Below are 55,470 nucleotides of genomic sequence, written 5' to 3' on the forward strand. Positions count from 1 at the left end.
TAGGCGATGGCGAGGCCGAACTCGCCGGCCTCGACCCGGCCGACGATATAGGCGGTGGCGAGGTTGTACTCGGCCGAGACCAGGAAGATCACGGCGCTGACCGTCGTCATGCTGCGCACGAAGCTGTACACCAGCGCCGCGACCAGGGCCGGCCGCAGCAGCGGCAGCACGACGCGCCAGAGCGTGGTGAAGCTGCGCGCCGAGAGCGTGGTCGAGGCCTCGTCCAGGCTCTTGTCGATCTGCGAAAGTCCCGCAATGCCGGAGCGCACGCCGACGGGCATGTTGCGGAAGACGAAGGCGATGACGAGGATCAGCCCGGTGCCGGTGATCTCCAGCGGCGGCACGTTGAAGGCGAGGATATAGGCGACGCCGAGCACGGTGCCGGGGATGGCGAAGCTCAGCATGGTCGCGAATTCCAGCGCGCCGCGGCCGGCGAAGCGCTGGCGCGTCAGCAGATAGGCGGTCAGCAGGCCGACCATGGCGGTCAGCGGCGCCGAGATGGCCGACAGCTTCAGCGTGGTGAAGAAGGAAGGCCAGGCCGAGCCGTCGAAATGCAGGCCGCGGCTGAAGTCGATCGAGAAGCCGGTGAGATAGTGCTGGAGCGTCGGGGTGTAGTCGCGCCCCATCGACTTCACGAAGCCGCCCATCAGGATCACCACATAGATCACCGCGGTGAGGATGACCCAGGGCAGCACCACCAGCCCGGCGAGCCAGGTGATGCGGCGGGGCAGGGGCGTCGGCAGGCCGGAATCGCCCTTGCCGGTGACGGTGGTGTAGGATTTGTCGCCGAGCCAGCGCTGCTGCGCCCAGAAGGCGGCCAGCGTGAAGCCGAGCAGGACGATGGCGAGCACCGCCGCCTGGCCCTGGTTATGGGCGGCGCCGACCACGGCGAAGAAGATCTTGGTCGAGAGCACCTCGAAATTGCCGCCGAGCACCAGCGGGTTGCCGAAATCCGCCATGCTCTCGACGAAGCCGAGCAGGAAGGCGTTGGCCAGCCCCGGGCGCAGCAGCGGCCAAGTCACGGTGCGGAAGGTGGTCCAGCGCTTGGCGCCGAGGGTCTGGGAAGCTTCCTCCAGGCTCGGCGCGATGCCCTGCACCACGCCGATCAGCACGAGGAAGGCGATCGGCGCGAAGGCGAGCACCTGTGCCAGCAGCACGCCGGGCAGACCGTAGATCCAGCGCGAGCGCGGTACGCCGAACCATTCGTAGAGGAAGGTCGAGAACAGGCCGGAGCGGCCGAAGAGCAGGATCAGCGCCAGGCCGATGACGAAGGGCGGCGTGATGATCGGCAGCACGGTGAGCAGCCGCATGGCGCGCTTGCCCGGCATGCCGGTGCGCAGGATCAGCAGCGCGCAGGCGAGCCCGAGCAAGGTGGTGATTACGCCCGTCAGGATGGCGAGGATCAGCGTGTTCCAGGCGACGCCGCAATTGGTGCCGGTGGTGACGCAGCCCAGCCCCCAGATGCTCTCGCTGAAGAAGCGCTCGCCGAAATCGCCGAGCGCCAGCGCCCCGCCATCGTCGACGAGTGCGCTGCGCAGGATGGTGGCGACGGGCAGGAAAATGAACAGCGCGATCAGCATGATCACGATGCCGATCGAGGAGGTGGTGAAGATGTCGCCGCGGCACAGGCCGCGATAGGCGAGCCCGTGGCAGAGCAGCAGAAGCAGCGAAACCAGGGTCAGCAGCGCGCCGAAGCCCATGCCGGGCTGGCTGGCGCCGGCCCCGCCGAGCAGCGCGGCGAGCGCCAGCAGGCCCTGGTCGGGCAGGGTCACGGCGAAGCCCTGCGCGAACAGCAAGGCGAGGCCGCCGGCGCCGATCAGACTGAGCAGCAGCCCGGCGGGGGCGTCGGCACGGCGCACGCTCAGTGCCGTGGCGGCGGCGAGCGCCAGGCCGACCGGGATCAGCCAGGGCGCGGCGCCGGACAATGCCAGCGCCAGCGCGGTTCCGGCGCGGCCGAAGGGATAGCCCGCCAGGCCGGAGCCGTCGGGCAGGTACCAGGGGACCAGGACATAACCCAGCCAGCCCAGCAGCAGTGCGAGCCTCGTCGCAGGACGCATGCCGATCTCCTTCTTCAGCCGCCGCCGTCGCCCGGCCTCACTTCGGCAGGGACTTCACCTCCTTGTCCCACTTCGCCAGCAGGCGGACGCGCTCGGCCGAGGAGCCGTACTTCACGAAGTCGTAGTCGATCAGCTTCATGTCGGACATCTTCGGGGCCTGCGGCGGCACGGGCGCGTTCTTGTTGGACGGCACCTGATAGGACTTGGCCGGCGCGCCGAGCGCCTGCGCCGCGGGCGACAGCGCCCAGTCGTAGAACTTCTTGGCGTTCTCCAGATTGCGCGCGCCCTTGACGATCGACATCGAGCCGATCTCGTAGCCAGTGCCCTCGCAGGGCGCGACCGGCTTGATCGGGTCGCCCTGCACCGCGAAGACCACGGCGTCGTGGATGAAGACGATGCCGACCGCCGTCTCGCCGAGGCTGGCGGCCTTGGCCGGGGCGGCGCCCGACTTGGTGTACTGGCTGATATTCTTGTGCAGGGCCTTGAGGTATTCGAAGCCCTTCTCCTCCCCCATCAGCTGCACGACGGTCGCGAGCAGGGTGTAGGCGGTGCCCGACGAGTTCGGGTCGGCGACCTGGACATCGTCCTTCAGCTTGGCGTCGAGCAGGTCGGCCCAGCATTTCGGCTCGGCCATGCCCTTCGACTTGATCTGCTGGGTGTTGAAGCCGAAGCCGAGCGCGCCGGCATAAATACCGATCGAGCGCTGCTTGGCCGCCTTCCACTGCGACAGGGACCAGTCGTGCAGGTCCTTGTTCACCGGCGACTCGTATTCGAGCGTCAGGCTTTCCTCGGCCGCCTGGAGATGGGGGTCGCCCGTGCCGCCCCACCAGACGTCGCCGCGCGGGTTCGAGGCCTCGGCCTTGATCTGCGCATAGATCTCGCCCGACGATTTGCGCGTCATCGCGACCTTGATGCCGGTTTCCTTCTCGAAGGCGTTCGACATGGCGCGGCACCACTCCTCCTGGACCGCGCAATAGAGGACGAGCGCGCCCTGCGCCGATGCCGGCGCCGGAGCGAAGGAGACGGTGGCGGCGAGCATGCCGGCACCGAGCCAGGACCTGAGCTGCATGGTAACCTCCCTGAGACGAGAACGTTTCGTTCTTCGGTTCTTCTCGACGCCGTCGCGTCGGGCCTTGCGACTGTGTGCCGGCCCGCGCCTGCGATCAATCCTCCTTGCGCCGGCTAGGGAATTCCCGTGATAGCGCGCAGCTCGCCTGCTAGAGCGGGCGTTGCGCACAGGATCGGGTTGCCCTTGCTGATGCCGTCGCCGGCGAAGAAGTCGTTGATCTCGGCGCCGGCCTCGCCCGCGATGACGATCGCGGCCGCGACGTCCCAGGCGTTGATGTGCAACTCGGCGTAGCCGTCGGTGCGGCCGTTGGCGACGTTGCAGAGGCCCATCGTGCCGGAGCCGCAGCGTTTGATCGAGGCGCCGGCTGCCAGACCGCGCGCGACGCCCGCGACATAGTCCGCCTTAGGGATGCGGGTCGACCAGCCGAGCTCGATGCAGGCCCGCGACATCTGCGTCTCGCCGGAGACCGTGATCGCCTCGCCATTGCGCGTCGCGCCGCGGCCGCGACGGCCGAGATAGGTCTCGTCGAGCGCCGGCGCCACGACGATGCCGATCTCGGGCCGGCGCTTCAGCAGGAAGCCGATCGAGATGCACCAGTTGCGGTCGCCACGGGCGAAGTTGGCGGTGCCGTCGATCGGGTCGATGATCCACACCGCGTCCGAGGCCTCGCCGCCGCCTTCCTCGCCGATCACGGTGTCCTGCGGGAAGAGGGCGCCGATGCGCTCGCGCAGGAAGGCCTCGACCGCGCCGTCCGCGGCGGTCAGCCAGTCCTGCTCGCCCTTCATGCTGATGGCGAGTCGGTCGCTGCGGCCGAAATAGCCCATGGCGAGGCGGGCGGCTTCCTGGGCGAGGCCGAGTACCGCGGCCTGCCGCAGATCGAGATCGTGAGCGTTCATCAGGTCTTCTCTGCCGTGATCGCCACCGGCTTGCCGGTGCGCCAGGATTCGGTCGCCGCGTCGGCCAGCATCTGGGCCTTGAGCCCATCCTGGCCGGAGGGGCGAGGCGGGGTGCCATCGCGGACGGCGGTGACGAAGGCGTCGAGCTCGGCGCGGTAGGCCGCGGCATAGCGTTCGAGGAAGAAGTTCTGCACCGGGTCGGCCCGGAAGCCGGCGCCCGTCGCGCTCTCGACCGTGGTCTCGTGGATGTTGCCGGCGCGCAGCATGCCGCCGGCGCCGTGCACCTCGATGCGCTGGTCGTAGCCGTAGCTGGCGCGGCGCGAATTGGATATCTGGGCGATGCGGCCGCCGGCTGTGCGCATCACCACGGCGGCGGTGTCGACGTCGCCGGCCTCGCCGATCGCCGGATCGACCAGGGCCGCCCCCATGGCGAAGACCTCGACGGGCTCCTCGGTCAGGAGGAAGCGCGCCATGTCGAAATCATGGATCATCATGTCGCGGAACAGGCCGCCCGAGCGGCGGACATAGTCCACCGGAGGCGGGGATGGGTCGCGCGAGATCACGCTGACCATCTCCACGGCGCCGATCTCGCCCCGGCGCAGCCGCGCCTCGAGCGCCGCGAAATTGGGGTCGAACCGGCGGTTGAAGCCGATCATCAGCGGCCGGCCGCTGCGGGCCACGATCTCGAGGCAGCGGCGGATGCGCTCCGCGGCGAGATCGACCGGCTTCTCGCAGAACACGGCCTTGCCGGCCGAGACCGCCTGCTCGATCAGGTCGGCATGGGTGTCGGTCGGCGTGCAGACCAGCACGGCGTCGATGGCGCGATCGGCCAGGATGTCCTCGGCCGTCGCCGCCATGGCGCCGGTGGCCGCCGCGAGGCTGCCGGCGGCGTCGGCCGAGGCGTCGGCGACGGCGACGAGCGCGGTATCGGGGCGGGCGGCGACGTTGAGCCCGTGGATGCGGCCGATGCGGCCGGCGCCGAGCAATCCGAAGCGCATCATGGCCGGTCGGTCCCGATGACGCGAGGCTTGGTCGCGGAGGCCGGACAGGCATGCGGCGTCGCTGGAACGACGCGGAAAGACGATCTCTCACGCACGATGGCGCTTGCTCCCCAAGACCGAAACGGCACGTCAGTTTTGTTCTTCTTGACTAATGGAACAAAGATTTCATTCTCTGCTCACGCAAGTCAAGGCCGCCCAGAGCCTCCGAAGTGATGACGCAGACGACGCAGCAGGAAACGCCGCGCAAGGACTTCGCGCGCAAGGACTTCGACGGCTTCGTCGCGGCCCTGAGGAAGCGTGCGCCCGATCTGCCCCGGCGCCTGCGCCAGGTCGCCGACTACGCGCTCGACAATCCCGACGAGATCGCGCTCAGCACGGCCGCCGAGGTGGCGCGCAAGGCCGGCGTGCAGGCCTCGACGCTGGTGCGCTTCGCCCAGGCGCTCGACTATTCCGGCTTCAGCGAGCTGCAGCAGCTGTTCCGCTCGCGTTTGCGCCAGCAGGTGCCCGATCATCGCGAGCGCATCGAGACGCTGCGTGTCGAAGGCGCAGCCGGGCCGGACATGGCGCGGGTGCTGCTCGACGGCTTCGTCGAGGCCAGCCGCGAGTCGCTGTCGCGTCTGCAGGACGCCGCGCTCCTGCGCGACATCGATCTCGCCACGGACCTGATCGCGGGAGCGCGGACCGTGGTGCTGGTCGGCGCGCGGCGGATGTTCCCTGTCGTCGCCTACCTCGCCTACGCTTTCGGCAAGCTCGGCATCCGCGCGGTGCTGGTCGACGATATCGGCTCGCTCGGTCCCGAGCAGGCGGCGATTGCCACCGCCGATGACGTGGTCGTGGCGGTGAGCTGCGCGCCCTACACGCCGGCCACCGTCGCGCTCGCGGCGCGGGCCGATGCGGCCGGCATCCCGGTGATCGCGCTCACCGATGGCGCGCTCAGCCCGCTCGCCCAGCATTGCCGGCTCTGCCTCGCCGTGCGGGAGGCCGATTACGGCGCCTTCCGCTCCATGGCCGCCACCTTCGCCATCGCCATGACGCTCGCCGTCGGGGCCGCCGAGAAAGCCCGTTCCCATGCCTGAGCCCAGCCTCGATCTCGTCAGTATCGGCCGCTCCTCGGTCGATCTCTACGGCCAGCAGATCGGCGGCCGACTCGAGGACATGGCGAGCTTCTCCAAGGCGGTGGGCGGCTGCCCGACCAATATCGCCATCGGCACCGCCAGGCTCGGGCTGAAATCGGCGGTGATCACCCGCGTCGGCGACGAGCAGATGGGGCGCTTCATCGTCGAGCAACTGCAACGCGAGGGCGTCGACACGCGCGGCGTCGCCGTCGATCCGCGGCGCCTGACCGCGCTCGTCATCCTGGGCGTGCGCGACGAGAAGACCTTCCCGCTGATCTTCTACCGAACCGACTGCGCCGACGCGGCGCTCGACGAGGGCGACATCGACGAGGCCTTCGTCGCCTCGGCCCGCGCGGTGGTGGTCACGGGGACGCATTTCGCGCTGCCCGAGGCCGCCAAGGCGCAGAAGAAGGCGATCGCCATCGCGCGGCGGCATGGCCGCAAGGTGGTGTTCGACGTGGATTACCGGCCCAATCTCTGGGGGCTGGCCGGCCATGACGCCGGCGAGGAGCGCTATATCCGTTCCGACACGGTGACGCGCCATCTCCAGGCGATCCTGCCCGATTGCGACCTGATCGTCGGCACCGAGGAGGAGCTGCACGTCGCCGGCGGCTCGGAGGACACGCTGGCCGCGATCCGGGCGATCCGGGCGCTGAGCGCGGCGACGATCGTCTGCAAGCGTGGGCCGATGGGCTGTGTCGTCTTCCCGGGCGATATCCCCGACAGGCTGGAGGACGGCATCAAGGGGCCGGGCTTCCCCGTCGAGGTCTACAATGTGCTGGGTGCCGGCGACGCCTTCATGTCCGGCTTCCTGAGGGGCTGGCTGCGCGACGAAGCGGTGGAGACCTGCTGCGCCTGGGCGAATGCCTGCGGCGCCTTCGCGGTGTCGCGCCTGCTCTGCTCGCCGGAGAGCCCGACCTTCGACGAACTGCGCTATTTCCTCGACCACGGCTCGCCGCATCGCGCGCTGCGTTTCGACGCCGAGATCAACCATGTCCACTGGGCGACGACGCGGCGGCCGCAGCCGGATGAGCTCATGGCGCTCGCCATCGACCACCGGGCACAGATCGAGGCGATGGCGGACGAGGCCGGGGCGCCGCGGGCCCGGATCGCGCAGTTCAAGCGCCTGGCCGTCGAGGCGGCGGCCCGCGTCGCCGGCGCCCGCTCCGGCTTCGGCATGCTGCTCGACGGCGCCCATGGCCGCGAGGCGCTGTTCAGGGCCGGCGATCACGGCTTCTGGGTGGCGCGCCCGCTCGAAGTGCCGGGCTCGCGCCCGCTCGCTCTCGAAACCGATGCCGAGGGCTCGCTGGGCGCGGCGCTGGCCGAATGGCCTGTCGACCATGTTGCCAAGGTGCTGGCCTTCTACCATCCCGATGATCCCGCCGAACTGAAGGCGCGGCAGGAGGCGGTGCTGAGGCGCGCCGCGCTGGCCTGCCGCCAGGTCGGACGCGAATTGCTGGTCGAGATCATCTGCTCGAAGCACGGGCCGGTCGGCGACGACACCATGGCCGCGGTGATGCGCCGGCTCTACGCGATCGGCATCCGGCCGGACTGGTGGAAGCTCGAGGGCCAGCCGACGCCGGCGGCCTGGGCGGCGGTCGATGCCGCCATCGCCGAGAACGATCCCTATTGCCGCGGCGTGGTGCTGCTCGGCCTCGACGCGCCGCTGCCGCAGCTGGAGGAGGCTTTCCGCCTCGCTGCGGGCGCCCGCAGCGTCAAGGGCTTCGCCGTCGGGCGCAGCATCTTCGGCGATGCGGCGCGCGGCTGGCTCGCCGGCCGGATGGACGATGCGGCCGCGGTCGCGATGATGGCGGAGCGCTTTGGCGGGCTGGTCGCGGCCTGGCGCGGCGCGCGGGGAGAGCGGGCATGAGCACTGTCAGACTGACTATGGCGCAGGCGCTCGTCGCCGCGATGGCGGCGCAGAAGACCATGGTGGCCGGGCACGAGCTGCCGCTCTTCGCCGGCGTCTGGGCGATCTTCGGCCATGGCAACGTCGCCGGCATGGGCGAGGCGCTGCACGGCATGCGCGACGTGCTGCCGACCTTCCGCGCCCATAACGAGCAGGCCATGGCCCATGCGGCCATCGCCTTCGCCAAGGCTTCGCGCCGGCGGCGGATGATGGCGGTGACCAGCTCGATCGGTCCCGGCGCGACCAATATGGTCACCGCCGCGGCGGTAGCGCATGTGAATCGCCTGCCGCTGCTGCTGCTGCCGGGCGACGTCTTCGCCTCGCGGCGGCCCGATCCGGTGCTGCAGCAGATCGAGAATTTCGGCGACGGCACCGTCTCGGCCAATGACTGCTTCCGCCCGGTCTCGCGCTATTTCGACCGGATCACCCGGCCCGAGCAGCTGATGCGGGCCTTCGAGCGGGCGATGCAGGTGCTGACCGACCCCGCCGACTGCGGGCCGGTGACGCTGGCGCTCTGCCAGGACGTGCAGACGGAGGCCTCCGACTATCCCGAGCGCTTCTTCGCCGAGCGCCTCTGGCAACCGCGGCGCCAGCGGCCTGATGAGGCCGAGCTCGCCGAGGCGATCGCGCTGATCCGGGCGGCGCAGCGGCCTCTCGTGGTCGCCGGCGGCGGCGTGCTCTACAGCGAGGCGGAAGCCGAGCTGGCCGCGTTCTGCAGCAGTCACGGCATCCCCGCCGCCGAGACGCAGGCCGGCAAGAGCGCCCTGCCGCGTGACGAGCCGCTCAATCTCGGCGCGATCGGCGTCACGGGGACGGAAGCCGCCAACGAGGCGGCGCGCACCGCCGATCTCGTGCTCGCCATCGGCACCCGCCTGCAGGATTTCACCACCGGCTCGCGCGCGCTCTTCGCCGATCCGCAGGTCAGGATCGTCGGGCTCAACACGCAAGCCTTCGACGCCGGCAAGCATGGCGCGCGGCCGCTGCTCGCCGATGCGAAGGCCGGTCTGGCCGAACTCTCCGCGAGCCTCGCCGGCTGGAGCGCGCCTGCCGGCTGGAGCGAGCACGCCCGAAGCGCCCGCGACGGCTGGCTCACCATCGCCGCGCGCTATACCGCGCCGACCAACGAACCGCTGCCCAGCGACGCACAGGTCGTCGGCGCCGTGCAACGCACCAGCCGGCCGAGCGACGTAGTGCTCTGCGCCGCCGGCGGCCTGCCGGGCGAGCTGCACAAGCTCTGGCAGCCCGGTGCGCCGGGCGGCTACCACATGGAGTACGGCTATTCCTGCATGGGCTACGAGATCGCCGGCGGGATCGGCGCCAAGCTCGCCGATCCGGTGCGCGAGGTCGTCGTCATGGTCGGCGACGGCTCCTATCTGATGATGAATTCCGAGATCGCGACCTCGGTGATGCTTGGCGTGCGGCTGACGATCGTGCTGCTCGACAATCGCGGCTTCGGCTGCATCAACCGGCTCCAGAACGCCACCGGCGGCGCGCCCTTCAACAATCTGCTGCGCGACACCCGCCACGAGACGCTGCCGGCGATCGACTTCGCCGCCCATGCCGCGTCGATGGGAGCGAATGCGCGCAAGGTCGCCGGCATCGCCGAGCTGGAGCAGGCGCTGGCCGCAGCGCGCGACAGCGACCGCACCAGCGTGATCGTCATCGATACCGACCCGCTCGCCGCGACGGATGCCGGCGGGCACTGGTGGGAGGTCGCCGTGCCGGAGGTTTCCGGCCGCGACGAGGTCCGCGCCGCGCGCGGGCGTTACGAGGATGCGCTCTCGCGGCGCGACGGCTGAGGACGAGAACGACATGCCTATCCGGATCGGTGCCAATCCCATCGGCTGGTCGAACGACGACCTTCAGGAGATCGGCGGCGCGACGTCGCTGGAGAGCTGTCTCACCGAGGCGCGTGAGGCGGGCTTCGAGGGCATGGAGCTCGGCCATAAATTCCCGCGCGAGCCTGCTGCGCTGAAGGCGGCGCTGGCGCCCTTCGGCATGGCCTGCATTTCGGGCTGGTACTCCGCCGAACTGCTGCGGCGCGACGCCGAGACCGAGATGCGCCATCTGCGCCCGCATCTCGACCTGCTCAAGGCGATGGGCTCGCAGGTTCTCGTCTTCGCCGAGACCTCGAACGCGATCCATGGCGACCGCGGCAAGCCGCTCTCGCAGCGTCCCGTGATGGCGCCGGGGGACTGGGCGGAGTTCGGCCGCCGCATCACGCAAGTCGCGGAGCGCACGCTCGCCGAAGGGGTGAGGCTGGTCTACCACCACCATATGGGGACGATCGTCGAGAGCGAGGCCGATATCGACGCCTTCATGGCGGCGACGGGGGAGGCTGTGCACCTGCTGCTCGACACCGGCCATGCCAGCTGGGGCGGGGCCGACCCGGCCGCGCTCGCCGCGCGCTATCGCGACCGCATCAGCCATGTCCATGCCAAGGACGTGCGCAAGCCGGTGATGGAGCAGGCGCTGGCGGAGGACTGGAGCTTCCTCGATGCGGTGCTGGGGCAGGGCGAAGCGCTCGGCGTCTACACCGTGCCGGGCGACGGCATGGTCGACTATCCGGCGGTGTTCCGGGCGCTGCCGGGCTATTCCGGCTGGGTCGTGGTCGAGGCCGAGCAGGACCCCGAGAAGGCGCATCCGCTGACCTATGCCCGCAAGGGCGTCGCCCATCTCAAGGCGAGCCTGGCTGCGGCCGGGCTGTCGTGACGCCGCCGCGGGAGGCCGGAGGACCCATGTCGAAACTGCTGGTGAAGCCGCAGGCGCCCGATGCCGAAGGGCGCGTCCACGAGATCACGCCGGACTCGGCCGGCTGGGAGCATGTCGGCTTCGCCGTGCACCGCCTCGCCGACGGCCAGAGCCTGGCGCGCCGGACCGGTGGGCGCGAGCATTGCCTCGTGCTGCTTTCCGGCAAGGTCGCGGCGCAGGCGCAGGAGCGCGATTTCGGCACGATCGGCGGGCGTAATTCGCCCTTCGAGCCCGATCCCTGGTCGCTTTACGTGCCCGCCGGTGCGGAGTGGCAGGTGACGGCGCAGGGCCCCTGCGAGATCGCGATCTGCTCGGCACCCGGCATCGCCGGCGCCCGGCCGGCCCGCGTCATCGGACCGGCCGATATCGGCAGCCTGACGCGCGGGCAGGGCAGCAACACCCGCCATGTCCGCAACATCCTGCCGGAGACCGAGCCGGCGGACGGGCTGCTGGTGGTCGAGGTGATCACGCCGGCCGGCTGCTGGTCGAGCTATCCGCCGCACAAGCACGACGCCGACCGGCTGCCGGAGGAATCGCTGCTGGAGGAGACCTATTATCACCGGCTCGATCCGCCGCAGGGCTTCGGCTTCCAGCGCGTCTATACCGATGACCGCTCGCTCGACGAGACGATGAGCTTCGCGGACGGCGACGTGGTGCTCGTGCCGCGCGGCTATCACCCGGTCGGCGCGCCGCATGGCTACGATCTCTATTATCTCAACGTGATGGCCGGGCCGAAACGGGTGTGGAAATTCGCCAACGACCCGGCGCATGACTGGCTGATGGGGCGCTGAGCGGCAGCGCTCAGAGGTCGACCAGCACCCACAGCACCTGGGCGTCGGTCGGCCCCTTCGACGTCCAGGTGTGCTCGGTCGAGGCGTCGTAATAGACCGAATCGCCCTTGTTCAGCTCGAGCGGCTCGTAGAGCGCGCTGTGGACCACGAGCGTGCCGTCGAGCACGGTGACGAAGATCTCTGCCTCCGACTTGGCCCAGGCCTTGTAGTCGTTCGGCGAGCGGGCGGTGACCGTCGTCAGGATCGGCGTGGCCCGCTTGTTCTTGAGATCCGAGCAGAGCAGCGTGTTGACGCAGGTTCCGGTCGCGTGACGGTTGCCGGTGCCGGCGCGCGTCACGCTGCGGCGGCCGCGGAAGCTGCCGGGATCGCCGTCCTCGTCGCTCAGCAGGGTCACCAGCTCGATGCCGAGGCCCTGCGCGATCCGCTGCATGGTCGAGATCGTCGGCGACAGTTCGTTCCGCTCGATCTTGGAGAAGGCCGAGGCCGAGACGCCGGTCAGGCGGCTGGCCTCCTGCAGGGTGAGCTTGCGGCGCTTGCGCAGCTTCAGCAGCCGCGCGCCGATGTCGAGCGTGCCGCGGGAGTCGTCCTGGACCACCGTGCTGACGCGATCGACGGGGATATGGTCCCCGTGCCGCGGCTCGTCCCGGTCCAGCGACAGTTCCGGCATGCTCATCGTTCCTCGCTCCGTTCGCATCCCGGGACATCCGGGCTTGCCGCCTCCGACCGGCCGCCGGGCGCCCAGACTCGTTTCCTGATCATAGGACATCAGGCCGGCTGCATCCACAAACTCTCACATAATTTTCTGATAGTGGATTTATGTATCTTAGTATTGACATGTCAGGGATCGTGCACGAGCGTTGGCATCGTCTCCGCGTAGGACATGTCTGTCGTCGGGGCCGGCCGTGCCGGGGCATCATGCTTCCCGGGCACGGCGGTCCAGAAGGAACTGCCTGATGTCGCTCTCCAAAGATCAGTTGAACGGCCTGTACACGGCCATCGTCACGCCGCTGGCCGCCGACGGGGCGGTGGACGTCGAGGGCCTGCGCCGCCTGGTGCGGTTCCAGCTCGATGCGGGCGCGGCCGGCATCGTGCCGATTGGCGGGACGGGCGAGTATCCGGCCTTCTCGCGTGCCGAGCGCCGGCTGATCGTCGAGACTTGCGTCGAGGCGGCGAACGGCAAGCCCGTGATCCCCGGCGTGCTGTCGACCGGCTTCGAGGACGCGCTCGAGGCCGGCCGGGACTTCGCCGCCGCCGGCGCCGCCGCGGTGATGACGGTGACGCCCTATTACGCGCCCGGCACCCAGGACGGCATGCGCGCCTATTTCCGCCGCTATCGCGACGCGCTCGACCTGCCGGTGATGCTCTACCAGATCCCGCGCCGCACCACGGTGGCCGCCTTCGCCGACACGGTGCAGGGCATGGCCGAGGACGGCTCGATCATCGGCATGAAGTACTCCTCCTACGACATGCCGGACTACATCCGCACCGTGAAGTATTGCGGCGACAAGATCGCGATCCTCAGCGGCGAGGAGCCGCTGTTCGCCACCCATGTCGCGCTTGGCGCCTGCGGCGGCGTGCTGGCCTCGGCCACCGTGCATCCGAAGATCTGGATCGAGATCTTCGAACTCGCCCGCCAGGGCAAGCTCAACGAGGCGCTGAAGCTGCAGGACAAGATCGATCCGGTGATCGATGCGATCTATGTCGAGACCAATCCCGGCCCGCTGAAGGCCTATATGGCCATGGCCGGGCTGCCGGTCGGCGGCGTGCGCCTGCCGCTGCTGCCGCCGAGCAGCCAGACCGTTGCGGGCCTCGAGAAGGCGGCGCAGCACGCCAAGTCCGTCAACCTCGGCTGACCCCGCGAACAGGGAACGCGCCGTGCTCGATCGTCTCGAAGCCATCGTCGGAAGCAAGGGCCTGATCGTCGATCCGGCCGAGATGGAGCCGTGGCTGACCGATTGGCGCGGCCGCCGCAAGGGCAGGGCGCTCTGCGTCGTGCAGCCCGCCACCACCGCCGAGGTGGCGGCGGTGGTGCGGCTGTGTGCGGAGGAGCGCCAGCCCGTCTTCCCGGTGGGCGGCAACACCGGGCTCTGCTACGGCGCGGTGCCCGAGAATGGCAGCGACGACAGGCCGGGCATCGTGCTGTCGTTGCGGCGGATGAACCGCATCCGGGCGATCGACCGCGCCGGCGGCGTCGCGGCGGTCGACGCCGGCGTGGTGCTCGGCGACCTGCACACGGCGGCGCTGGCTGCCGGGCGGCAGTTCCCGCTGCATCTCGGCAGCGAGGGCAGCGCCCAGATCGGCGGGCTGATCTCGACCAATGCCGGCGGCACCGGCGTGGTGCGCTACGGGCCGATGCGCGATCTCGTCGCCGGGCTCGAGGTGGTGCTGCCGGACGGGCGCGTGCTCGACGACATGGCGGCGCTGCGCAAGGACAATACCGGCTACATGCTGCGCCATCTCTTCATCGGCGCGGAAGGCACGCTCGGCATCATCACCGGCGCGGCCCTGCGGCTGCATCCGCAGACGCCGAACACCGCTCATGCCTGGGTCTCGGTCGCCGATCCCGCGGCGGCGGTCGCGCTGCTGACTGCGATGCAGGACCGGGCCGGCAGCGCCATCCAGGCCTTCGAGCTGGTCTCGGCCTCGCAGTTCGCGCTGGTGCTGCGCCATGTCGAGCGCATCCGCATTCCCTTTGCGACCCTGCCGGCCTGGTCGGTGATGATCGAACTTGGCAGCGAGGACCCGACGACCCAGCTCGACGGCGTGTTCGAGGAGGTGCTCGGCGTCGGCCTCGAGGACGGCAGCGTGCTCGACGCGGTGGTCGCGACCTCGCAGCAGCAGGCCGAGGAGTTCTGGCATGTCCGGCACTCGGTCTCCGAGGCGAACAAGAAGGAGGGCATCGGCGTCGTCCACGACGTCGCGGTGCGCAGCGCGGATGTCGCGGCCTTCATCGCCTCCGCGGACATGGTCGCGGCCGAGCGCTACCCGCAGGCGACGACGCAGGTGGTCTGCCATCTCGGGGATGGCAACGTGCACTACATCCTGATGTTCCAGCGCGATTTCTGGCAGACGCTGCCGGACGGCGAGGCCTTCGCGCTGGAAGTCGAGCGCGCCATCCACGACGTCGCGGCGCGCTTCTCCGGTACCTTCAGCGCCGAGCACGGCGTCGGGCGCAAGCTCACCGAGGAGCTTGCGCGTCTCACCGATCCGGTGCGCTACGGCCTGATGCTCCAGCTCAAGCAGATGTTCGACCCGCACGGGTTGATGAATCCCGGCTCCCTCTTCGCGGACAGGCCCGCCTGAAGACAGCCCAAGAACCGCCGCCCGCAACAGGGCGATACGGACCGCCGCCCCACAGAACCAAATGGGGCACGAACAAGAAAACGGGAGATATGAGATGATTGCACGCAGGGATCTCGCCAGTCTCATCGGAGCCGGCGCCGTCGCCGCCACCGCGTTGAGCCTGTCCTCCAGGGAAGCCGCGGCCCAGGCTGCCGGCCAGAACACCTTCGACCGCATCGTCGCCGCCAAGAAGCTGCGCCTCGGCGCCGTCGCCAACGGTGCGCCGTGGTTCATGCGCGACAAGGCCTCCGGCGAGTGGGGCGGCCAGTTCTACGACATCGGCAAGGCGCTCGCGGCCGACATGGATGTGCAGCTCGAGCTGGTCGAGACCACCTGGGGCAACGCGATCCTCGACCTGCAGGCCGACAAGATCGACATCATGTTCGGCCTCAACCCGACCCCACGCCGCGCCATGGCGGTGGATTTCACCGGCCCGGTCTACGACAGCGCCCTGGTCATGATCGCCCGCCCGGGCTTCGATCCCAAGGCCTGGGCCGAGTTCAACGATCCCAAGGTCAAGATCTCGGTCGACGTCGGCTCGGCGCACGACCAGGTCGCCAGCCGCCTGTGCCCCAAGGCCCAGATCGTGCGCTTCAAGTCGATCGACGAGGCGACGCTCGCCCTGCGCAGCGGCCGCGTCGACGCGCAGTGCATCTTCTGGATGGGCGGCGTGCGCGCCGTGAAGCGCGACCCGCAGCTCGGTAAGGTGATCGTGCCGCAGCCGATGTTCGGCTCGACCTCGAACGCCGCCGTCCGCCGTGAGGCCGACAAGACCTGGCGCGATTTCGCCACGACCTGGATCACCTATGCGCGTGGCCTCGGCCTCATCCGCGAGGCGGTCGTCAGCAGCCTCGCCAAGGTCGACCTGTCGCTGGACGACATTCCGCCGGGCGTCACCTTCTGATCAGCCTGCCCCGCGGGCCCCGGGCACATCCCGGGGCCCGCGTTTCAGCGTGCGGCGCCGGCGCGCCGCCGCGAGGGAACCCGCTGCGAGAGAACGCATGTATCAGTGGAATTTCGATATCGTCTGGAGCTATCGCTGGCTCTTCCTGACGGGGACGGGCGTCACCATCGCCCTGACGATCGCGATCGTGGTGCTGGGCCTGATCGTCGGTCTGGCCGCGGGCGTCGCGCAGCTCTCCCGGTCGCCGGTGCTGCGCTGGACCTCGTGGCTCTATATCGAGATGTTCCGGCTGACGCCGCTTCTCGTGCTGCTGCTCTGGTTCTACTACGCGCTGCCGATCATGACGGGGATCAAGCTCGACGCGATCACCGCCGCGGTGGTGACGCTGACCCTCTATGGCGGTTCGTTCTACGCGGAGGTGATCCGCGGCGGCATCGTCTCGATCGAGCCCGGCCAGAGCGAAGCCGGCCTGGCGCTCGGCATGACGCCCGGCCGCGTCATGCGCCGGATCGTGCTGCCGCAGGCGATCAAGCGGATGATCCCGCCGCTGATGAACCAGTCGATCATCCAGTTCAAGAACACCTCTCTGGTCTCGGTCCTCGCCGTGCCGGACCTGCTCTACCAGGGCCAGGTCATCGCGATGGACACCTATCGCGCGCTCGAGGTCTACACCGTGATCGCCGCCATCTACTTCATCGTGCTGCTGCCCCTGACCATCATCGTCAAGGCGGCCGAGACAAGCCTGGCGCGGAGCAACTGAGGTGGCGATGAGCACTCCCAAGATCGAAATTTCCGGGCTGCGCAAGCAGTTCGGCGAGCTGGTCGTCCTGCGCGACATCAACCTGACGGTCGAGCCGGGCGCCGTCATCGCGCTGATCGGCCCGTCCGGCTCGGGCAAGTCGACCCTGCTGCGCTGCATGAACCTGCTGGTGCTGCCCGAGGGCGGCAAGGTCCGCATCGGCGAGCACGCCTTCTCCTTCGGCGACGGCAGCAAGCTGCCCAACGTCAAGGAGCAGGCCCGCTTCCGCTCCAACACCGGCATGGTGTTCCAGCACTTCAACCTGTTCCCGCACATGACGGTCATTCAGAACGTCATGGAGGGGCCGGTCTCGGTGAAGAACATGCCGAAGGCGCAGGCCGAGGCGCTGGCGCGCAAGCTGCTCGACAAGGTCGGCCTCGCCGACAAGGTCGACGTCTTCCCGAACAAGCTCTCGGGCGGCCAGAAGCAGCGCGTCGCGATCGCGCGTGCGCTCGCCATGGAGCCGGAGGTGATGCTGTTCGACGAGGCGACCTCGGCGCTCGACCCGGAGCTTGTCGGCGAGGTGCTGAACGTCATCCGCGCGCTCGCCGCCGAGGGCATGACCATGATCCTGGTGACGCACGAGATCGGCTTCGCCCGCGAGGTGGCCGACCGCGTCGTGTTCATGCGCGACGGCGTTATCGTCGAGGAAGGGCCGGCGCGCGAGGTTATCGGCGAGCCGAAGCAGGAGGCGACGCGCGCCTTCCTCAGCCACTTTCACAACCGCAGCTGACCGATGACGAGCGCCGCCCCGTCACGCATCGCCGTCATCGGAGCCGGCATCGTCGGCCTCACCGCGGCGCTCGAACTGCGCCGCTCCGGCCATGAGGTCGTGCTGCTCGAGCCGGAGGAGGCGGGCGGGCGCCAGGCGGCGTCCTACGGCAATGGCTGCTGGCTGAACCCGGGCGCGATCTTCCCGATCTCGCTGCCCGGGCTCTGGCGCGACGTGCCCGGCTTCCTGCTCGATCCGACCGGGCCCTTCGTCATCCGCTGGAGGGATCTGCCGGGGATCGTGCCCTGGCTGGTGCGCTTCGTGCTCGCAGGGCGCAACTGGTCGCTGGTCGAGCGCTGCGCCACTGCCCGTTTCGCGCTCTGCCGCACCGCGGTCGACGAGCACGCGGCGCTGGCGGCGCAGGCCGGCGTGCCGGAGCTGTTGCGCCGGCAGGGGCTGATGTTCGTCTATCGCGATCGTGCGGAGTTCCTCGTCGAGGAGCGGGTCTGGCGCATGCGCGAGGCGTTCGGCGTCGCCTTCAGCGAGATCGGCGAGGACGAGCTTCGTCGCATTCAGCCGCAGCTCGGGCCGGGCTATCGCTTCGGCGCCCGCATCGACGACGGCGCGCAGGTCTTCGATCCGGGGGCCTATTGCCGGGCGCTGCTGCATCTCGCCATCGCGCGGGGCGTCGGCCATGTCGCGACCCGCGCCACCGGCTTCGTGCGGGAGGGCGCGCGGCTGCGGGCGGTGCGAACCGCGCAGGGCGACATCGCTTGCGACAAGGCTGTGATCGCCGCGGGCATCGGCTCGGCGCGGCTGGCCCGCGAGGCCGGCGATGCCGTGCCGCTGATTTCCGAGCGCGGCTATCACGTGGTCGTTCCCAATCCGGGCTTCGACGTGCCGACCGGGTTGATGCCGTCCGACGGCAAGATGGCGGTGGTCTCGACGGCGCAAGGCCTGCGTGTCGCCGGGCAGGTCGAGCTCGCGGCGGTGGAGACGGCGCCCGACTGGCGCCGCGCCGAGATCCTGCTCGGCTATGCGAAGCGGATGTTCCCCGCGCTGGCGCCGCGCATCGAGGCCGGCACGGTCGATCGCTGGATGGGACATCGCCCCTCGACGCCGGACGGGCTGCCCTGCATCGGACCGTCCTCGGCGTCGCCCGATATCTTCCATTGCTTCGGCCATGCGCATACGGGTCTAATCCAGGCGCCGAGTTCGGCGCGCCTGCTGGCGGCTCTGGTCGACGGGCGCACGCCGCCCTTCGATCCGGCGCCCTATGCGGCGAGGAGGTTCGGCCGGTGAGCCAGACATTGCTCTATCTCTCGCGCGCCGAGGTGAAGGCGCTCGGCATCACGCCCCGCGAGGCACGCGAGGCGGTTCTCGCCGCCTTTCGCGAGCATGCGCAGGGGCTGAACCGCAGCCTGCCCAAGACCTCGCTCGACCTCGGCCCCGGCCACGGCTTCCAGGCGATGACCGCCGCCTCGCGCGCTGACGACGTCGCCACGCTGAAATGGGTCGCGATGGCGCCGGTCGCGGCCGGCAGCACGGTGCCCGGCATCAACGCGCTGATCTGCGTCAGCGACTATGACAGCGGCCTGCCGCTCGCCGTGCTCGACGGCGACGAGGTCACGCTGGTTCGCACCGCCGCGATGTCGGCCGCCGCCGCGAGCCGTCTGGCGCCCGCAGAGGCCCGGACGATCGGCTTCGTCGGCTGCGGCCTGCAGGCGCATGCCCATCTCGACGCCTTCCTCGACCTGATTCCGGGGCTCGCCACCGTGCTGGCGATGAGCCGCAGCCGCAGCTCCGCCGAAGGCCTCGCCGCGGCTGCGGCAGAGCGCGGGCTGGCGACCAAGGTGATGGACGATGCCGACGCGCTGCTGGCCGCGTCCGACATCGTCGTCTCGATGGTGCCCGGCGCGCCCGGGCTCGTACCCTTCCTCGACGCGCGGCGCCTGCAGGCCTCGTCCTTCGCATCGGCCGTCGATATCGGCCGCAGCTGGATTCCGGAGGCACTGCCGGCCTTCGACGTGCTGGCCACCGACAGCCTGGCGCAGTCCAAGGCGCCCTATGACGTCCACTCGCAGCCCGTCGACACCGTGCGGTTCCAGACCGATCTCGCCGCCCTGTCTGCGGAGGAGGCCGTCCTGAGCGGCCCGAGGCGGGCGATGTTCTGCTTCCGGGGGGCGGCGCTCGCCGACCTCGCCATGGCCTCGCTGGTGCTGCGCAAGGCCCGCGCGAGCGGCATCGGCACCCGCCTGCCGCGCTGAAGCGAGCGGTTTTTCGGCGCGGTCGCGGCCGCGCACCATGCTGTTGGCACAATTCGCGCATTGATCTCGGCGCGCCGTCCTGTCATGCGGGACGGCCCTATGCTTGGCATCCGACGGAGATCGAGACGGCTATGCAGGATACGGAGCATCGCGGCCTGGCCCGGATTCGCCGGCTGCGCCCCGTGCGGGTCTCGACCTGGACCAAGGATCGCCACGAGGAACGCGCGGCGCTCGCGCGGCCGCAGGATGCCGGCTTCCTCGCCGCCTCCTACAACATTCACAAGGCGGTCGGGCGGGACGGGCGCTTCGCGCCGGCGCGCATCGTCGAGGTGATCGCCGAGCTCGGTGCCGACATCGTCGCGCTGCAGGAGGCCGACAAGCGCTTCGGCGAGCGCGCCGGCCTGCTCGACCTCGCGGCGCTCCAGGAGCGCACCGGGCTGGTGCCGGTGCCGGTCCGCGGCAAGGGCCATGGCTGGCACGGCAACTGCGTGCTGTTCCGCAATGGCGAGGTCACAGAGACGCGCGAGATCGTGCTGCCGGGCGTCGAGCCCCGCGGCGCGCTGGTCGTCGACATCGCGCTGCCGGCCGGGGAGGTGCGCATCATCGGGGCGCATCTCGGGCTGCTGCGCCATTCGCGCTCGCGCCAGGTCGAGGCGCTGATCGCCGCCTCGCGCCCGGCGGACGGCCGACCGGTCTTCCTGATGGGGGATTTCAACGAGTGGCGCCTCGGCAAGCGCTCGGCTCTGCAAGGGCTGGCGCCGCAGTTCGGGCCGTTGCAGGCGGCGATCCCGAGCTTTCCGGCCCGCTTCCCGCTGCTGGCGCTCGACCGGATCGTTTCCTATCCGTCCGATCTGATCGAGGCGGTCGAACTCCACGACACGCCGCTGGCGCGCATGGCGTCCGACCATCTGCCGATCAAGGCGCGCATCCACCTGCCGCGGCCGGAGAGCGCGTCCCGGTGAGGAGCGGCCGCCGGCCGCCCCTCCGTCGCCGAGGCCGTCAGACGGCGGCCTTCTTGATCGCGTCGAGCACGTCGCTGCCGTACTTGCCGACGAACTCCTTCTCGACCTCGTTGCCGATCGCCTTGACGAAGCTGTCGCGGTCCGGGGTCTCGACGGCCTGCATGCCGGCCTTCTTCAGCTCGGCCAGGCTCGAGCCCTCGGTGTCCTCGTTCATCTGGCGCTGAACGCCGGCGCATTCCACCGCGACCTGCAGCAGGATCTTCTGCGTATCCGCCGGCATGGCGTCGAACTTCGCCTTGTTCATCACGACCGGGCCGGTGGTGAAGGCGTGGCGGGTCAGCGACAGGTGCTTCTGGATCTCGAAGAACTTGGCGTTGAGGATCAGCGTGACCGGGTTCTCCTGACCATCGACGGTGCCGGTCTCGAGCGCGGTGAACAGCTCGGTGAAGGCCATCGGGGTCGGCACGGCGCCGAGGAGGCGGAACGCCTGGACGTGCGCCGGATTCGGCGTGGTCCGGATCTTGAGGCCGCGCATGTCTGCGGCGGTCTTCACCGGGCGGCGGTTGTTGGTGAGGTTGCGCCAGCCGATCTCCCAGGTGGCGAGCGCCTTGAGGTTCGAGCCTTCGAGCTCCTTGCGCAGGCCTTCTCCGATCGGGCCGTCCATCACGACCGCGGCGTGCTTGCGGCTCTGGAACAGGAACGGCAGGTCGAGCACGTTCAGCTTGGGCGCGAGACCGGTGAAGAACGGGTTGCCGGTCAGGCAGATGTCGAGCGAACCGCCGCGCACCGCGCCGATCGTCTGCGAGTCCGAGCCGAGAGCGCCGTTGGCGAAGACCTGGATCTCGTAGCGGCCCTGGGTCTGCTCCTTGACCTTCTCCGCCATCAGCAGAGCGGCCTTGTGCCAGCTGTCGACCTCCGGATGCGGATGCGCGAAGCGCAGCTTGGTTGCCTGGGCGAGCGCCGGGCGGCCGATCATGAACAGGCCGATACCTGCACCGGCGCCGGCGAGAGCGGTTCTGCGGGTAATGGTCATGGGCTGGATCCTCCTTGTTGGACTGGTTGTTCTGGTCTCAGCGGCCGGTCAGCCAGCGCGCGGGCACGGTGACGAGTTCCGGGACGAAGATGAGCAGCATGAGGACGCAGATCTGGGCGATCAGGAAGGGCATCACGCCGCTGATGACCCGCTCCATCTTGATGCGCCCGACCGCGGCCGTGACGTTGAGCACCGTCCCGACCGGCGGGGTCAGCAGCCCGATCGCGGCGTTCATGATGAACAGCACGCCGAAATAGACCGGGTCTATTCCCGCCTGCTTGACGATCGGCATCAGCACCGGGGTCAGAATGAGCACGACCGGGATGAGGTCGAGCGCCATCCCGACAACGAAGACCAGCGCCATCATCGCCAGCATCAGCAGCGTCGGGCTGTCGAGGAGCGGACCCAGCAGCGCGGTGACCTGTCCCGGGATGTCGGCGATCGTGATCAGCCAGGCGGAGACAGCCGCGGCGGCCACGAGGAACATCACCGCCGACGAGGTCTTGATCGCCGCCAGCAGGGCCGGGCGCAGGTGCTCGAGCTTGAGCTCGCGATAGACGAAGCCGCCGACGAAGGCCGCGTAGACCGCCGCGACAACGGCCGCCTCGGTAGGCGTGAACGCGCCGGTGCGCATGCCGCCGATGATCAGCACCGGCAGAGCCAGCGCCCACAGCCCTTCGGTCAGGGCCTTCAGCCGCTCCCGGCCGGTGGCGCGGGGCGCCGGCGGCACGTTGTCGCGACGGGCGACGATCGTCCAGGCGATGAACAGCGAAAGCGCCATCAGCAGGCCGGGCACGATGCCGGCCATGAAGAGCCTGGAGACGGAAATGCCGGCGGCGACGCCGAAGACAACGAACGGAATCGAGGGGGGGATGATCGGGGCGATGATGCCACCGGCGGCGAGCAGGCCTGCCGAGCGCGGCGGATGATAGCCGGCCTGGCGCATCATCGGCAGCAGAATCGCCGCCAGCGCCGCGGTGTCGGCGACTGCCGAGCCCGAGATGCTCGCCATGATCAGCGCCGCGATGATCGCGACATAGCCGAGGCCGCCGCGGACATGGCCGACGAGGCTGACGGCGAGATTGATGATGCGCCGCGACAGGCCGCCCGAGTTCATGAGCTCGCCGGCCAGCATGAAGAAGGGCACCGCCATCAGCGGGAAGCTGTCCGCGCCGCCGACGATGTTCTGCGCCAGGATCTGCGTGTCGAACATGTTCAGCTGCAGCATCAGCGCGACGCCGCAGGCGAGCAGTGCGACGGCGATCGGGGTGCCGATCGCCATGGCCCCCAGAAGGGCTCCGAGGAAGACGAGTACGATCACTGGCGTTGCCCCGGCTTGCTCGGCTCGTGCGCCATCTCGTCCTCGGAGGAGGAGCCGATGACGAGCTCGTCGTCGCTCATGCGGTTCTGGAACAGGGCGACGAGGTTGATGACGTTCAGGATGGCGATGCCGATGCCGCAGGCCACGGCGGCGAGATAGGTCACGGCCAGGGGGATGCCGCTGATCGGCGCCGGGTTGTGGACATTGAGCACGGTCTGCGCCCAGGCGCCGCTCACCATCAGGCCCATGCAGACGAGCGAGAGCAGCTCGACGAGCAGCCGGCAGACCCAGCGGCCGCGCCGGCCCATCGCCGTGACGAGTGCCGTCATGCCGAGATGGCCGCCGTCCTTGGCGACGAGGAAGGCGCCGCCGAAGGTCAGCCAGACGAAGATCATGCGCGAGACTTCCTCCGAGACGATGATGCCGGAGTCGAAGCCGTAGCGCAGGACGACATTGCCGAAGACCATGGCGATCATGGCGACGAAGCCGGCGATCAGGAGGTTCTCGACAAGCCGTATGAGCGACGCCTGCAGGGTCATGGGGAGCCTCCGTTGAGCGCGGGGTCCGTCGCCAGCCCGTACCAGCGCGCGGCATTGTCGTGGAAGAGACGCAGCCGGTCCTGTGGGCTTAGCCCGGCGACCGATGCCTTGAACACGTCGTAGATCGTGCCGAAATCGGCGCAGATCCCGTCTACGGGATAGTTGCTGGCGAAGGCGCAGCGCTCGATGCCGAACGCGTCGATCACGCCCGCGATCACCGGCGCCTGCAGCGCCAGCGTCCAGGCCTGGCCGGGTACGCCGATGCCGGAGATCTTGGCGACGACGTTCGGCTCGCGCGCCAGCCGGGCCATGGCGGTGCGCCAGGCGGCAAGGCCCTCGGCACTGCGGTCGGCCGGCAGCCCGGCATGGTTCAGGACGACGGTGGTGGCGGGGAAGTCGCGGGCGAGCTCGGCGGCCTCGTCGAGATGCCACCACGGGGTTTGCAGATCGAAATGCAGGCCGGCTCCGGCCAGCAGCGCATAGCCGTCGCGCCAGCGCCGGTCGCGCATCGAGCCCGGCGCGGCGAAGCGCGCCTCATGCGCCTCGCGGGCGACGGCTGCCGGCTTGTGGCGCACGGAGCGGACGATCGGCATCGCCGCATAGGCGGCCGCGACCTCGGCGACATCCTCGCGGTCGAGCCAGATCTGGCCGATCGCGGCGTCGGGCCGGCTGTATTCGGCGGCGACCTCCGCGACCCAGCGCATCTCGCCGACCGGGTCGCGCGGGTTCCATTCGCCCTCCATCAGGACCGTGCCGACGATCAGGTGCCCGGCGGCGGCGCGGGCATAATCGCCCGGCATGAAGTCGCGGCGGATGGCGGCATAGTCGCCATAGCGGAAGGGGATGACGTGATCCTTCAGCCAGGGATGGTCGTTCCGGCCGAGGTCGAAGAAATGATGATGGGGATCGATGATCGGCAGCAGCGTGTCGTCGCCGCTGGCGAGAAAGCGCGCGCGCTGGTCAGGAGAGGCCATCATGGCAGGGGCGCCCGGACAACGGGCGTGGTTGCGATCAGGCCCCGCCATGACGGCGGAAATCCCGCGTACCGCATTGCCGGCCCCCTTGCTTTCGTCCCGATACGCGCCGTGGGCCCGAAGGCCCACGGTCAATTCTGTATGCTGTATACGCTATAACAGGGGCGCCTTGTCAAAGGGCTCCGGTGCCGAAAAATTCATCCTGTTCGCGCCGCAGCCGCACGAGCACGGTATCCTCGTCGATGGCGATGTCGGCGCAGGTCAGGATCTGCCCCTTGGGCACGCGGCGCAGCACGCGGCGGCCGGCCGTGAGGTAATAGGGCACGGGCTCGCCGTCCCCGAGTGGGCGTGCCGGCTGCAGCAGCGGGTCGAGGCCGCCGATGACGTGCCGATAGCCCATCTCCAGCGTCTCGCCCGGCTCGAGGTCGCGGCTGGCGCGGGCGTGCAGATCGATATGCGGGACGACCTCGGCGCCGCCGGTCGATTGGCCGAGCAGGGCGGCCGACAGGGCCGACATCGGAGCCTCCGCGCCCAGCAGGTGGACGGGGTTGTGGATCAGCACATAGCGCCCGTCGGGCGAGGTCGGGATGCCCTTGCCGGCGAAGAGCTTGCCGGTGGCGAGGTCAGGCACCTCGGCGATGACGTAGACGCCGCCGGCGAAGGAGATCTCGTCGCGCCGCCGCAGGCAGTTGAACATGTCGACGCGGCCGGTGCCGCCGAGCAGCCCGCCTTCGGCGGCCGGGCGGAACAGGGTCGGCAATTCGATGGTGCGGGCGATCGGCGCGTGCATCTCGGCGATGTCCGGCGAGAGCCCCGTATGGTTGCAGACGATGCCCATCTCGCAGAGGTCGGGCACGGTGGTGCGGGGGAAGGGCAGGCGCGCGCGGGCCTCCAGCAGGGCACGCGGATCGTAGCCGGCCTTGCCGAAGATCTCGGCGAAGCCCTCGGCCGGGACAGCCTCGTCCCAGGCCGTGACCGTGTCGGTCTCGGGGTCCCAGACGAAGTCCGACTCGCTCGACTTGCCGGCGGCGACGACGGGCAGGCCGAGCATCCGCGCCCAGCCGATCAGGCCGATCAGCAGGCTGGGCTGGTCGCCGTCGACGGGGGTGTGGACCACGCCCTTCTGGCGGGCGCGATGGGCCAGGATCGGGCCGATGATGCACTCGGCCTCCTTGGTCACCATGACGAGATGGCGGCCTGCCTCGATGGCGGCGAGCGCCGTCGCGGCAGCGCCTTCCGGGTCCCCGGTCGCCTCGATGACCACGTCGACGGCCAGGCCTTCGAGATTGGCGGCGTCGTCGATCAGCGCGACGAGGCCGGCGTCGAGGGCGGCTTTGGCCTCGGCGGCGCTGCGGCAGTCACGGATCTCGGCGTCGGTGAGCCCGCCGGCGAGCGCGGCCTTGCGGGCGCGGCCGAGGTCGAGGTCGCAGATCACCCGCGTCTCGATCTGCGGGGCGCGGCGGCCCTGGCTGACGAAGGAGGCGCCGAACTCGCCGGCACCGACCAGGGCGGCGGAGATGACGCGATCGGAAGCGCCCGCGCGGAGCGCGAACAGGTTCTGGATATTCACGATGGCAACTTTCTGTGGAGAGGCCCGGGGCGACGCCGGATTAGACCGGCAGTCCCTCGATGGCGTAGAAACGGGCCGGCGCACCGTCGGCGTCGGGGATCAGCATCGGCGCGGCGGAGAACAGGTTGCGCGGGGCGGAGAGCCGGCTGGTGTTGACCACGTATTCGATGAGCGTGACGCCGTGGCTGAGCAGCACGTGATGGGTGACGTGCTCCGGCTTCGGCACCTCCTTCCCTTCCAGCAGCAGGCGGATCGGATAGTCCTGCGGGAAGTCGAAGGCGACGGCGGTCGGCTTGCGCGCGGCGAGCCATTCGGCGGCGCCGAGCGTCAGCCAGGGCGCCTCGGTCCAGAAGGTCTTGTCCTGATAGTCGCGCCGGTCACTCCAATGCGCCGCGAGCAGCAGGATTTCGCCGTCGGCGCCGCCGGGATCGGCGGCAGCGAGGTGCTCGGCCTCGATCGGCGCATTGGCCGGGCGGTCGCTGAGGTTCAGCACGCGGCAGGGGCCGACGACATGCGAGAGCGGGGTCGTCTCGATGGTCGGCGCCCCCGCGACGAAATGCGCCTGCGCGTCGACATGCGAGAAGCCATGGCAGGTGGTGGCCAGCTTCGAGACGCGGAACTGGTCGCCCGCCGCGAAGTCGCCCTTGATGGAGAGCTCGGCCGGCCAGCGGAAATGCGGCCGGATCGGCATGGTGAGGTCGACGATCTTCATGGTGCTATCCGTTCTCGGGCTGCGCGCCGGCCCGGCCGGTACGCCACTATCACGTCGCATCTTGCATACAAGAATTTTTCGGCGTCAAGTAGCATGACGAGGACATAGGATCGCCATGTCGGATGCGCCCGAACTGCCGGAGCTGGGAGAGCTCCTCTCCGCCCTGACGCCGCCCGCGCCGGTCAAGCGCAAGGGCAGCCTGCACGCCAACACCGTCGCGGAATTGCGCAGCATGATCGTCACCGGCGTGCTCGCGCCCGGCGCCCGCCTCAACGAGCGCGAACTCTGCGAGCGCCTGTCGGTCTCGCGGACGCCGGTGCGCGAAGCGATCAAGACGCTGATCCAGGATGGGCTGCTGCGCTCGCTGCCGAACCATTCGGCCGTGGTCGCCGAGCTTGACGCCGATGAGATCGCGGCGCTTGTCGACGTTCTCGCCGCGATCGAGGCGCTGGCGGGCGAACTCGCCGCCGCGCGCATGACCGACGAGGCCGTGGCCGAGATCGGCATGCTGCACTACCGGATGATGCTGCATCACAGCCGCGGCGAGCTGCCGGGCTATTTCGAGGCCAACAAGGCCTTCCATCGCCGCATCATCGAGCTCTCGGGCAACTCGGTGCTCGGCTGGGTCTGGGACCTGCTGTCGCTGCGCGTCGACCGCGCCCGCTATTCGTCGAATCTCTGGCCGACCCGCTGGAAGGTCGCCACCGAAGAGCACCAGCAGATCCTCGACGCGCTCGGCGCACGCGATCCCGAGCGGGCAGGGCGGGCGCTGCGCGACCATGTGCGCAACGGTCTCTCCGGGCTGGTCGCGGCGCTGCGCGAGCGCGAGGCCGCGCCGCGCGGCTGACGTGACGGAGCGTGACGAGAGCAGTTGACCTAACGTTTTCTTGCATGCAAGTTCGAGAGATGCCGCGAAGACGGCCCGCCGGCCAGGATGCGCAAAGCACCGGCAGGCATTGCGAGGGAACGGGAGGACACCATGGTCGCGAAGACCGCTCTGACACGTCGTTCATTGCTGGGCGCCGGCGCCGCGCTGACTGTCGCGATGCCCGCGATTATCCGGCCGGCCAATGCGGCGGTGACGCTGCGCCTCGCCCATCCCGCCGATCTCAGCCATCCGGTGCATACCGAAGCCGAGGCGATGGTGAAGCGCATCGCCGAGCGCACCGGCGATCAGGTGAAGATCACGATCTTCCCGAACAATGCGCTGGGCTCGCCGGTCGAGGCAGCGCAGCAGACCAAGCTGGGCGCCATCGACATGATGCTGTTCAACCCGGCCAACATCGAGTCGATGTCGAAGACCATCGGCGTCATCAACATCCCCTACCAGTTCGACAGCTACGAGCACGCCCACAAGGTGCTCGACGTCACGGCGCGCGACTGGCTGGCGGAGCAGCTCAAGCAGGCCGGCTTCACCTGGATCGCCAATTTCGAATGGGGCTTCCGCGCGCTCAGCAACAGCCGGCGGCCGGTCAACCAGCCCGACGACGTCAAGGGCCTCAAGCTGCGCGTGCCGCCCGAACTGGCGATCAAGGCCGCCTTCGAGGCGCTGGGCGCCAGCACGCAGACCATCGCCTTCCAGGAGGTCTATCTCGCGCTGGCCAACCAGCTGGTCGACGGGCAGGACAATCCCGTCGGCACCACTTTCGCGGCGAAGTTCTACGAGGCGCAGAAGCACATCGCGCTGACCAAGCACATCTACGCCTCGATCATGCTCTGCGCCAATCCGCGCGTCTGGAGCGGCAAGCTCAACGAGGAGCAGCGCAAGATCGTCTCCGAGGAGGCGATCAAGGCCGGTGTCGCGGCGCGCAAGGGCGTGCGTGACAACGAGGAAGCCAACCTCGCGGCGATGGAGAAGGCAGGCGTCAAGGTCACGCGACCCGACGTCGCGCCGTTCCGCGAGCGCATGGGCCCGGCTTACGAGCAGTTGCGCAAGGCGCTCGGCGACAAGACCTGGGACGAGTGGGCCAAGCTCGTCGCGGCCGCCCGCACCGCCTGACCGCGCGCGCCACCCTCCAGTCTGCACTCCTCATCGAAAGGGGCGACACGCGATGCTCGTCACCGCGGTTCTGCTCGGCGTCTGCGTCGTCATCATGCTGGGAATCCCGATCGCGGTCGCCCTCGGGCTGGTCGCGATCGGCACCATGGTCGCGACCGCCGGTCCCGACCTGCTGGTGATCTTCATCCAGCGCATCTATGCGGGCACCTCCTCGTTCCCGCTGCTCGCCATCCCGTTCTTCGTGCTCGCCGGCAATCTGATGAATGTCGGCGGCACGACCGAGCGCATCTTCGGCGTGGCGCAGCTCTGCGTCGGGCGGATCCGCGGCGGCCTCGCCCATGTCAACGTCGTCGGCAGCGTGATCTTCGCCGGCATGTCGGGCTCGGCGATCGCCGATGCCGCCGGCATGGGCGTGATCGAGCACCGGGCGATGACCAAGGCCGGCTATACCGGCCGCTTCGCCGCGACGATCACCGCGGTCTCGGCGACGATCGGGCCGATCATCCCGCCCAGCATCCCCTTCGTGATCTATGGCAGCCTGGCCAATGTCTCGGTCGGTGCGCTGTTCATGGCCGGCATCGTGCCCGGTCTCCTGATGGCGTTCGCGCTGATGGCGGTGATCGCGGTCGCGGCCAAGTGGATGGACCTGCCGCGCGGCGAGGGCATGCCGCCCCTGCCGATCGCGGCGCGGATCGTGCGCTCGGCCCTGCCGGCGCTGATGCTGCCGCCGGCGATCCTGCTCACCATCCTGACCGGCTTCGCCACACCGACCGAGGCGGCGGTGGTCGCGGCGGCCTATGCCTTCGTGCTCGGCCGCTTCGTCTACAAGGAGCTGAACTGGGAGGACACCGTCGGGGTGCTCTGGGACAGCGCGAGGCAGACCGCGCAGGTGATGTTCATCATCGCGCTGGCAGCCCCGTTCGGCTGGGTACTGGTGCAGCAACAGATTCCGAACGCAGTGCTGAACGCGCTGCTGACGCTCTCCTCCGAGCCGTGGATGATCCTGCTCATCATCAACGTGGCGCTCCTGGTGCTCGGCATGTTCATCGAGGGCGTGGCCCTGATGATCATCGCCTTCCCGGTGCTGCTGCCGGTCACGGTCCAGCTCGGCATCGATCCGGTGCATTTCGGCGTCATCCTGGTGCTCAACCTGATGATCGGGCTTGTGACGCCGCCGGTCGGCCTCTGCCTCTACGTGGTCGCAGGCATCGCCAAGCTCTCGATCGGCGAGATCACCCGCGAGATCTGGCCCTATGTGCTGGCGCTGCTCGGGGTGCTGATGCTGATCACCTATGTGCCGGCGCTGTCGCTCTGGCTGCCCCATGCGCTTGGATATGGAGTGACGCCATGATCGCCGCGCTCAAGACGGTCGACAGTCTGGTCGGCCGCATCTGCAAGGTCGCGGCGATCCTGTGCATGCTCGGCCTGTTCGTGCTGCTCGGGCTGGCGATCATTCTGCGCGTCGTGCCGCTGTTCACGATCGCCGGCTATGACGAGCTGGTCGAGTTCCTGTTCATCTGGATGGTGATGCTGACCTCGCTGGCGCTCTGGCGCGAGGGCGTTCTCTACCGCGTCGTCATGCTGGAAAGCCTGCTGCCGCCGGGGCCGAAGCGCCTGCTCGAGATCCTGATCAATCTCGCCATGTTCGGCTTCGCGCTGGTGCTGGTCGTCTACGGCGTCACCTTCATGGAGATGGCCGGCGAGACCACGCCCTTCCTGCGGCTCGACAAGGGCTGGTGGTATGCGGCGATCCCCGCCTGCGGCGCGCTGATGGCGGTCTACAGCCTGGTCTGGCTGTGGCGCGTGGTCACCGGCCGGGGCGAACTCGAAACCACCAGTTCGCTGGTCGGCTGATTTCTGGATAGCGAAAGGCGAAGGACATGGCCCGGCTCGACGGCAAGGTCGCGATCATCACAGGCGGCGCGGGCGGCATCGGTGCCGCCACCGCCAGGCTGTTCGCGGAGGAGGGCGCCCGGATCGTCCTCGTCGATATCGATGCGCCGACGCTTGAGACGGTCGACAGCGAGATCCGGGCGTCCGTACCGGGCGCCGAGATCGCCCCGCTCGCGATCGATGTCGGGCAGGAGAGCGCGGCGCGCGCGATCGTCGACCACGCTCTGGCCCGCTTCGGGCGGATCGACGTGCTGGTCAACAATGCCGGCATCCGCTCCTACGAGCCGCTGGACCAGGCCAGGGCCGAGACCTGGGCCAAGATCCTCTCGGTCAACCTGCTGAGCTATGCCTATCTGGCGCGCGAGGCGCTGCCCGCGCTGCGCCGCTCGGGCAAGGGCGCGATCGTCAACATCTCTTCGACGCACGCCTATAATCCGCGCGGCGGCATGGGCCAGTACGACGCCGCCAAGGCCGGCATCATCTCGCTGACCAAGACGCTCGCCTTCGAGGAGGTCGGCAACGGCGTGCGGGTCAATGCGGTCTGCCCGGGGCTGACGCTGACGCCGTTCCATGTCCGGCGCTTCGCCGCCGAGGGCAAGACCGAGCAGGACCTGCGGGCCGAGAAGACGAATCACAACATCCAGGGCCGCTGGGCCGATCCCCGGGAAGTCGCCTATCCGATTCTCTGGCTGGCTTCCGACGAGGCTTCGGTGATGACGGCCTCCGTCATCATGGCCGACGGCGGCACCCGCGTCCTCTGACGCGCCGAGGAGGCGGGCAGGCGGGGAAGGCGGCTTCGGCCGTCCGGCCCCCGCCGGTCCAGCCGGCGTCTATGGGTGCCAGCCCGTCTCGGCCGGGGCAGCCGCCTGCGCGTCCTCGGCGCGGGCCTCCTCGACGATGGCGAGCACGGCGCGCAGCGCCGCCTCGACGCCCTCGCCCGAGGCCGCCGAGAGCGCGATCGGCGTGCGGCCGGCAGCGCGTTTCAGCCGCGCCATCTGCTCCTTGCGGACCTCCGGCGTCAGCGCGTCGACCTTGGACAGCGCCACGATCTCCGGCTTGTCCTCGAGCCCGCCGCCATAGGCCGCGAGTTCCTTGCGCACGGTCTTGTAGGCCTTGCCGGCATGTTCGCTGGTGCCTTCGACCAGATGCAGCAGCACGCGGCAGCGCTCGACATGGCCGAGAAAGCGGTCGCCGAGGCCGTGGCCTTCATGCGCGCCCTCGATCAGGCCGGGAATATCGGCGAGAACCATCTCGCGCGCATCGACGCGCACCACGCCGAGGCCGGGGTGCAGCGTCGTGAAGGGATAGTCGGCGATCTTCGGCTTGGCCGCGGTGACGGTGGCGAGGAAGGTCGACTTGCCGGCGTTCGGCTGGCCGATCAGGCCGGCATCGGCGATCAGCTTGAGCCGGAGCCAGACCCAGCGCTCCTCGCCCGGCAGGCCGGGATTGGCATGGCGCGGCGCCTGGTTGGTCGCGGTCTTGAAATAGGCGTTGCCGAAGCCGCCATTGCCGCCCCGGCAGAGCACGAAGCGCTGGCCCGGCTCGGTGAGGTCGGCGATCAGCGTCTCGTCGTCCTCGTCGATGATCTCGGTGCCCGGCGGGACCTTGAGCACCACCGGCGCGCCATTGGCGCCGTGCCGGTCCTTGCCCATGCCGTGGCCGCCGGTCTTGGCCTTGAAATGCTGCTGGAAGCGGAAGTCGATCAGCGTGTTGAGGCCCTGGACGCATTCGATGACGATGTCGCCGCCGCGCCCGCCATCGCCGCCGTTCGGCCCACCGAACTCGATGAACTTCTCACGGCGGAAGGAGACGCAGCCGGCGCCGCCGTCTCCGGCCTTCACATAGATCTTGGCTTGATCGAGGAATTTCATGGTCGCCTTGGTAGTCGCAAGCGGGCGGCAGGGCAATGCGGCGCCGTCCGGCGACCGAAAGATCATATGGCCGCCGGCTCCCGGGAGAGCCGGCGGATTCGGTGGGGCCGACCGGCGGGCCGGGGCGGCTGTCGCCGTCCCGCCCGTCCTCAGGCCATGCAGGCTTCGCTCTGCCGGGCGGCGAGCGCCGCCGGGACTTCGAGCTCGGCTTCGTCCTCATTCTCAGGACGGCGGGCCCAGCCTGAGGCGCTCCAGCTCTTCAGCGCCGACCAGGTCGAGCGGTCGAGCCGGAACTGCTCGCAGGGGAACAGTCCGCCGCGCGCCGGCAGCGACTTCAGGAAGGAGCCTTCCGGCCGGAAGCCGCTCTTCTCCAGGACGCGCCGCGAGCCGGGGTTGATCACCCTGACATCGGCTTCGATCACGTCGAGCTCCGTCAGGGAGAACAGCGTGTCGATCAGCGCCTGCACCGCCTCGGTCATGTAGCCCTTGCCCCAATGCGGGGTGCCGAGCCAGTAGCCGATGAAGGGCTTGCCCGTGGCCTGCCGGTGCGCGCCGATCATGCCGATCAGCTCGTTGGGCTTGGCACGCGGCGTGATGGCGAAGACCAGATGGTCGCCCAGCGCGTTGCCCTTGCGGGCGTTGAAGATGAAGGGTTCGGCGGCTTCGGGCGGGTAGGGATGCGGGATGGTGCCCGTCATCTCGGCCACGGCCTTTTCACCGGCGAGACGGAGAATGGCGCCGGCATCGGCGATGCGCGGCCAGCGCAGCCACAGCCGCCTGGTTTCCAGTCTGAAGACGTCGTCTCTCGTCAATTCGGGGAACATCGGGTCTCTCCGGAGGCACGAACGAGAAGGGGGAGATGAGACTTCTGGTCCCATCTCCCCCGTTCTCTGACCTTCGGGAAACCCGTTTCCGGGTCTTAGCCCCTTGATCCGTTCGGTTCGATGGAACCGGCGGATCGAGACAATTCCCTATCCGCCTTTTACTCTGCGGCCTCTTGGGCCGGAATCACGTTCACGAAAGCTCGGCCGAGTTTCGTCGTGAATCGGACGCGGCCGGCCGTGGTCGCAAAGAGGGTATGGTCTTTGCCCATGCCGACATTGGCGCCGGCATGCCAACGGGTGCCACGCTGACGTACGATGATGTTGCCCGAAACGACCGCCTGGTCGCCGAAGCGCTTCACGCCGAGACGCTTGCTTTCGGAATCGCGGCCGTTGCGCGACGAGCCGCCTGCCTTTTTGTGAGCCATAACGCCCTACCTTGAAAAACTGTCAGTCCATGTAACCCGAATCGGCGACGAAAGCCACCGGTTTCGGGCGTGAAGCTTCGCCGAGCCTATCAGCGCGGGTCAGTAGTCCTCGCCCGAGGCCAGCTCGGCCTGGTCGACCTTGGCCCGCGGGGGCTTGCCGGCCAGCAGCTCCTTGGCCTGCTCGACCCACTCCTCGCGGGTGGCGCGGCCACGCAGCTTCAGCTCTTCGTCCCACTTGGCGACGTCGGCCTCGGTCCAGGAGGCGATGTCGTTCCAGGAGGTGATCCCGGCGGCGCGGAGCTTCTTCTCGATGGTCGGGCCGATGCCCGAGATCAGCGAGAGGTTGGAGGCGTCGAGCGCGCCCTCGGCCTTGGCGGCCGGCTTGGCGGACTTGCCCTTGACGGTCTTGCTGGCGGCAGCGAGCGCGACGGGGGCGGCACCCTTCTTCATCTCCGGCTTCTTGCCGCCGGTGAGGATGTCGGTGATGCGCACGATGGTCAGCTCGGCGCGGAAGCCGCGCTTGCGCTTCGAATTCTGGCGGCGACGCTTCTTGAAGGCGATGACCTTCTCGCCGCGGGCCTGCTCGACGATCTCGGCGGCGACGGTGATCTCGCCCAGCGCCTTGGCGTCGAGAGTGGTCTTCTCGCCGTCGGTCAGCATGAGGACCGAGCCGAAGGCGACGGTGTCGCCCGGGTTGCCCTCGATCTTGGCGACGGTGATGCGGTCGTTGGCGGCGACGCGGAACTGCTTCCCGCCGGTCTTGATGACTGCGAACATCTCTGTTCTCCGTGTTCAGCCCCGCCCTGACATGCGCCTTTCGAAGGCGGCACGCGGGACGGCTTTTTGGCAGTCGGTTGCGTGGTTTGGTCGATCTTCCTGCGGCGTGCCGGCAGCCCCGAGGGCAGCGTCGCGACGCCATGGCAAAAAGAATCCGGGCGCGGGTTTCCCCACGCAGGACGCCGCTTCGTAGTCGGCAGGGCCGGTCGCGTCAAGCGGAAGTGCAAGGATTACCGTAGGATATGACGGGCGCGCGACGGCCGTCCACACTTGTCGCCGGCAGGGGCTTGTGCACCGCGGAGTCGGCGTGTAGTAACCAGCCCGCTTCGACCGAAGGCGACCGCGGACAGGTGGCAGAGTGGTTGAATGCACCGCACTCGAAATGCGGCATACCCGCAAGGGTATCGGGGGTTCAAATCCCTCCCTGTCCGCCACTTCCTCACGCTAACAGACTGAAATCGTCGGCGTCGGGTCGACGTAGCTCCGGCCTTTTCCGACCTTTCGCGAGGTGGTGGAGCGAGGCTGGCGAACGCTGATGGCCTCGCGTCCAGGGAAACTCCAATGGCGAAGCGCGCAAAGTCCAAGGCTCAGGATTCCGAGTTCACGATGTTCGACGTCGTCTATGAGGACGGCTCGCGCACCTCGAACCGGCGCGTTCCGACCGAACTGCTCGGCGGTCTGGACGGGGACGAGCCGGCCCGCGACGCCATCGCCGAGCAGGACCGGCTCATCTCGGAGAAATCCGGCAAGCCGCCGCTGGCGATCACGACCCTGACGCGCTCGGCGAAGTCCGGCGCGGAACCCGCCAAGGACGAGCGCAAGAAGCGCGGCTCCCGCTAGGGGGGCGTCGTAGCGGGCGAGGCCGGTCTCCCTCTCGCGACGCCCCGGCCACGCGGCCCGGCGGGCCGAACTTTCGCTCGGGGCCGCCGGGATGCTAGACGGCGGCATGAGCATTCTTCTCGAGGCCCTGCGGCACGTTCCGCTCGTCGCGATCGGCCTGCTGCCGATCATGAACCCGCTGAGCACGGTGCCGCTCTTCCTGGCGCTCACCCGCCGCATGTCGGCCGAGCACAAGCGCCAGCAGGCCCTGCGCGCCTCGATCTATGCGTTCGGGGTGCTCGCCGTGTTCCTGCTGCTCGGCAACAGCATCATCAAGCTCTTCGGCATCTCGCTGCCGGGCATCCGCGTCGCCGGCGGGCTGATCATCCTGGTCCTGGCCTTCCGCATGCTGTTCGCGGGCGAGGGCGAGGAGGCCTCGATCGATTCGGAGCCGGCCGACATTAAGCAGGCGTCGATCGACTTCTCCTTCTCGCCGCTGGCGATGCCGAGCCTCGCCGGGCCGGGCTCGATCGCCGTGGTGATGAGCTATGGGTCGCAGATTCCCGACGAGCATCTCGTGCTCGGCTATGCCGTGGTGCTGACGGGAATCATGATCACGGTGCTCGTCGCCTTCGCGGCGCTCTCCTGCGCCGGCTGGATCAGCCGGTTCCTCGGCGAGCACGGCATCCAGGCGGTCACCAAGATCATGGGATTCCTGCTGACCTGCGTCGCGGTCCAGTTCATCGCATCCGGCATCCGCGACTTTGTCGCCTCCTTCGCCTGAGGGTTGAAGCAGGGCGCGCCCGCGGGCGGCGCGGTTCCCAAGCGGCGGGTGCGCTTCTATGAAGCGCCTGGGCGTGGAGCGCAGCGCCCGCCGGAGCGCAGCGCCGCATGGCCGACCTCGCCAGCCTGTTCAATCTCGTCGCGCCCTTCTTTGGGCTCATCCTGCTCGGCTTCCTGATCGGGCGGCGCCGGCGCCTTCCCGAAGAAGGGCTGGCCTGGATGCAGTTCTTCCTGATCTATGTCTCGCTGCCCTGCCTGTTCTACCGGCTTATCGCCGACAAGCCTCTGAGCGAATTGGCGAACTGGCGCTATGTCGCGATCACGACATTCGCGACCTTCTGTGTCTTCGTGCTCTCCTTCGCGCTCGGCTACCGGCATACGCGCGGGGACATGCCGCAGGCGGTGATGCAGGGCGTTGCCGGCTCCTATTCCAATATCGGATATATGGGGCCGCCGCTGCTGCTGGCGGCGCTCGGCCCGGCGGCGAGCGCGCCGGTCGTGCTGATCTTCGTCTTCGACAACCTGCTGCTGTTCTCGCTGATTCCCTTCCTGATGGCGCTCGCCGGCGTCGAGAAGAAGAGCTTCGGCGCGACGGCGCGCGAGGTGGCCTGGCGCGTGGCGAGCCACCCGTTCAACCTCGCGACCGTGCTCGGCGTCGGCGCGGCCTTCCTGCGCCTGCAGCTGCCGACGGCGCTCGAATCGATGACGCTGTGGCTGGCGCAGGCGGCGGCGCCCTGCGCGCTCTTCCTGCTCGGCGTCACCGTGGCGCTGCGGCCGATGACGCGGATGCCCTCGGAACTGCCCTGGCTGGTCGCGATCAAGCTCCTGCTGCATCCGCTGCTGGTCTGGGCCCTGCTCGCGGGAATCGGCGGCTTCCCGGCGGCCTGGGTCTATGCCGCCGTCGTCATGGCGGCGCTGCCGCCGGCGCTGAACATCTTCATGGTGGCGACGCAGTACCGGATCGGCATGGAGCGGGCTTCCGCCTGCATCCTCGTCGGCACCGTGGTCTCGACCGTGACGCTCACGGGCTTCCTGTGGCTGGTGAAGACGGGCAGGATGCCGGTCGTCCTGTTTCCCTGACGGCTCCGCACCGGCGCAGCCGCGCCGCCGGAGCCGATGCGATGCAGCCGCTGTCCGACCTGCTCGTCCTCGATTTCTCGACCCTGCTGCCCGGGCCGATGGCGAGCCTGTTCCTGGCCGAGGCCGGGGCGCGCGTCGTCAAGGTCGAGCGGCCGGAGGGCGAGGATATGCGCCGCTATCCGCCGCGCCTTGGCGACGAGGCGGCGCCGTTCGCGGCGCTGAACCGCGGCAAGGAAAGCCTCGCGCTCGATCTCAAGGCCGCCGGCGCGATCGAGCGGCTGCGGCCGCTGCTGGCGCGGGCCGACATCCTGATCGAGCAGTTCCGCCCCGGTGTCATGGCGCGGCTCGGCCTCGGCTATGCGGAGTTGAAAGAGGCCTATCCGCGGCTGATCTACTGCTCGATCTCGGGCTACGGGCAGGCCGGCCCGCGGGCGAACGAGGCGGGCCACGACATCAACTACCAGGCGATCGGCGGGCTGCTCGGCCAGTCGCTGCGGCGCGGCGGCGTCGCGCCGCAGCCGCCGGCGCTGGTCGCCGACATTGCGGGCGGCAGCATGCCGGCCGTGCTCAACATCCTGCTCGCCTTGCGCGAGCGCGACCGCACCGGCAAGGGCTGCCATCTCGACATCGCCATGACCGACGCCATGGCCTGCTTCGCCTGGTACGGGCTGGCGACGGGGCAGGCGAGCGGGCGCTATCCGGCCGGCGGCGAAGGCGTGCTGACCGGGGCGAGCCCGCGCTACCGGCTCTATGCCACCGGCGACGGCTGGTTCCTGGCGGTCGGGGCGCTGGAGGAGAAGTTCTGGGCGACGTTCTGCACGGCGATCGGGCTCGAGGAGCCCCTGCGGCACGATGCGTGCGATCCCGACGCGACGGGCGGCCGCATCGCGCAGATCATCGCGGGGCAGCCGGCGGCGCATTGGCGGGCGCTTCTGGAGCCGCTGGATTGCTGCTGCACCGTGGTGCGCAGCCTGGACGAGGCCGTGGCCGATCCGCATCTGACCGCGCGCGGCCTGTTCGACCGGCAGGTCGAGGAGCCAAGCGGGCGGCGCATGGTCTCGACGCCGCTGCCGCTGGCGCCGGTGTTCCGCGATGCCGCGCCGGCGCTGCGGCGCAGCCCGGCGGTCGGCGAGCATGACGGGGAGGGCGGCTGAGCCGGGCTCAGCTCGCGGCGGCCATGCCGCCGGCCAGCCCCTGCCGCATCACCAGCCGGCGCAGCGGGCCCAGCCGCGACAGTGCGAGCAGGCCGGCACCGCGCAGGAAATCGGCCGGGAGCAGGTCGGTCAGCAGTGTGCGGTTCAGCGCATCGACGGCACCGGTGCGCAGGCGCACATCGTTGCGGCGCGAGCGGTCATAGCGGTCCATCGCCTCGGCCGCGCCTGGATCCGCCGAGCCCGCGACGGCGTCGCGCAGCGCGGCGACGTCCCGCAGGCCGAGATTGAGCCCCTGCGCGCCGATCGGCGGGAAGACATGAGCGGATTCGCCGACGAGCGCGATGCGCCCGGCCGCGAAACGGTCGACCGAGAGCCCGCCCATCGGCACGCGCCCGCGCGGGCCGGCGATGCGCAGCGCGCCGAGGATCGAATGCGTCCGGCGCTCGACCGCATGGGCGAAGGCGTCGTCGTCGAGCGCGGACAGGCGATCGGCCTCGGCCGGATCGACCAGCCAGACCAGCGAGGAGCGGCCACCGCGCATCGGCACCAGCGTGCAGGGACCGGAGCGGGTGTGGAATTCGGTCGAGGCGTCGCGATGGTCGCGGGCATGCGACAGGATGGTGGTGAGCGCGACCTGCGGATAGGCCCAGTCGCGCGTCGTGATGCCGGCCGTCTCGCGCACGCGGGAACGGCGGCCGTCGGCAGCGACGACGAGGCGGGCAACGAAGGATGCGAAGCCTTCGCCGGAAAGCCGCACGCCCTCCGGGGTCGGCTCCAGCCCGGTGACGGGGCTCGCGATCATCCGGATGTTCGGCTCGGCTTCTGCGCGGGCGGCGAGCACGCCGACGAGTGCCGTGTTCTCGACGTTCCAGCCGAACGCCGCCAGACCGAGCTCGCCCGCCTTGAACTCGACCGGCGGCTGCCGGAACAGGCTGCCGGTATCGTCCACCATGCGCATCACCGCGAGAGGAGAGGCGACCGCGTCGAGTGCTTCGGTGAGGCCGAGCGAGGCCAGCAGGCGCCATGAGCCGTCGAGCAGCGCGATGGTGCGGCCGTCGTTCGGTGCGACGGTGGCGCCGAACAGCGTGACGCGCCGTCCGGCCTGGGCGAGGGCGATCGCCGCGGCGAGTCCCACCGCGCCTGCTCCCACGATGGCGATGTCGTTCTCGGCGTGCGCTGGCGTCGTCATGCCAAATCGCTAGCTCAGCCGCGCCGGCTTGGCGAGCGCCAGCTTGCCGCATCCCGCACGTTGCGCTGGCGGGGGCGCTGTCCCTATGGTTCGCGCCGAGCATGGTCCGTCGGGCGCACTGGCCCGGGACGCGACGCATGCATGCCGATGTCGATCCGGCCGGCTCCCGAGGCTCTGCGGGGGCCCTGCCGGCATGAGGGAGAATTCGATGGTGAAGGCCATTCGCGTGCACGAGACCGGCGGTCCGGAGGTGCTGAAGCTCGAGGACGTCACCCTGCCGGCGCCCGGCCCGGGCGAAATCCTGATCCGTAACCGGGCGATCGGGCTGAACTTCATCGACACCTATTTCCGCACGGGGCTCTACCCGGCGCCGCAGATGCCGTTCACGCCGGGCAACGAATCGGCCGGCGAGGTCGTGGCTGTCGGCGCCAACGTCTCCGAGTTCCGGCCCGGCGACCGCGTCGCCTGCGTCTCGACGCTCGGCGCCTATGCCGAGCAGCGCATCGTGCCGGCCGCCTCGGCGGTGGCGCTGCCGGACGGCGTCTCCTACGAGGCCGCCGCCAGCATGATGCTGAAGGGCCTGACCGCCGAGTACCTGCTGCACCGGACCTATCCGGTGAAGCCGGGCGCGGTGATCCTCGTCCACGCCGGCGCCGGCGGCACCGGCTCGATCCTGGTGCAGTGGGGCAAGGCGCTCGGCGCCACCGTCATCGCGACCGTCGGCAGCAAGGAGAAGGCCGAGGAGGCGCGCGCCCATGGCGCCGACCACGTCATCCTCTATCGCGACGCCGACATCGCCACCCGCGTGCGCGAGATCACCGCCGGCAAGATGTGCGACGTGGTCTATGACGGCGTCGGCAAGGACACCTTCGTCGCCTCGCTCGACTCGCTCAAGCCCTGCGGCCTGCTGGCGAGCTTCGGCAACGCTTCGGGCGCGGTGGAGTCCTTCAATCTCGGCATCCTCGCCGCCAAGGGCTCGCTCTATGTGACGCGCCCGACGCTGAACACGCATACTGCGCGCCGCGAGACCATGGTGGAGATGGCGAAGAACCTGTTCGAGGCGGTGACCTCTGGCAAGGTCAAGGTCGCGGTCAATGCGCGCTTCGCGCTGAAGGACGCGGCCGAAGCCCATCGTGCGCTCGAAAGCCGCGGCACCACCGGCTCCTCGGTGCTGGTGCCATGACGGCAGGCGGGCGCGTTTCCGCCCGAATTGGACGCTAAGCATTCATCAAGGCCCGGCCGATCGGCCGGGCCGTTTTGCATGTGTGGAGATCGGATTGCGGGCCGTCAGGCTCATCGTCGCATCGGCCGTGATCGCAGGGCTCGTCGCCGGCTCGCCCATGCTGCCGGGCGCCGTCTCCGACTGGCGCCTGCACCTCGCCGCCGACGACCCCGTGCGCCTGTCGCAGTTGCGGCTCGACGCCGTCGCCACGCCGGAGCGGCTCGGCGCCGAGATCGACGCGGCGGTGACGGCGCAGGACCCCGATCTCGCCGACAGCCTGCTGACGCTTGCCGCCGAGCGCGGCATAGCCGTGTCGCAGGAGCGCCTGGCGGCGGTCTCGGCGCTGCGCGAGGGCGGGGTGCTGCGCTCCGCCGGCGAGTTCGGCCGCGGCTTCCTGATCGGCGAGCGCGAGAGCGATGCCGGCTTCATCGGCGCGCTGGCCGGCGACGTCACCGGCTTCGGTGATCTGCGCGACATCGCCCAGGAAGGCGGCAAGCTGCTGGGCGGTGAACAGGCCGACGAGACCGTGCTGGTGCTTTCAGCCGTCGGCCTCGCCATTACCGCAGCCACCTGGATCAGCCTCGGCGGCGGCCTGCCGGCGCGCGGTGGGCTCTCGGCCCTGAAGACCGCCAGCAAGGCGAAGCTGCTCTCGCCGAAGCTCACCGCCCATCTCGGCCGCGCCGCCGCGGGTGCGCTCGACCGGCCGGCTCTCGCGGCCGGCATGGGCGCGATCGCAAGGCTCGACCTCGCCGCCGCCAAGACCGCTGCGCGCGGCGTCGTTCGTCCGGCCGCTGTCCGCGGCTTTGCGGCGCTGGGGCAGGATGCAGGCGCGATCTATGCCCGCACCGGCCAGCGCGGTTTGCGCCAGGTGCTCGCCGTCGCCGACGATGCCGGCGATATCCGCAAGGCCGCCCGCCTGGCGGCGGCCAAGCCTTCGACGGCCCGCGCCACCTTCAAGCTGCTCGGACGCTCGGCCCTGGTGCTGGGTGCGTTCAGCCTGAGCGCCGCCGGCTGGATGCTCTGGCTGGTGCTCTATGCGATCGCGCTCGCCATGGCGGCGCAGCGTTTCGGCTGGTGGCTCGGCCGGGTGGGGCGGCGGCGCCGCGAGGCCCATGGCTGATTTATTTCAAAGGCGCAGGGGCAGGCTTTCGCGAAATTGCGTCTGCCGGCGGCAATCCAGCGGAACAGCGCCCTTTCCGGACCTTCCGCCATGTCCCGCAGCCTCCGCCTGCTCGGCTTCGCCCTCTCCTTCGTGACCGTCACCGCCGCGGTGGGCGGGCAGCTGACCGGCCGGCCGAGCGTCGTCGTCGCGGCGCAGCTCGACGAGGGGCAGGCGCGGATCGAACGGCCGAGCCGGGTGCGCGTCGGGCGGATCGCCGAAACGCGCAAGCCGGTGCGGCTGGTCTGGGAGGCGCGGGCCTAAGCGGCCGGCTCAGACCGCGACGCCGTGCAGGTCGTAGGCGTCGGCGCGTTCGACACGGACGGTGACGATGTCGCCCGGACGCAGCGGCCGGCGGCTCGAGACGTAGACATTGCCGTCGATCTCGGGCGCATCCCATTTCGAGCGGCCCTTGGCGACGGTCGGGCCGGCCTCGTCGATGATCACCGGTATGCGCTTGCCGACGCGCCCCTTGACGATGCGGGCCGAAATCTCGGCCTGCGTCTTCATGAACCGGTGCCAGCGCGCCTCCTTCTCGGCCTCGTCGACGGCGGGCAGGCCGAGATCATTCGCGGTGGCGCCCGTCACCGGCTCGTATTTGAAGCAGCCGACGCGCTCCAGCTTCGCCTCCTTCAGCCAGTCGAGCAGGAAGTCGACATCCTCCTCCGTCTCGCCCGGGAAGCCGACGATGAAGGTCGAGCGGATCGCCAGATCGGGGCAGGTCTCGCGCCAACGGCGGATGCGCTCGAGCGTCTTCTCGTGATGCGCCGGCCGGCGCATCGCCTTCAGGACGGAGGGCGAGGCGTGCTGGAAGGGGATGTCGAGATAGGGCAGCACGAGCCCCTCCTGCATCAGCCCGATGACCTCGTCGACATGCGGATAGGGATAGATGTAGTGCAGCCGCACCCAGACGCCCATCTGCCCGAGCTCGCGCGCCAGCTCGAAGAAGCGCGTGCGGACCTCGCGGTCCTGCCAGAGCGAGGGCGCGTATTTCAGGTCGAGCCCGTAAGCGCTGGTGTCCTGCGAGATGACCAGCAGCTCCTTGACGCCGGCCTTGACCAGTTTCTCGGCTTCGCGAAGCACCTCGCCGATCGGCCGCGACACGAGATCGCCCCGCAGGCTCGGGATGATGCAGAAGCTGCAGCGATTGTTGCAACCCTCTGAAATTTTGAGATAAGAATAGTGGCGCGGGGTCAGCTTCACGCCCTGGTCTGGCACCAGGTCGATGAAGGGATCGTGCTTCGGCGGCACCGCCTCGTGCACGGCGGAGAGCACGCTCTCATAGGCCTGCGGGCCGGTGATCGCGAGCAGGTTGGGGAAGGCGTCGCGGATCTGCTCGGGCTGCGCGCCCATGCAGCCGGTGACGATCACCTTGCCGTTCTCCGCCATGGCCGAGCCGATCGCCTCGAGCGATTCCGCCTTGGCGCTGTCGAGGAAGCCGCAGGTGTTGACGATCACCACATCGGCCCCGGAATGGCTACGGCTGAGCTCGTAGCCCTCCGAGCGCAGCGAGGTGATGATGCGCTCCGAATCCACGAGCGCCTTCGGGCAGCCCAGCGAGACGAAGGAGATTTTCGGCGCGGCTGCGCTCATCGGCGTGGGACTCGTCATGTCGTGCGAAAGGGAGGCGGCGCGATCCTGCGATCTCCGCCGGCGCGTTCCTTTGGCTGGAAATCGAGCAATTTGCAACTGAAAGACGGCGGGATCAGCCGTTTTCCGCTTTGTCGCCCTGCGCCGCCGATGTCGCGGAGCCCATCGCCCAGCCGATCAGCACCAGTAGCGGGCCGCACCCCTGCAGCGTGCCGAGGCGCGTTGGAAGATCGTCGATCGTGGTGACGAGATGCATCTCGCCGGCGGTCGTGGCGGCGATGACGGCGACCGCCGGCGTCTCCGGCGCGAGTCCGGCTTGCAGGGCCTTCTCGCGGAAATCCGACAGGGTGTTGCGGCCCATATAGAGCGCGGTCGTGGCGGCGGGGTCGGCCAAAGCGGCCCAGTCGATATCGCGCGGCAGGCCGCCGTCGCGGCCGTGGCCGGTGACGAATTGCAAGCGCCGGGCGTGGTCGCGATGGGTCAGCGACAGGCCGAGCGCTGCGGCGGCACCTTGCGCGGCCGAGATCCCCGGCACGATCGCGACCGGGATGCCGGCGTCGCGGCAGGCCTCGATCTCCTCGCCGGCCCGGCCGAAGATGCCGGGATCGCCGCCCTTGAGCCGCACGACGCGCCGGCCCTGGGCCGCGAGCGCGACGAGCTGCGCGTTGATCTCGCCCTGCTTGACCGAGGGGCCGTAGCCCTGCTTGCCGACCGGCAGCAGCGTCGCCTCCGGCCGGGCGAGGGCGAGGACGCCCGGCGAGACGAGATCGTCGTGCAGGATGACGTCGGCAGTGGCGAGCGCCCGCACCGCCTTGAGCGTCAAAAGGTCCGGATCGCCGGGGCCGGCGCCGACGAGGGTGACACTGCCGCCCGGCGCGGCGTCGCCAGCGGCCGGTAGCGCGGCATCGACGGCCGGCACCATGGCGGAATTCAGCACGAGATCGCCGAGCTCCGGCCGGCCATGCAGGCTGGAGGGCACGCCGTGGCGTCGCGCGGCGGCGGCGAAGGCGACCGCCGCGGCGCCATCCGCAAAGGCACCGACGGCGAGCGCGGCGCCCGCGAAGTCGCGCTCCTGCCAGCGCCGCCGCTGGACGGCGAGGCGCGCATTTCGTTCATCTGCGAAGGCAGCGTTTTCGGTCGAGACGACCACGAGATCGCAACCGCCAGCGGCGAGCAGGTCCGCGAGACCGGCCAGCGCCGCTCCGTCTCCGGCCAGCAGCACGCGGCGGCCGCCAAGCAGCGCCGAGAGCGGGCCGGAGGGAGCGGCGTAGCCGATAGGCGCAGGGTTGTGAGAGGGGCGCGAGATCATGGTGCTTCACGTGTGCGCGGCAGGTGACGGACCGGTCGCGAGCCGGCCCTGAGGTCGCACGAACCCCGCCTCGCGGGCAAGCGTCGAGATGGCGGAGAAGGATCGGGGGCTGGCGTTTCGGGCATTGCTCGCGCGCCAGAACGGCGAGGGGGGGCCGGGCCGGCCTGAAGACGGAGAGTCCGGTGTTGCCGATAGGCTACTGAAAAAAAGCGCTTATCGAGATGAGAGGTCGCGCCGGCCGGCCGCCGCTCTGTCCGGGCGGCAGCGGCATGGTGCCCGCGTGCCGGCCTCTGCTATGCAGGGCATGTGGGTTGCGGAGACGAAAGGGCGAGCGCGCCGGAATGGGATTCCTCTCGTCGATCAAGCGGTCCGTAGCCGCCGCTGTCATGGTGCTGGTGCTCGGGCTCCTGAGCATGGGGGCGCTCGGAGCGGCGCTCTACTACGCCTGCTATCCGCTGCTCGCGCCCGTCTACGGCGATCTGAACGACTGGCGCGGCGACTGGGTCTGGAATGCGATGATCTGGGCCGGCATGCTGTGGTCGCTGAGCTTCCTGGCCGCCGGACGGCTCGACCTTCGCCTTGAAGGGGCGGTGTCGCCGATGGCGCGCAAGGGGCTCTATGTCGCTGTGCTCTGGCTCGGGGCGGTGGTGATCTGGACGGGCCTGCTGCTGACCGCCTACGAGCCGGCGTAACGCCCGGTTCAGGCCGCATCTTTCGACACGGCGCAGGCTGAGACTGTTGATCGCCCGGCCGCGACTGAACCACAGCGGCTTCGGCCACGTATCTCCCAGCGGAAACCCCTCGGGAGATCATCATGCGCTTCGTCGTCGGCTACATCGCCTTCTTCATCGCCTTCGGCATATGCGACGCCATCTGGCTCGGCACGATGACGGGCAAGCTCTACCGCCCCGCGCTCGGCGACCTGATCGTCGAGCAGGTCCGCATCTGGCCGGCCGCGCTGTTCTATGTCGGCTTCGTCGCGGGCGTGGTCCATTTCGCGCTGATGCCAGCGCTGCGCGACGGCAATGCCCAGACCGCGCTGATCAATGGCGCGCTGCTCGGCCTGCTGGCCTATGGAACCTATGATCTCACCAATTATGCGACGCTGCGTCCCTGGACGCTGACGATCACGCTGGCGGATCTCGCCTATGGCACGATCGTCGTCGGCTTCTGCACCTGGGTCTCGTACCATGCGGTGCGGCTCGCAACGCATTGGGGCTGGGTCTGACCTCAGCCCCTCGGTCTGCCAAGGCAGCTTTGCGAAGCGCCCGGCCGCTCAGGCCGGGCGCATCCTGTAGTGGTTGACGCCCCAGGCCTCGCCGCCGGCATGGCCGAACAGACCGCTGGTCGCCAGGAAGAACAGGCGCCAGCGCCGGCGCCAGAGCGCAGCCTGGTCGCCATAGACCTCGCGCAGGATCGGATCGATCGTCGCGATGTTGCGGTCGAAGTTCGCCAGCCAGTCCTCGGCGGTTGCACGATAATGCGCTCCGCTCCAGCGCCACTCCTCCTCGACCGCGAAGAGATCGGGAAACTGGTGCGCCAGCGCCGCGCTCGGCATCAGCCCGCCGGTGAAGAAGTGCTGCGCAATCCAGTCGCCGGTGTCGGTCTCGTCGAACCGGTAGCAGCCCTGCGCATGCGCGAAGACGTGGATGAACAGCCGCCCGTCCGGCTTCAGCCAGCCATGAATGCGGCCGAGCAGCGCCCGCCAGTTCGCCATGTGCTCGAACATCTCCACCGAGACGACGCGGTCGAAGCGCTCATCGGTCGCGAAAGCGTTCATATCGGCGGTGACGACGCGCAGATTGGACAGGCCACGCTGGCTGGCCTGCGCCTCGATGAAGGCGCGCTGCGAGGCGGAGTTCGAGACAGAGACGATGCGGGCGGCAGGATAATGCGCCGCCATCCAGAGCGAGAGCGAGCCCCAGCCGCAGCCGAGCTCGAGGATGGCCTGCCCGTCGGCGAGGCCGGCATGCTCGGCGGTCAGCGCCAGCGCGGCTTCCTCGGCCTGCGCCAGCGTCACGCCCGGCCCGTCATAGTAGCAGCAGGAATATTTCCGCTGGGGGCCGAGGATCGCGTCGAAGAAGGCTGCGGGCACTTCGTAATGCTGCGCATTGGCGGCGTCGGCATGGACCGCGATCGGGAAGGCGGCCATGTCCCGCGCGAAGCCGGCGGTGTCGGCGGCGGCGGCGCCCAGGGCGCGGTCGGTCCGCCCGACGAGCGAGGCGATCACCATCCGGCTGATCGCGTCGGGGACCGGCAGCGCCTCGCCCCAATTGGAGAGCTTCTGCATGATGGTCATCGTTTCATTCCTTGCGGCGGCAGCGGGATCAGGGCGCTGGTGCGCATCTGGTAATCGCGATAGGCGGCGCCGTGCTTGGCGAGCATGTGCTGCTCGAGCGGCGGTATGCCCGAAATGCGCACGAGCAGCAGCGTGATGCAGGCGGGCGCGAGCAGGGCGAGCCAGCCCCAGGCATAGAGGGCGGCCGGGGCGATCACCGCATAGGCGCACCAGAGCACGCATTCGAAGAAGTAGTTGGGATGGCGCGACCAGCCCCACAGACCGCGACGACAGACGCCGCCGCTGCCGGATCGGGCGAAGGCACGCATCTGCCTGTCCGCCACGGTGCCTCCGGCTATGCCGATGGCGAAGACCAGCACGCCGGCGAGATCGCGCCAGCCCAGCACCGGCGATGGATTATGGGCGGCGAGCAGGATGCCGAGCGCCAGCGGCACGCTGACCAGAGCCTGGATCTGCAGCAGCCGCGCCATCTGGCGCGGCGCGTCGGCGCCCCAGTCGCGCTTCAGCCTGGCATAGCGCGGATCCTCGGCGATCCCCTTGGTGCGCTGCGCGATATGCAGGCCGAGCCGGAGTGCCCAGAGCAAGGCGAGGCCGGCCACCAACAGGCGGCGCGATAGCGGCCCGTCGCCGAAAGGCAAGAGGGCGCCGATCACGCCGGTGGTGCCGAGCCCGAAGGTCCAGACCACGTCGATCCAGCCGGAATTGCCGGTCCGGCGCTCGATCAGCGTCGCCAGTGCCATGAAGCCCGCCATCATGACGGCCATCACGGCGATGGCGGCTGCGAAGGACGCGGCCGTCAAAACCGCACCAGCGGCTGGAGCAGGCGGCCGAGCCAGCCCTGCAGCCGGACGCTGCCGGTCATGGCGACGATGCAGGTGCAGCCCTCGACCGGATCGACGCGCGGCGTATGGTCGTGGGAGGCATCGGCCTCGTCGAAGTCGCCGGCGGCATAGCGGCCGTATTCGTGCTCATAGGCGCCTGCGAGAATGGTGGTCCACTCGAAGCCGGTGTGCTTGTGGCTCGGTAGGGCGATGCCCGGTCCGGCCCGCAGCATGAAGACGCGCGCCTGGGCGCCGGGCACCTCGACGCGCCGCATCGCGACATGCAGGCCGATCGGCCGCCAGGGCCCGACGGCATAGGGGCGCAGAACTTCCGGCAGGGCCGAGTCCGTCCGGTCCGCCTGCGCGGAGGCCTCTGCTTCGGCCGGGGCATGCCGGCCTGAGACGCGCGGGCCCGACGCCATCTCGACCGGCTCCGCCATGTCGAGCAACGCGCCCTGCACCGATTCGAGGTCGCGCAGGCGCCTGCGGCTCTCGCGATCCGCCGCGACATGGCAGGCGACGACGACCGACAGGCCTTCGTCGAGACCGCCCGCGGCGAAGGCGGCCAGGGTCTCGTCGGACGGACGATGCATGATGCTCATCGCAGATCCTCCAGCCGGCCGCGCAGATGCGTCAGCGCGAGCCGCAGGCGCGACTTCACGGTGCCGAGCGGAATGGAGAGGCGGTTGGCGATGTCCTGATGGCTGCAGCCTTCGATGAAGGCGAGCTCGACGACGCGATATTGGTCGGGCGAGAGCCGGGTCATCGCGGCGCGCACCCGCGCGTCGCGCTCGGCGCCGGAGAGCGCCGCATCGGGTTGTTCAGGGGCTTCGTCATCCAGGATCTCATAGACTTGCGACAGTCGCGAGCGCGTCTCGCGGCGGGCGACGTCGATGCGCAGATTGCGCGCGATGGTGGCGATCCAGGTCGAGGCGCTGGCCTTGGCCGGATCGAACAGGGCGGCCTTGCGCCAGACCGCGAACAGGGTTTCCTGCGCGACCTCTTCGGCGAGTTCGGCCGAGGCACCGCCGCGCATCAGCAGGCCCTTCACGCGCGGCGCGAAATGCGCGAACAGGGCGGCGAACGCCTCCCGGTCGCCCGAGCGCGCGATCGCCGCAATCAGTGAATTGGGGTCGAACAAGACGACGAACCGACCTCCTTGGGCGCCAGGCCCCGCCTTGCACATGCCGTCGACAGTCAGGGCGAGTGAGGGAACCATAAAGCAGATACGCAAGGGCCGGGCATGCGGATCACTGGGCCGCTGTCCAGTTCACGTCGCGGCAGATCAGCCGGCCGAGGATGCAGCCGCGCGTCACCAGTGCGCCCGGTTTCGCGGTGATCGTCATGGCGTAGCTGCGCTCGCGCTTGGGATCGTAGGCGGTACCGGAGAAGCTGCCGTCCGGCTGCTTTTCCAGCGTCATCACCAGCCTGTCGCCGGGTGCTTCGCCCTTGCTGGTGTCGCCGATCCAGAGATTGGTGGCGCAGATCTTGTCGCCGCAGGGCGCGATGCGGACACGGGCATTGCCGTCGTCGCGCAGCCAGGTGCCGTCGATCTCGTTTGCGGCGGCGCCGGTGGCGGCCGCCACGGCGAGCGCGAGGGCGGAGACGACTGAAAGGCGTGTCATCACGATCTCCTTTCGGGAACTACGCAGCTGTCTACGTGCGACCGGGCCGATCGGTTTCATCGCGTCGCGCGGTCCTTTCGTCCGGCGCGGGGACGAGCCAGCCAATCAGCGCGACCAGGGAGGCGGCGCTGAGGAAGTTCAGGCGCTGGAGCGCGGCATATTCGTCGGGGGCATAGAGATGCAGCGGCGCGCCGAGCATCGCCGCTGGCAGCAGATAGGCGCCGAAGGCGAGGCCTGCGAAGGCGAGGGCGACGATCCGTTCGCGCCCGGGGAAGAGCAGCGTCGCCAGCACAAGGCAGGGCAGCAGGAAGATTTCGACGCCAGAGCCCGGCCCAAAGGTAGCTCGGCACAGCAGCGTGTTGCCGATGCCGGCGAGCAGCAGCAGCGAACGGCCGAGCAGGGTGCTGCGGCGCATCGCGGCCGGCACGGCGGCGAAGAACGGCGTCGAGAGGAAGGTGAACCAGGCCGGCGAGATCTCCGGCGACACCGCCCACCACAGATAGAGCGGGTAGAAGGGCTGGTTCGAGACGATGACCAGCGCGACAGTATTCGCCAGCGCCGCGCGCGGATCGGGATGCGCGGCATAGGCGGCGACCGCTGCGGTGGCGCGCTTGAGCAGGCTCGTCGGCATCGTCCAGTCCTCGCGGTGGCGCGTCGTAATCACCTCTACGCAGGAGCGCGGCCATCGGCTCACCTGCGCTGCCGGATTTCGCAGGCCGGGCGCCGCCCGCCGCGGCGGAGGGCACCAGGTGATTTTTCGCGATCGCCCGCAGATCCAGCCCGGGAGCCGCTGCGTATATCCAGCATGACGAGCGGAGAGACGGCGATGGTGCAGGCGCAGGGACGGGCGACGAGGATCGCCGTGATCGGTGCCGGAATCTCCGGCCTGTCGGCGGCGTGGCTGCTGTCGCAGGCGCATGAGGTGGTGCTGTTCGAGGCCGACCGGCGCCTCGGCGGCCATGCCAACACGGTGCGCGTCGCCGGTGACATGCCCGTCGACACCGGCTTCATCGTCTACAATGCGGCGACCTATCCGAACTTCGTCGCGCTGATGGCGCATCTCGGCGTCGAGACGCGGCCGACCGAGATGTCGTTCGCGGTCTCGCTCGACGGCGGGCAGCTCGAATACAGCGGCACCAGCCTTGACGGCCTGTTCGCCCAGCGCGGCAATCTGGTGCGCCCGCGCTTCTGGGCGATGCTGCAGGACATCACGCGCTTCTATCGCAACGCCTCGCGCGACGCCGTGTCGGGGGGCGCCGAGGGCGTGTCGCTCGGCGACTATCTCGCGGCCGGCGGCTATGGCGACGCCTTCCGCGACGATCACCTGCTGCCGATGGCTGCGGCGATCTGGTCGGCGCCCTGCGCCGAAATCCTGTCCTATCCTGCGGCGGCCTTCCTGCGCTTCCACCACAATCACGGCCTGCTCAAGCTGACCGACCGGCCAGTCTGGCGTACCGTTGCCGGCGGCAGCGAGCGCTATGTCGGCAAGCTTCGCGACGCCTTCGCCGGCGAGGCGAGGGTGGGGGCCCCGGTGCGGCAGGTGCGCCGCCGTGCCAACGACGTCGAGCTGACCGGCGAGGGCTGGCGCGAGATCTTCGACCAGGTCGTCTTCGCCTGCCATGCCGACCAAACGCTGGCCATGCTGGCGGATGCCGGCACGGCGGAACGCGAATGCCTCGGCGCCTTCCGCTACAGCCGCAACCGCGCCGTGCTGCATGGCGATGCGTCGCTGATGCCGAAGCGCCGTCGCGCCTGGGCGAGCTGGAACCACCTCGGCGACCGGGCCAGGCCGGAGGCGGCCTGCGCCGTGACCTACTGGATGAACCGGCTGCAGGGCCTGCCGGAGGATCGCCCGTTCTTCGTGACGCTCAACCCGCCGGAGACGCTGCGCGCCGAGACCATTCTGCACGATGAGGTCTACGAGCATCCGCTGTTCGACGCTGCGGCGCTGGCGGCTCAGTCGCGGCTCTGGGCCTTGCAGGGCGCGCGCCGCAGCTGGTTCTGCGGGGCCTATTTCGGCTCGGGCTTCCACGAGGACGGTTTGCAGGCCGGGCTCGCGGTCGCCGAGCGCCTGGGCGGCGTCCGCCGGCCCTGGACGGTGCGCGACGAATCCGGCCGCCTGCCGGGTGCGGCCGAGCTGGAGCGGGCGGCGTGAGCCTGCATTCCGCCCTCTATGTCGGCATGGTGAGGCACCGGCGCTTCCGGCCGCGGCCGCATGCGCTGGCCTATCGCGTCTTCTGGATGCTGCTCGATCTCGACGAGATCGACAGTCTGGCCGACAGGCTCAGGCTGTTCTCGCGCAACCGCTTCAATCTCTACGCCTTCCGCGACGCCGACTATGGCGACCGCAGCGGCAAGCCCTTGCGGCCGCAGGTCGAGGCTCTCCTGAGCGCTGCCGGCATCGCGCCCGATGGCGGGCCGATCCGGCTCCTGACCATGCCGCGCATCCTCGGCTACGCCTTCAACCCGCTCAGCACCTATTTCTGCCATCGCCGCGACGGCAGCCTGCTGGCCACGGTCTACGAGGTGCACAACACCTTCGGCGAGATCCACAGCTATGTCGCCCGTGCCGAGGAGGGCGGCGGGGTGCTCCGGCAGGAGGCCGACAAGGTTTTTCACGTCTCGCCCTTCATGGGGCTGGCGATGCGCTACGCCTTCACCGTGGTGCCGCCGGGCGAGCGCGTCTCGATCGCGATCGACGGCCATGACGACGAGGGGCGGCTGATCACGGCGATGCTCGGTGGCAGGCGCACAGCACTCGGCGACGGCGCCCTGCTGCGACTGCTGGCGACGCATCCGCTGCTGACCCTGAAGGTCACCGCGGCGATCCACTGGCACGCCCTGCGCCTGATCGCCAAGCGGATCGCCTGGCGGCCGCATCCCGCGCCGCCGGAGCGCCCGTTCAGCCTCGGCACTGCCGTGATGACGCCTCACCCGAAAGGACCGATGCAGCCATGAGCCGGCCCGAAATCGACCACTCCCCTATCGCCATCTCCGAGCAGGCCCTGGCCCTGCCGCGCGGCATCGGCCTGTCGCGCTGGTTCCTGCGCCGGCTTTTGTCGCGCATCGCCATCGGCCAGCTGATCGTGATCACGCCCGAGGGCGAGCGGATAGCGAGCGCGCAGGGCGCGCCGGGGCCGCAGGCGACGATGATCCTCAAGGACTGGCGCGCCATGCGCCGCCTGCTGCTCGACGGCGATATCGGCTTGGCGGAAGCCTATCGCGATGGCGATCTCCAGACGCCCGACCTGACGGCGCTGATCGAGCTCGGCGCGCGCAACGACGCCACCCTGCGCAAGCTGACCTCCGGAACCTGGCCGGCGCGGCTGCTCAACCGCCTGCGCCATCTGCGCAACGCCAATACGCGCAGCGGCAGCCGGCGCAACATCACCGCCCATTACGACCTCGGCAACGCCTTCTACGCGCAGTGGCTCGACCGCAGCATGATGTACTCCTCGGCGCTCTACGCTCGGCCGGAGGACACGCTGGAAGCGGCGCAGCAGCGGCGGCTCGATCGTATCGTCGCCATGCTGAAGCTGTCTGGCGGCGAGCATGTGCTGGAGATCGGCTGCGGCTGGGGCGCGCTGGCCGAGCGGCTGGCGCGGGAGGGCTGCCGCGTCACGGCGATCACGCTCTCGCCGGCACAGCTGGAGGCGGCGCGCCTGCGCGTCGCTGCGGCAGGCCTGGCCGACCGGGTCGAGCTGCGGCTCCAGGACTATCGCGACCTGTCCGGCCAGTTCGACCGCATCGTCTCGATCGAGATGATCGAGGCGGTCGGCAGCGCCTATTGGCCGGCCTACTTCGCCACGCTCGACCGCTGCCTGAAGCCGCAGGGGCGGGTGGTGCTGCAGGCGATCACCATCGACGACGCGCTGTTCGAAAGCTATCGGCGCGGCACCGACTTCATCCAGCGCTACATCTTTCCCGGCGGCTGCCTGCCCTCGGTCCCTGTGCTGGCGCACGCCGCCGGTGAAGCGGGCTTCGCTGCCGTCGACCGGCTCGATTTCGGCGGCAGCTACGCCCTGACGCTGAAGGAGTGGCGGCATCGCTTCCAGGAGCGCTGGAGCGAGATCGCGCCGCTCGGCTTCGACGAGCCGTTCCGGCGGATCTGGGAGTTCTATCTCTGCTATTGCGAGGCCGGCTTCCGCGCCGGCACGATCGACGTCAACCTGATCGCCCTCGAGAGCCGGCGCCAGCCCGCTTCCTCGCCCGCGCATTCGTGATCGGCCTGCCTCTGCCCGCCGCTTCGCGCCCTCTTGGCGGGCCGGTGCCGGCTGCGCCATCATCGGCCGCGACGACATCGCTTCCCGGCATGGCGGCCTCGCTCGGGGCGGTTCGTGCTGCGGCGCGACGCTCGCCTCGAAGACCGTTCGTCACGCAGCCTTCACGACGCCGATCGACTGTCGCGCCCGGATGAACCGGCGTCGGGCGGCCGCGTTGCTGACAGCGAGGCGAACCCGCCGGCAGCAACCATCCGCCATTTCGCGATTTGGGAGACATCTGATGGCCTATGTCACCACCAAGGACGGCGTCGAGATCTTCTACAAGGACTGGGGGCCGCAGGACGGCAGGGCCCTGATGTTCCACCATGGCTGGCCGCTCAGCTCGGACGACTGGGACGCGCAGCTGCTGTTCTTCGTCGGCAAGGGCTTCCGCGTCGTCGCCCATGACCGGCGCGGCCATGGCCGCTCGGCCCAGGTGCCTGACGGCCACGACATGGATCATTACGCAGCTGATGCCGCCGCGGTGGTCGCGGCGCTCGATCTCAAGCAGGCCGTGCATATCGGCCACTCGGCCGGCGGCGGCGAGGTTGCGCGCTATGTGGCGCGCGCAGACGCCGGCCGCGTCGCCAAGGCGGTGCTGATCGGCGCGGTGCCGCCGATCATGCTCAAGACCGAGGCCTATCCGAACGGGCTGCCGATGGAGGTGTTCGACGGCTTCCGCAACGCCCTCGCGGCCGACCGTGCCAGCTTCTATCGCGAGGTTGCCTCGGGGCCGTTCTACGGCTTCAACCGCAAGGGCACGGAAGCCAAGCCGGCGCTGGTCGACAATTGGTGGCGGCAGGGCATGGCGGGCGGCGCCAAGGCGCATTACGACGGCATCAAGGCCTTTTCGGAGACCGATTTCACCGCAGACCTGAAGGCGATCGACGTGCCGACGCTGGTGATGCATGGCGACGACGACCAGATCGTGCCGATCGACAACAGCGCCAAACTCTCCGCCAAGATCCTGCGCAAGGCCGAGCTGAAGATCTATCCCGGCTTCTCGCACGGCATGGCGACGCTCAACGCCGACGTCATCAACCGCGACCTGCTCGCCTTCATCAAGGCCTGAGCGCACGTCCAACCCTGCGCCACCGCACGCCCCGGCGGGATCTCCCGCCGCGGCGCCAGCGGGGCAGGGCCGCTTAAGGCTCACGGCTCGCGGCTGCGTTGAACGGCTGGCGCTACCGGAGAGCGCGCCGGCGATGGTGGTGCCCCCCGTCCTGATCAACCTTCCCAGATGCGCCTGCGGCACGACGCGTCTTGCGCTCGCCAAGCCATCCCGGCACCGCGGCGAGCGCGCCTCTTGCAAAACGCCCCGCAGGGCGGCAAGGACATCGCCAGGACGGAAGGGTGGCCGAGTGGTTTAAGGCAGCGGTCTTGAAAACCGCCGTGGGTGCAAGCCCACCGTGGGTTCGAATCCCACCCCTTCCGCCAGCCCGCGGCCGATTGCACGCTATAGCGCGGCATTGTTGCCGATCCCCGGAAACTGAGCTGCTCGGCGACGCCCCGCGTTGCACCGATGATGCCGTTGGCACGGGTTGAGCTCGTCATTGTGACGCCTGGCCATGATGCGCAGTCGTCGATCGCCTCCTGCGCATCCCGCTGCCTTCAGGCTCTTCGTTCCTCGGCACGAGTAGTGTCG

At 69.5% G+C, this 55,470-nt stretch carries 55 protein-coding genes and 2 tRNA genes (1 of these 57 only partly in view); 33 read left to right on the forward strand and 24 right to left on the reverse strand.

Going from position 1 to position 55,470, the window contains the following annotated elements:
- From ABE438_RS04030 to iolG, 4 genes are all read right to left on the reverse strand, one after another.
- Positions 1-2,057, reverse strand: partial view of an ABC transporter permease gene (locus ABE438_RS04030; RefSeq protein ID WP_346501246.1) — the 5' portion only. It extends 127 nt beyond the left edge of the window; only the first 2,057 of its 2,184 coding nucleotides appear in the window; its start codon is at positions 2,055-2,057; its stop codon lies off the left edge, out of view.
- Positions 2,058-2,094: 37 nt separating this feature from the next.
- On the reverse strand, positions 2,095-3,126 hold the full coding sequence (locus ABE438_RS04035; RefSeq protein WP_346501247.1) for an ABC transporter substrate-binding protein: 1,032 nt from the start codon (positions 3,124-3,126) through the stop codon (positions 2,095-2,097).
- Positions 3,127-3,239: 113 nt separating this feature from the next.
- Positions 3,240-4,022: an inositol monophosphatase family protein gene (locus ABE438_RS04040; RefSeq protein WP_346501248.1), complete on the reverse strand. Its 783-nt coding sequence runs from the start codon at positions 4,020-4,022 to the stop codon at positions 3,240-3,242.
- Positions 4,022-5,023, reverse strand: coding sequence for an inositol 2-dehydrogenase (iolG, locus tag ABE438_RS04045; protein ID WP_346501249.1), 1,002 nt, complete (start codon positions 5,021-5,023; stop codon positions 4,022-4,024). Before iolG ends, ABE438_RS04040 begins: the two co-directional genes overlap by 1 nt.
- Before the next feature lie 212 nt (positions 5,024-5,235).
- Here iolG and ABE438_RS04050 point away from each other — a divergent pair, with 212 nt between their 5' ends.
- From ABE438_RS04050 to iolB, 5 genes are read left to right on the forward strand one after another with little or no spacing between them, the layout of a single operon-like run.
- Positions 5,236-6,099 carry a MurR/RpiR family transcriptional regulator gene (locus ABE438_RS04050; protein WP_346501250.1) on the forward strand — a complete coding sequence of 288 codons (864 nt, stop codon included), beginning with the start codon at positions 5,236-5,238 and terminating at the stop codon, positions 6,097-6,099.
- A complete protein-coding gene (locus tag ABE438_RS04055; protein WP_346501251.1) occupies positions 6,092-8,008 on the forward strand; it encodes a bifunctional 5-dehydro-2-deoxygluconokinase/5-dehydro-2-deoxyphosphogluconate aldolase in 1,917 nt (638 codons plus the stop codon). Before ABE438_RS04050 ends, ABE438_RS04055 begins: the two co-directional genes overlap by 8 nt.
- Positions 8,005-9,846: a 3D-(3,5/4)-trihydroxycyclohexane-1,2-dione acylhydrolase (decyclizing) gene (gene iolD / locus ABE438_RS04060; RefSeq protein WP_346501252.1), complete on the forward strand. Its 1,842-nt coding sequence runs from the start codon at positions 8,005-8,007 to the stop codon at positions 9,844-9,846. Before ABE438_RS04055 ends, iolD begins: the two co-directional genes overlap by 4 nt.
- A 13-nt stretch (positions 9,847-9,859) precedes the next feature.
- A complete protein-coding gene (iolE, locus tag ABE438_RS04065) occupies positions 9,860-10,759 on the forward strand; it encodes a myo-inosose-2 dehydratase (protein WP_346501253.1) in 900 nt (299 codons plus the stop codon).
- A 26-nt stretch (positions 10,760-10,785) separates the two neighbouring features.
- A complete protein-coding gene (iolB, locus tag ABE438_RS04070; RefSeq protein ID WP_346501254.1) occupies positions 10,786-11,589 on the forward strand; it encodes a 5-deoxy-glucuronate isomerase in 804 nt (267 codons plus the stop codon).
- 10 nt (positions 11,590-11,599) lie between these two features.
- On the opposite strand, the gene ABE438_RS04075 is transcribed toward iolB, so the two are convergent.
- Positions 11,600-12,262 (reverse strand): helix-turn-helix domain-containing protein, encoded by a 663-nt coding sequence (locus ABE438_RS04075; RefSeq protein WP_346501255.1) that lies wholly within the window; start codon positions 12,260-12,262, stop codon positions 11,600-11,602.
- A 280-nt stretch (positions 12,263-12,542) separates the two neighbouring features.
- Between ABE438_RS04075 and dapA the strand changes: the two genes are divergently transcribed.
- The 8 genes from dapA to ABE438_RS04115 all read left to right on the forward strand — a co-directional run bounded on the left by dapA (position 12,543) and on the right by ABE438_RS04115 (position 20,575).
- Positions 12,543-13,442 (forward strand): 4-hydroxy-tetrahydrodipicolinate synthase, encoded by a 900-nt coding sequence (dapA, locus tag ABE438_RS04080; protein ID WP_346501256.1) that lies wholly within the window; start codon positions 12,543-12,545, stop codon positions 13,440-13,442.
- A gap of 22 nt (positions 13,443-13,464) precedes the next feature.
- A complete protein-coding gene (locus ABE438_RS04085; protein WP_346501257.1) occupies positions 13,465-14,892 on the forward strand; it encodes an FAD-binding oxidoreductase in 1,428 nt (475 codons plus the stop codon).
- Between the two features lie 94 nt (positions 14,893-14,986).
- Positions 14,987-15,835, forward strand: a complete 849-nt coding sequence (locus ABE438_RS04090; protein ID WP_346501258.1) for a transporter substrate-binding domain-containing protein — start codon at positions 14,987-14,989, stop codon at positions 15,833-15,835.
- A gap of 97 nt (positions 15,836-15,932) precedes the next feature.
- A complete protein-coding gene (locus ABE438_RS04095) occupies positions 15,933-16,595 on the forward strand; it encodes an amino acid ABC transporter permease (RefSeq protein ID WP_346501259.1) in 663 nt (220 codons plus the stop codon).
- 7 nt (positions 16,596-16,602) lie between these two features.
- Positions 16,603-17,367, forward strand: coding sequence for an amino acid ABC transporter ATP-binding protein (locus ABE438_RS04100; protein ID WP_346501260.1), 765 nt, complete (start codon positions 16,603-16,605; stop codon positions 17,365-17,367).
- Positions 17,368-17,370: 3 nt separating this feature from the next.
- Positions 17,371-18,648 carry an NAD(P)/FAD-dependent oxidoreductase gene (locus ABE438_RS04105; RefSeq protein WP_346501261.1) on the forward strand — a complete coding sequence of 426 codons (1,278 nt, stop codon included), beginning with the start codon at positions 17,371-17,373 and terminating at the stop codon, positions 18,646-18,648.
- Positions 18,645-19,613 carry an ornithine cyclodeaminase family protein gene (locus ABE438_RS04110; protein ID WP_346501262.1) on the forward strand — a complete coding sequence of 323 codons (969 nt, stop codon included), beginning with the start codon at positions 18,645-18,647 and terminating at the stop codon, positions 19,611-19,613. Before ABE438_RS04105 ends, ABE438_RS04110 begins: the two co-directional genes overlap by 4 nt.
- 131 nt (positions 19,614-19,744) lie before the next feature.
- Positions 19,745-20,575: an endonuclease/exonuclease/phosphatase family protein gene (locus ABE438_RS04115; protein ID WP_346501263.1), complete on the forward strand. Its 831-nt coding sequence runs from the start codon at positions 19,745-19,747 to the stop codon at positions 20,573-20,575.
- 37 nt (positions 20,576-20,612) lie between these two features.
- Here the strand turns inward: ABE438_RS04115 and ABE438_RS04120 are convergent, their stop codons facing one another.
- The 6 genes from ABE438_RS04120 to ABE438_RS04145 all read right to left on the reverse strand — a co-directional run bounded on the left by ABE438_RS04120 (position 20,613) and on the right by ABE438_RS04145 (position 26,724).
- The gene (locus ABE438_RS04120; protein WP_346501264.1) at positions 20,613-21,608 is read right to left on the reverse strand and encodes a TRAP transporter substrate-binding protein; all 996 of its coding nucleotides are present in this window, start codon (positions 21,606-21,608) and stop codon (positions 20,613-20,615) included.
- A gap of 37 nt (positions 21,609-21,645) precedes the next feature.
- Complete coding sequence (locus ABE438_RS04125) at positions 21,646-22,929, reverse strand: TRAP transporter large permease subunit (RefSeq protein WP_346501265.1); 1,284 nt, start codon at positions 22,927-22,929, stop codon at positions 21,646-21,648.
- Positions 22,926-23,468 carry a TRAP transporter small permease gene (locus tag ABE438_RS04130; RefSeq protein WP_346501266.1) on the reverse strand — a complete coding sequence of 181 codons (543 nt, stop codon included), beginning with the start codon at positions 23,466-23,468 and terminating at the stop codon, positions 22,926-22,928. Before ABE438_RS04130 ends, ABE438_RS04125 begins: the two co-directional genes overlap by 4 nt.
- Positions 23,465-24,445 carry an amidohydrolase family protein gene (locus ABE438_RS04135; RefSeq protein WP_346501267.1) on the reverse strand — a complete coding sequence of 327 codons (981 nt, stop codon included), beginning with the start codon at positions 24,443-24,445 and terminating at the stop codon, positions 23,465-23,467. Before ABE438_RS04135 ends, ABE438_RS04130 begins: the two co-directional genes overlap by 4 nt.
- A 169-nt stretch (positions 24,446-24,614) precedes the next feature.
- Entirely contained in the window at positions 24,615-26,012 is a 1,398-nt protein-coding gene (locus ABE438_RS04140) for a flagellar biosynthesis protein FlgA (RefSeq protein ID WP_346501268.1), read from the reverse strand.
- A gap of 40 nt (positions 26,013-26,052) precedes the next feature.
- Positions 26,053-26,724 (reverse strand): cyclase family protein, encoded by a 672-nt coding sequence (locus ABE438_RS04145; protein ID WP_346501269.1) that lies wholly within the window; start codon positions 26,722-26,724, stop codon positions 26,053-26,055.
- 115 nt (positions 26,725-26,839) lie between these two features.
- On the opposite strand from ABE438_RS04145, the gene ABE438_RS04150 reads away from it, so the two are divergent.
- The 5 genes from ABE438_RS04150 (at position 26,840) to ABE438_RS04170 (ending at position 31,377) form a co-directional block, all read left to right on the forward strand.
- Positions 26,840-27,571, forward strand: a complete 732-nt coding sequence (locus ABE438_RS04150) for a GntR family transcriptional regulator (protein WP_346501270.1) — start codon at positions 26,840-26,842, stop codon at positions 27,569-27,571.
- 132 nt (positions 27,572-27,703) lie between these two features.
- On the forward strand, positions 27,704-28,723 hold the full coding sequence (locus ABE438_RS04155; protein WP_346501271.1) for a TRAP transporter substrate-binding protein: 1,020 nt from the start codon (positions 27,704-27,706) through the stop codon (positions 28,721-28,723).
- A gap of 52 nt (positions 28,724-28,775) precedes the next feature.
- Positions 28,776-30,074, forward strand: coding sequence for a TRAP transporter large permease (locus ABE438_RS04160; protein WP_346501272.1), 1,299 nt, complete (start codon positions 28,776-28,778; stop codon positions 30,072-30,074).
- Positions 30,071-30,577: a TRAP transporter small permease gene (locus ABE438_RS04165; protein ID WP_346501273.1), complete on the forward strand. Its 507-nt coding sequence runs from the start codon at positions 30,071-30,073 to the stop codon at positions 30,575-30,577. Before ABE438_RS04160 ends, ABE438_RS04165 begins: the two co-directional genes overlap by 4 nt.
- Positions 30,578-30,603: 26 nt before the next feature.
- Positions 30,604-31,377: an SDR family NAD(P)-dependent oxidoreductase gene (locus ABE438_RS04170; RefSeq protein WP_346501274.1), complete on the forward strand. Its 774-nt coding sequence runs from the start codon at positions 30,604-30,606 to the stop codon at positions 31,375-31,377.
- 69 nt (positions 31,378-31,446) lie between these two features.
- Here ABE438_RS04170 and obgE read toward each other — a convergent pair whose 3' ends face one another.
- The 4 genes from obgE to rplU form a co-directional block, all read right to left on the reverse strand.
- A complete protein-coding gene (obgE, locus tag ABE438_RS04175) occupies positions 31,447-32,487 on the reverse strand; it encodes a GTPase ObgE (protein WP_346501275.1) in 1,041 nt (346 codons plus the stop codon).
- A 149-nt stretch (positions 32,488-32,636) separates the two neighbouring features.
- The gene (locus ABE438_RS04180; protein ID WP_346501276.1) at positions 32,637-33,311 is read right to left on the reverse strand and encodes a GNAT family N-acetyltransferase; all 675 of its coding nucleotides are present in this window, start codon (positions 33,309-33,311) and stop codon (positions 32,637-32,639) included.
- A gap of 158 nt (positions 33,312-33,469) precedes the next feature.
- A complete protein-coding gene (rpmA, locus tag ABE438_RS04185) occupies positions 33,470-33,736 on the reverse strand; it encodes a 50S ribosomal protein L27 (RefSeq protein WP_346501277.1) in 267 nt (88 codons plus the stop codon).
- Between the two features lie 99 nt (positions 33,737-33,835).
- Positions 33,836-34,513, reverse strand: coding sequence for a 50S ribosomal protein L21 (gene rplU / locus ABE438_RS04190; RefSeq protein WP_346501278.1), 678 nt, complete (start codon positions 34,511-34,513; stop codon positions 33,836-33,838).
- Positions 34,514-34,857: 344 nt separating this feature from the next.
- Between rplU and ABE438_RS04195 the strand changes: the two genes are divergently transcribed.
- The 5 genes from ABE438_RS04195 (at position 34,858) to ABE438_RS04215 (ending at position 38,349) form a co-directional block, all read left to right on the forward strand.
- A tRNA-Ser gene (locus ABE438_RS04195) sits at positions 34,858-34,947 on the forward strand.
- A gap of 127 nt (positions 34,948-35,074) precedes the next feature.
- Complete coding sequence (locus ABE438_RS04200; RefSeq protein WP_346501279.1) at positions 35,075-35,353, forward strand: hypothetical protein; 279 nt, start codon at positions 35,075-35,077, stop codon at positions 35,351-35,353.
- Between the two features lie 106 nt (positions 35,354-35,459).
- Positions 35,460-36,116, forward strand: coding sequence for a MarC family NAAT transporter (locus tag ABE438_RS04205; RefSeq protein WP_346501280.1), 657 nt, complete (start codon positions 35,460-35,462; stop codon positions 36,114-36,116).
- A gap of 107 nt (positions 36,117-36,223) precedes the next feature.
- Positions 36,224-37,195, forward strand: a complete 972-nt coding sequence (locus tag ABE438_RS04210; RefSeq protein WP_346501281.1) for an AEC family transporter — start codon at positions 36,224-36,226, stop codon at positions 37,193-37,195.
- 41 nt (positions 37,196-37,236) lie between these two features.
- Positions 37,237-38,349 (forward strand): CaiB/BaiF CoA transferase family protein, encoded by a 1,113-nt coding sequence (locus ABE438_RS04215; protein WP_346501282.1) that lies wholly within the window; start codon positions 37,237-37,239, stop codon positions 38,347-38,349.
- A 7-nt stretch (positions 38,350-38,356) separates the two neighbouring features.
- Here the strand turns inward: ABE438_RS04215 and ABE438_RS04220 are convergent, their stop codons facing one another.
- Positions 38,357-39,538 (reverse strand): UbiH/UbiF family hydroxylase, encoded by a 1,182-nt coding sequence (locus ABE438_RS04220; RefSeq protein WP_346501283.1) that lies wholly within the window; start codon positions 39,536-39,538, stop codon positions 38,357-38,359.
- A 208-nt stretch (positions 39,539-39,746) separates the two neighbouring features.
- On the opposite strand from ABE438_RS04220, the gene ABE438_RS04225 reads away from it, so the two are divergent.
- From ABE438_RS04225 to ABE438_RS04235, 3 genes are all read left to right on the forward strand, one after another.
- Positions 39,747-40,721 carry a quinone oxidoreductase family protein gene (locus tag ABE438_RS04225; protein ID WP_346501284.1) on the forward strand — a complete coding sequence of 325 codons (975 nt, stop codon included), beginning with the start codon at positions 39,747-39,749 and terminating at the stop codon, positions 40,719-40,721.
- 94 nt (positions 40,722-40,815) lie between these two features.
- Positions 40,816-41,880 carry a hypothetical protein gene (locus ABE438_RS04230; protein ID WP_346501285.1) on the forward strand — a complete coding sequence of 355 codons (1,065 nt, stop codon included), beginning with the start codon at positions 40,816-40,818 and terminating at the stop codon, positions 41,878-41,880.
- Between the two features lie 90 nt (positions 41,881-41,970).
- Positions 41,971-42,183 carry a hypothetical protein gene (locus ABE438_RS04235; protein ID WP_346501286.1) on the forward strand — a complete coding sequence of 71 codons (213 nt, stop codon included), beginning with the start codon at positions 41,971-41,973 and terminating at the stop codon, positions 42,181-42,183.
- 9 nt (positions 42,184-42,192) lie between these two features.
- On the opposite strand, the gene rimO is transcribed toward ABE438_RS04235, so the two are convergent.
- Together rimO and cobA are read right to left on the reverse strand one after the other, a co-directional pair.
- On the reverse strand, positions 42,193-43,530 hold the full coding sequence (rimO, locus tag ABE438_RS04240; RefSeq protein ID WP_346501287.1) for a 30S ribosomal protein S12 methylthiotransferase RimO: 1,338 nt from the start codon (positions 43,528-43,530) through the stop codon (positions 42,193-42,195).
- Positions 43,531-43,624: 94 nt separating this feature from the next.
- Entirely contained in the window at positions 43,625-44,818 is a 1,194-nt protein-coding gene (cobA, locus tag ABE438_RS04245; protein ID WP_346501288.1) for a uroporphyrinogen-III C-methyltransferase, read from the reverse strand.
- A 341-nt stretch (positions 44,819-45,159) separates the two neighbouring features.
- Between cobA and ABE438_RS04250 the strand changes: the two genes are divergently transcribed.
- Together ABE438_RS04250 and ABE438_RS04255 are read left to right on the forward strand one after the other, a co-directional pair.
- Positions 45,160-45,510, forward strand: a complete 351-nt coding sequence (locus ABE438_RS04250; RefSeq protein ID WP_346501289.1) for a hypothetical protein — start codon at positions 45,160-45,162, stop codon at positions 45,508-45,510.
- A 122-nt stretch (positions 45,511-45,632) separates the two neighbouring features.
- Positions 45,633-46,046 (forward strand): DUF2177 family protein, encoded by a 414-nt coding sequence (locus ABE438_RS04255; RefSeq protein WP_346501290.1) that lies wholly within the window; start codon positions 45,633-45,635, stop codon positions 46,044-46,046.
- Positions 46,047-46,094: 48 nt separating this feature from the next.
- On the opposite strand, the gene ABE438_RS04260 is transcribed toward ABE438_RS04255, so the two are convergent.
- From ABE438_RS04260 to ABE438_RS04285, 6 genes are all read right to left on the reverse strand, one after another.
- Positions 46,095-47,117 carry an SAM-dependent methyltransferase gene (locus ABE438_RS04260; protein ID WP_346501291.1) on the reverse strand — a complete coding sequence of 341 codons (1,023 nt, stop codon included), beginning with the start codon at positions 47,115-47,117 and terminating at the stop codon, positions 46,095-46,097.
- On the reverse strand, positions 47,114-47,917 hold the full coding sequence (locus ABE438_RS04265; protein ID WP_346501292.1) for a DUF1295 domain-containing protein: 804 nt from the start codon (positions 47,915-47,917) through the stop codon (positions 47,114-47,116). The genes ABE438_RS04260 and ABE438_RS04265 overlap by 4 nt, the downstream gene beginning before the upstream one ends.
- Entirely contained in the window at positions 47,914-48,540 is a 627-nt protein-coding gene (locus ABE438_RS04270; RefSeq protein ID WP_346501293.1) for a ChrR family anti-sigma-E factor, read from the reverse strand. The genes ABE438_RS04265 and ABE438_RS04270 overlap by 4 nt, the downstream gene beginning before the upstream one ends.
- Positions 48,537-49,079, reverse strand: a complete 543-nt coding sequence (locus ABE438_RS04275) for a sigma-70 family RNA polymerase sigma factor (protein ID WP_346501294.1) — start codon at positions 49,077-49,079, stop codon at positions 48,537-48,539. Before ABE438_RS04275 ends, ABE438_RS04270 begins: the two co-directional genes overlap by 4 nt.
- Positions 49,080-49,188: 109 nt before the next feature.
- A complete protein-coding gene (locus tag ABE438_RS04280; RefSeq protein ID WP_346501295.1) occupies positions 49,189-49,563 on the reverse strand; it encodes a DUF2147 domain-containing protein in 375 nt (124 codons plus the stop codon).
- Between the two features lie 31 nt (positions 49,564-49,594).
- Entirely contained in the window at positions 49,595-50,194 is a 600-nt protein-coding gene (locus ABE438_RS04285) for a hypothetical protein (RefSeq protein ID WP_346501296.1), read from the reverse strand.
- 174 nt (positions 50,195-50,368) lie between these two features.
- Between ABE438_RS04285 and ABE438_RS04290 the strand changes: the two genes are divergently transcribed.
- The 5 genes from ABE438_RS04290 (at position 50,369) to ABE438_RS04310 (ending at position 55,262) form a co-directional block, all read left to right on the forward strand.
- Positions 50,369-51,718, forward strand: coding sequence for an NAD(P)/FAD-dependent oxidoreductase (locus ABE438_RS04290; protein WP_346501297.1), 1,350 nt, complete (start codon positions 50,369-50,371; stop codon positions 51,716-51,718).
- Complete coding sequence (locus ABE438_RS04295; RefSeq protein WP_346501298.1) at positions 51,715-52,521, forward strand: DUF1365 domain-containing protein; 807 nt, start codon at positions 51,715-51,717, stop codon at positions 52,519-52,521. Before ABE438_RS04290 ends, ABE438_RS04295 begins: the two co-directional genes overlap by 4 nt.
- Complete coding sequence (locus ABE438_RS04300) at positions 52,518-53,786, forward strand: cyclopropane-fatty-acyl-phospholipid synthase family protein (protein ID WP_346501299.1); 1,269 nt, start codon at positions 52,518-52,520, stop codon at positions 53,784-53,786. Before ABE438_RS04295 ends, ABE438_RS04300 begins: the two co-directional genes overlap by 4 nt.
- A 280-nt stretch (positions 53,787-54,066) precedes the next feature.
- The gene (locus ABE438_RS04305; protein WP_346501300.1) at positions 54,067-54,897 is read left to right on the forward strand and encodes an alpha/beta fold hydrolase; all 831 of its coding nucleotides are present in this window, start codon (positions 54,067-54,069) and stop codon (positions 54,895-54,897) included.
- 275 nt (positions 54,898-55,172) lie between these two features.
- Positions 55,173-55,262 (forward strand) — tRNA-Ser (locus tag ABE438_RS04310).
- Positions 55,263-55,470 lie beyond the last annotated feature (208 nt).

Source organism: Allobosea sp. TWI1241 (assembly GCF_039673065.1).
Classification (GTDB): domain Bacteria; phylum Pseudomonadota; class Alphaproteobacteria; order Rhizobiales; family Beijerinckiaceae; genus Allobosea.

Coding starts and splice junctions, on each gene's coding strand:
- ABE438_RS04160 (WP_346501272.1), top strand. CDS start 28,776: ATGCTCGTCACCGCGGTTCTGCTCGGCGTCTGCGTCGTCATCATGCTG.
- ABE438_RS04040 (WP_346501248.1), bottom strand. CDS start 4,022: ATGAACGCTCACGATCTCGATCTGCGGCAGGCCGCGGTACTCGGCCTC.
- ABE438_RS04235 (WP_346501286.1), top strand. CDS start 41,971: ATGTCCCGCAGCCTCCGCCTGCTCGGCTTCGCCCTCTCCTTCGTGACC.
- ABE438_RS04155 (WP_346501271.1), top strand. CDS start 27,704: ATGGTCGCGAAGACCGCTCTGACACGTCGTTCATTGCTGGGCGCCGGC.
- iolE (WP_346501253.1), top strand. CDS start 9,860: ATGCCTATCCGGATCGGTGCCAATCCCATCGGCTGGTCGAACGACGAC.
- cobA (WP_346501288.1), bottom strand. CDS start 44,818: ATGATCTCGCGCCCCTCTCACAACCCTGCGCCTATCGGCTACGCCGCT.
- iolG (WP_346501249.1), bottom strand. CDS start 5,023: ATGATGCGCTTCGGATTGCTCGGCGCCGGCCGCATCGGCCGCATCCAC.
- ABE438_RS04225 (WP_346501284.1), top strand. CDS start 39,747: ATGGTGAAGGCCATTCGCGTGCACGAGACCGGCGGTCCGGAGGTGCTG.
- ABE438_RS04165 (WP_346501273.1), top strand. CDS start 30,071: ATGATCGCCGCGCTCAAGACGGTCGACAGTCTGGTCGGCCGCATCTGC.
- ABE438_RS04035 (WP_346501247.1), bottom strand. CDS start 3,126: ATGCAGCTCAGGTCCTGGCTCGGTGCCGGCATGCTCGCCGCCACCGTC.
- ABE438_RS04220 (WP_346501283.1), bottom strand. CDS start 39,538: ATGACGACGCCAGCGCACGCCGAGAACGACATCGCCATCGTGGGAGCA.
- ABE438_RS04170 (WP_346501274.1), top strand. CDS start 30,604: ATGGCCCGGCTCGACGGCAAGGTCGCGATCATCACAGGCGGCGCGGGC.
- ABE438_RS04100 (WP_346501260.1), top strand. CDS start 16,603: ATGAGCACTCCCAAGATCGAAATTTCCGGGCTGCGCAAGCAGTTCGGC.
- obgE (WP_346501275.1), bottom strand. CDS start 32,487: ATGAAATTCCTCGATCAAGCCAAGATCTATGTGAAGGCCGGAGACGGC.
- rimO (WP_346501287.1), bottom strand. CDS start 43,530: ATGACGAGTCCCACGCCGATGAGCGCAGCCGCGCCGAAAATCTCCTTC.
- ABE438_RS04130 (WP_346501266.1), bottom strand. CDS start 23,468: ATGACCCTGCAGGCGTCGCTCATACGGCTTGTCGAGAACCTCCTGATC.
- ABE438_RS04205 (WP_346501280.1), top strand. CDS start 35,460: ATGAGCATTCTTCTCGAGGCCCTGCGGCACGTTCCGCTCGTCGCGATC.
- ABE438_RS04120 (WP_346501264.1), bottom strand. CDS start 21,608: ATGACCATTACCCGCAGAACCGCTCTCGCCGGCGCCGGTGCAGGTATC.
- ABE438_RS04215 (WP_346501282.1), top strand. CDS start 37,237: ATGCAGCCGCTGTCCGACCTGCTCGTCCTCGATTTCTCGACCCTGCTG.
- ABE438_RS04145 (WP_346501269.1), bottom strand. CDS start 26,724: ATGAAGATCGTCGACCTCACCATGCCGATCCGGCCGCATTTCCGCTGG.
- ABE438_RS04255 (WP_346501290.1), top strand. CDS start 45,633: ATGCGCTTCGTCGTCGGCTACATCGCCTTCTTCATCGCCTTCGGCATA.
- ABE438_RS04305 (WP_346501300.1), top strand. CDS start 54,067: ATGGCCTATGTCACCACCAAGGACGGCGTCGAGATCTTCTACAAGGAC.
- ABE438_RS04150 (WP_346501270.1), top strand. CDS start 26,840: ATGTCGGATGCGCCCGAACTGCCGGAGCTGGGAGAGCTCCTCTCCGCC.
- ABE438_RS04180 (WP_346501276.1), bottom strand. CDS start 33,311: ATGTTCCCCGAATTGACGAGAGACGACGTCTTCAGACTGGAAACCAGG.
- ABE438_RS04280 (WP_346501295.1), bottom strand. CDS start 49,563: ATGACACGCCTTTCAGTCGTCTCCGCCCTCGCGCTCGCCGTGGCGGCC.
- ABE438_RS04095 (WP_346501259.1), top strand. CDS start 15,933: ATGTATCAGTGGAATTTCGATATCGTCTGGAGCTATCGCTGGCTCTTC.
- ABE438_RS04115 (WP_346501263.1), top strand. CDS start 19,745: ATGCAGGATACGGAGCATCGCGGCCTGGCCCGGATTCGCCGGCTGCGC.
- ABE438_RS04210 (WP_346501281.1), top strand. CDS start 36,224: ATGGCCGACCTCGCCAGCCTGTTCAATCTCGTCGCGCCCTTCTTTGGG.
- ABE438_RS04250 (WP_346501289.1), top strand. CDS start 45,160: ATGGGATTCCTCTCGTCGATCAAGCGGTCCGTAGCCGCCGCTGTCATG.
- ABE438_RS04290 (WP_346501297.1), top strand. CDS start 50,369: ATGACGAGCGGAGAGACGGCGATGGTGCAGGCGCAGGGACGGGCGACG.
- ABE438_RS04200 (WP_346501279.1), top strand. CDS start 35,075: ATGGCGAAGCGCGCAAAGTCCAAGGCTCAGGATTCCGAGTTCACGATG.
- iolD (WP_346501252.1), top strand. CDS start 8,005: ATGAGCACTGTCAGACTGACTATGGCGCAGGCGCTCGTCGCCGCGATG.
- ABE438_RS04135 (WP_346501267.1), bottom strand. CDS start 24,445: ATGATGGCCTCTCCTGACCAGCGCGCGCGCTTTCTCGCCAGCGGCGAC.
- ABE438_RS04090 (WP_346501258.1), top strand. CDS start 14,987: ATGATTGCACGCAGGGATCTCGCCAGTCTCATCGGAGCCGGCGCCGTC.
- rplU (WP_346501278.1), bottom strand. CDS start 34,513: ATGTTCGCAGTCATCAAGACCGGCGGGAAGCAGTTCCGCGTCGCCGCC.
- ABE438_RS04075 (WP_346501255.1), bottom strand. CDS start 12,262: ATGAGCATGCCGGAACTGTCGCTGGACCGGGACGAGCCGCGGCACGGG.
- ABE438_RS04270 (WP_346501293.1), bottom strand. CDS start 48,540: ATGAGCATCATGCATCGTCCGTCCGACGAGACCCTGGCCGCCTTCGCC.
- dapA (WP_346501256.1), top strand. CDS start 12,543: ATGTCGCTCTCCAAAGATCAGTTGAACGGCCTGTACACGGCCATCGTC.
- ABE438_RS04285 (WP_346501296.1), bottom strand. CDS start 50,194: ATGCCGACGAGCCTGCTCAAGCGCGCCACCGCAGCGGTCGCCGCCTAT.
- ABE438_RS04260 (WP_346501291.1), bottom strand. CDS start 47,117: ATGACCATCATGCAGAAGCTCTCCAATTGGGGCGAGGCGCTGCCGGTC.
- rpmA (WP_346501277.1), bottom strand. CDS start 33,736: ATGGCTCACAAAAAGGCAGGCGGCTCGTCGCGCAACGGCCGCGATTCC.
- ABE438_RS04050 (WP_346501250.1), top strand. CDS start 5,236: ATGACGCAGACGACGCAGCAGGAAACGCCGCGCAAGGACTTCGCGCGC.
- ABE438_RS04300 (WP_346501299.1), top strand. CDS start 52,518: ATGAGCCGGCCCGAAATCGACCACTCCCCTATCGCCATCTCCGAGCAG.
- ABE438_RS04105 (WP_346501261.1), top strand. CDS start 17,371: ATGACGAGCGCCGCCCCGTCACGCATCGCCGTCATCGGAGCCGGCATC.
- ABE438_RS04055 (WP_346501251.1), top strand. CDS start 6,092: ATGCCTGAGCCCAGCCTCGATCTCGTCAGTATCGGCCGCTCCTCGGTC.
- iolB (WP_346501254.1), top strand. CDS start 10,786: ATGTCGAAACTGCTGGTGAAGCCGCAGGCGCCCGATGCCGAAGGGCGC.